This window comes from Acinetobacter sp. ABJ_C4_1, assembly GCF_044538495.1.
Lineage (GTDB): Bacteria > Pseudomonadota > Gammaproteobacteria > Pseudomonadales > Moraxellaceae > Acinetobacter > Acinetobacter nosocomialis_A.
Map to the genome: position 1 here is coordinate 115343 of NZ_JBIUCQ010000004.1, position 56946 is coordinate 172288.

56 protein-coding genes and 7 tRNA genes (2 of these 63 only partly in view) are annotated in these 56946 nt (G+C 39.0%); 27 read left to right on the forward strand and 36 right to left on the reverse strand.

The features are described from left to right. Window positions 1-428, reverse strand: partial view of an aldo/keto reductase gene (locus ACIF8R_RS07420; RefSeq protein ID WP_396480001.1) — the start only. 574 nt of this gene lie to the left of the window's left edge; 428 of the gene's 1002 nt are visible here — the first part of the coding sequence; it begins with the start codon at window positions 426-428; the stop codon falls past the left edge of the window. Window positions 429-539: 111 nt separating this feature from the next. Continuing rightward, the gene (locus tag ACIF8R_RS07425) at window positions 540-1442 is read right to left on the reverse strand and encodes a helix-turn-helix domain-containing protein (protein WP_396480003.1); all 903 of its coding nucleotides are present in this window, start codon (window positions 1440-1442) and stop codon (window positions 540-542) included. A gap of 1073 nt (window positions 1443-2515) precedes the next feature. On the opposite strand from ACIF8R_RS07425, the gene ACIF8R_RS07430 reads away from it, so the two are divergent. Further along, entirely contained in the window at window positions 2516-3067 is a 552-nt protein-coding gene (locus ACIF8R_RS07430) for a TetR/AcrR family transcriptional regulator (RefSeq protein WP_396480005.1), read from the forward strand. Window positions 3068-3121: 54 nt separating this feature from the next. Here ACIF8R_RS07430 and ACIF8R_RS07435 read toward each other — a convergent pair whose 3' ends face one another. Next, window positions 3122-3538, reverse strand: coding sequence for a carboxymuconolactone decarboxylase family protein (locus ACIF8R_RS07435; RefSeq protein ID WP_396480007.1), 417 nt, complete (start codon window positions 3536-3538; stop codon window positions 3122-3124). A 111-nt stretch (window positions 3539-3649) separates the two neighbouring features. On the opposite strand from ACIF8R_RS07435, the gene ACIF8R_RS07440 reads away from it, so the two are divergent. Next, entirely contained in the window at window positions 3650-3964 is a 315-nt protein-coding gene (locus tag ACIF8R_RS07440; RefSeq protein ID WP_000654309.1) for a helix-turn-helix domain-containing protein, read from the forward strand. A gap of 159 nt (window positions 3965-4123) precedes the next feature. After that, a complete protein-coding gene (locus ACIF8R_RS07445; RefSeq protein WP_396480009.1) occupies window positions 4124-4408 on the forward strand; it encodes a hypothetical protein in 285 nt (94 codons plus the stop codon). Window positions 4409-4782: 374 nt separating this feature from the next. Here the strand turns inward: ACIF8R_RS07445 and ACIF8R_RS07450 are convergent, their stop codons facing one another. From ACIF8R_RS07450 to ACIF8R_RS07460, 3 genes are all read right to left on the reverse strand, one after another. Beyond that, a complete protein-coding gene (locus ACIF8R_RS07450) occupies window positions 4783-5358 on the reverse strand; it encodes a hypothetical protein (protein WP_396480011.1) in 576 nt (191 codons plus the stop codon). Window positions 5359-5647: 289 nt separating this feature from the next. Beyond that, window positions 5648-5866: a DUF6500 family protein gene (locus ACIF8R_RS07455; RefSeq protein ID WP_199113439.1), complete on the reverse strand. Its 219-nt coding sequence runs from the start codon at window positions 5864-5866 to the stop codon at window positions 5648-5650. 27 nt (window positions 5867-5893) lie between these two features. Then, the gene (locus tag ACIF8R_RS07460) at window positions 5894-6229 is read right to left on the reverse strand and encodes a winged helix-turn-helix transcriptional regulator (protein ID WP_396480014.1); all 336 of its coding nucleotides are present in this window, start codon (window positions 6227-6229) and stop codon (window positions 5894-5896) included. Window positions 6230-6345: 116 nt separating this feature from the next. Between ACIF8R_RS07460 and ACIF8R_RS07465 the strand changes: the two genes are divergently transcribed. Beyond that, window positions 6346-6903, forward strand: coding sequence for an NAD(P)H-dependent oxidoreductase (locus tag ACIF8R_RS07465; RefSeq protein WP_396480016.1), 558 nt, complete (start codon window positions 6346-6348; stop codon window positions 6901-6903). 148 nt (window positions 6904-7051) lie between these two features. Next, window positions 7052-7393, forward strand: a complete 342-nt coding sequence (locus ACIF8R_RS07470) for a DHCW motif cupin fold protein (RefSeq protein ID WP_396480018.1) — start codon at window positions 7052-7054, stop codon at window positions 7391-7393. 56 nt (window positions 7394-7449) lie between these two features. Here ACIF8R_RS07470 and elbB read toward each other — a convergent pair whose 3' ends face one another. The 3 genes from elbB to ACIF8R_RS07485 form a co-directional block, all read right to left on the reverse strand. Then, window positions 7450-8112: an isoprenoid biosynthesis glyoxalase ElbB gene (gene elbB, locus ACIF8R_RS07475; RefSeq protein WP_396480020.1), complete on the reverse strand. Its 663-nt coding sequence runs from the start codon at window positions 8110-8112 to the stop codon at window positions 7450-7452. Window positions 8113-8202: 90 nt separating this feature from the next. Continuing rightward, window positions 8203-9015 carry a helix-turn-helix transcriptional regulator gene (locus ACIF8R_RS07480; RefSeq protein ID WP_396480022.1) on the reverse strand — a complete coding sequence of 271 codons (813 nt, stop codon included), beginning with the start codon at window positions 9013-9015 and terminating at the stop codon, window positions 8203-8205. A gap of 136 nt (window positions 9016-9151) precedes the next feature. Continuing rightward, a tRNA-Ser gene (locus tag ACIF8R_RS07485) sits at window positions 9152-9241 on the reverse strand. Window positions 9242-9358: 117 nt separating this feature from the next. On the opposite strand from ACIF8R_RS07485, the gene ACIF8R_RS07490 reads away from it, so the two are divergent. Then, window positions 9359-11236, forward strand: coding sequence for a potassium transporter Kup (locus ACIF8R_RS07490; RefSeq protein ID WP_396480024.1), 1878 nt, complete (start codon window positions 9359-9361; stop codon window positions 11234-11236). Window positions 11237-11292: 56 nt separating this feature from the next. Here ACIF8R_RS07490 and ACIF8R_RS07495 read toward each other — a convergent pair whose 3' ends face one another. Further along, the gene (locus tag ACIF8R_RS07495) at window positions 11293-11712 is read right to left on the reverse strand and encodes a hypothetical protein (RefSeq protein ID WP_396480026.1); all 420 of its coding nucleotides are present in this window, start codon (window positions 11710-11712) and stop codon (window positions 11293-11295) included. Between the two features lie 255 nt (window positions 11713-11967). Between ACIF8R_RS07495 and ACIF8R_RS07500 the strand changes: the two genes are divergently transcribed. The 3 genes from ACIF8R_RS07500 to ACIF8R_RS07510 all read left to right on the forward strand — a co-directional run bounded on the left by ACIF8R_RS07500 (window position 11968) and on the right by ACIF8R_RS07510 (window position 14032). Then, window positions 11968-13050, forward strand: a complete 1083-nt coding sequence (locus tag ACIF8R_RS07500; RefSeq protein WP_396480028.1) for a DNA/RNA non-specific endonuclease — start codon at window positions 11968-11970, stop codon at window positions 13048-13050. Window positions 13051-13144: 94 nt separating this feature from the next. Continuing rightward, a complete protein-coding gene (locus tag ACIF8R_RS07505; protein WP_039246060.1) occupies window positions 13145-13744 on the forward strand; it encodes a LysE family translocator in 600 nt (199 codons plus the stop codon). 45 nt (window positions 13745-13789) lie between these two features. Continuing rightward, entirely contained in the window at window positions 13790-14032 is a 243-nt protein-coding gene (locus tag ACIF8R_RS07510; protein WP_002048093.1) for a hypothetical protein, read from the forward strand. 178 nt (window positions 14033-14210) lie between these two features. On the opposite strand, the gene aqpZ is transcribed toward ACIF8R_RS07510, so the two are convergent. Next, window positions 14211-14900, reverse strand: a complete 690-nt coding sequence (gene aqpZ, locus ACIF8R_RS07515; protein WP_396480030.1) for an aquaporin Z — start codon at window positions 14898-14900, stop codon at window positions 14211-14213. Window positions 14901-15032: 132 nt separating this feature from the next. Further along, window positions 15033-16037 (reverse strand): AraC family transcriptional regulator ligand-binding domain-containing protein, encoded by a 1005-nt coding sequence (locus ACIF8R_RS07520; protein WP_396480032.1) that lies wholly within the window; start codon window positions 16035-16037, stop codon window positions 15033-15035. Between the two features lie 109 nt (window positions 16038-16146). On the opposite strand from ACIF8R_RS07520, the gene ACIF8R_RS07525 reads away from it, so the two are divergent. Continuing rightward, window positions 16147-16785, forward strand: a complete 639-nt coding sequence (locus tag ACIF8R_RS07525; protein ID WP_396480034.1) for a hypothetical protein — start codon at window positions 16147-16149, stop codon at window positions 16783-16785. A 39-nt stretch (window positions 16786-16824) separates the two neighbouring features. Here the strand turns inward: ACIF8R_RS07525 and hisF are convergent, their stop codons facing one another. Then, the gene (hisF, locus tag ACIF8R_RS07530; RefSeq protein ID WP_017386435.1) at window positions 16825-17583 is read right to left on the reverse strand and encodes an imidazole glycerol phosphate synthase subunit HisF; all 759 of its coding nucleotides are present in this window, start codon (window positions 17581-17583) and stop codon (window positions 16825-16827) included. 112 nt (window positions 17584-17695) lie between these two features. On the opposite strand from hisF, the gene ACIF8R_RS07535 reads away from it, so the two are divergent. Genes ACIF8R_RS07535 through ACIF8R_RS07545 form a run of 3 tightly spaced genes read left to right on the forward strand, consistent with a single transcriptional unit; the run spans window position 17696 to window position 19719 of the window. Continuing rightward, complete coding sequence (locus ACIF8R_RS07535) at window positions 17696-18646, forward strand: homoserine kinase (protein WP_396480036.1); 951 nt, start codon at window positions 17696-17698, stop codon at window positions 18644-18646. 11 nt (window positions 18647-18657) lie between these two features. Further along, a complete protein-coding gene (locus ACIF8R_RS07540; RefSeq protein ID WP_396480038.1) occupies window positions 18658-19287 on the forward strand; it encodes a DUF1294 domain-containing protein in 630 nt (209 codons plus the stop codon). 36 nt (window positions 19288-19323) lie between these two features. Then, window positions 19324-19719 carry a hypothetical protein gene (locus ACIF8R_RS07545; protein ID WP_004705102.1) on the forward strand — a complete coding sequence of 132 codons (396 nt, stop codon included), beginning with the start codon at window positions 19324-19326 and terminating at the stop codon, window positions 19717-19719. Between the two features lie 32 nt (window positions 19720-19751). On the opposite strand, the gene ACIF8R_RS07550 is transcribed toward ACIF8R_RS07545, so the two are convergent. Further along, window positions 19752-20654: a DMT family transporter gene (locus tag ACIF8R_RS07550; protein WP_396480040.1), complete on the reverse strand. Its 903-nt coding sequence runs from the start codon at window positions 20652-20654 to the stop codon at window positions 19752-19754. Between the two features lie 99 nt (window positions 20655-20753). Between ACIF8R_RS07550 and ACIF8R_RS07555 the strand changes: the two genes are divergently transcribed. Together ACIF8R_RS07555 and ACIF8R_RS07560 are read left to right on the forward strand one after the other, a co-directional pair. After that, window positions 20754-21305 carry an XRE family transcriptional regulator gene (locus tag ACIF8R_RS07555; protein WP_311069899.1) on the forward strand — a complete coding sequence of 184 codons (552 nt, stop codon included), beginning with the start codon at window positions 20754-20756 and terminating at the stop codon, window positions 21303-21305. Window positions 21306-21488: 183 nt separating this feature from the next. After that, complete coding sequence (locus ACIF8R_RS07560) at window positions 21489-23180, forward strand: ATP-binding cassette domain-containing protein (RefSeq protein WP_396480043.1); 1692 nt, start codon at window positions 21489-21491, stop codon at window positions 23178-23180. Window positions 23181-23236: 56 nt separating this feature from the next. On the opposite strand, the gene hisA is transcribed toward ACIF8R_RS07560, so the two are convergent. The 5 genes from hisA to hisB form a co-directional block, all read right to left on the reverse strand. After that, window positions 23237-23968 carry a 1-(5-phosphoribosyl)-5-[(5-phosphoribosylamino)methylideneamino]imidazole-4-carboxamide isomerase gene (hisA, locus tag ACIF8R_RS07565; RefSeq protein WP_002052186.1) on the reverse strand — a complete coding sequence of 244 codons (732 nt, stop codon included), beginning with the start codon at window positions 23966-23968 and terminating at the stop codon, window positions 23237-23239. 94 nt (window positions 23969-24062) lie between these two features. Further along, entirely contained in the window at window positions 24063-24704 is a 642-nt protein-coding gene (locus ACIF8R_RS07570; RefSeq protein ID WP_396480045.1) for a 3'-5' exonuclease, read from the reverse strand. A gap of 83 nt (window positions 24705-24787) precedes the next feature. Next, window positions 24788-25336, reverse strand: coding sequence for a DUF805 domain-containing protein (locus ACIF8R_RS07575; RefSeq protein ID WP_396480047.1), 549 nt, complete (start codon window positions 25334-25336; stop codon window positions 24788-24790). Between the two features lie 152 nt (window positions 25337-25488). Next, a complete protein-coding gene (gene hisH, locus ACIF8R_RS07580) occupies window positions 25489-26106 on the reverse strand; it encodes an imidazole glycerol phosphate synthase subunit HisH (RefSeq protein WP_396480049.1) in 618 nt (205 codons plus the stop codon). Continuing rightward, complete coding sequence (gene hisB, locus ACIF8R_RS07585) at window positions 26106-26699, reverse strand: imidazoleglycerol-phosphate dehydratase HisB (protein WP_000194096.1); 594 nt, start codon at window positions 26697-26699, stop codon at window positions 26106-26108. The genes hisH and hisB overlap by 1 nt, the downstream gene beginning before the upstream one ends. A 103-nt stretch (window positions 26700-26802) precedes the next feature. Between hisB and ACIF8R_RS07590 the strand changes: the two genes are divergently transcribed. The 3 genes from ACIF8R_RS07590 to ACIF8R_RS07600 all read left to right on the forward strand — a co-directional run bounded on the left by ACIF8R_RS07590 (window position 26803) and on the right by ACIF8R_RS07600 (window position 27569). Then, window positions 26803-27186, forward strand: a complete 384-nt coding sequence (locus ACIF8R_RS07590) for a GNAT family N-acetyltransferase (RefSeq protein WP_002052206.1) — start codon at window positions 26803-26805, stop codon at window positions 27184-27186. A gap of 105 nt (window positions 27187-27291) precedes the next feature. After that, a tRNA-Phe gene (locus ACIF8R_RS07595) sits at window positions 27292-27367 on the forward strand. 126 nt (window positions 27368-27493) lie between these two features. After that, window positions 27494-27569, forward strand: a tRNA-Phe gene (locus ACIF8R_RS07600). A 170-nt stretch (window positions 27570-27739) separates the two neighbouring features. Here the strand turns inward: ACIF8R_RS07600 and ACIF8R_RS07605 are convergent. The 5 genes from ACIF8R_RS07605 to ompR all read right to left on the reverse strand — a co-directional run bounded on the left by ACIF8R_RS07605 (window position 27740) and on the right by ompR (window position 32247). Then, window positions 27740-28171, reverse strand: a complete 432-nt coding sequence (locus ACIF8R_RS07605; RefSeq protein ID WP_108679750.1) for a GNAT family acetyltransferase — start codon at window positions 28169-28171, stop codon at window positions 27740-27742. A 130-nt stretch (window positions 28172-28301) separates the two neighbouring features. Beyond that, on the reverse strand, window positions 28302-29816 hold the full coding sequence (locus ACIF8R_RS07610) for an acetyl-CoA hydrolase/transferase family protein (RefSeq protein WP_000059344.1): 1515 nt from the start codon (window positions 29814-29816) through the stop codon (window positions 28302-28304). 35 nt (window positions 29817-29851) lie between these two features. Further along, window positions 29852-29980: a hypothetical protein gene (locus ACIF8R_RS07615; protein ID WP_085940424.1), complete on the reverse strand. Its 129-nt coding sequence runs from the start codon at window positions 29978-29980 to the stop codon at window positions 29852-29854. A 27-nt stretch (window positions 29981-30007) separates the two neighbouring features. Continuing rightward, window positions 30008-31465, reverse strand: coding sequence for an ATP-binding protein (locus ACIF8R_RS07620; protein WP_000051217.1), 1458 nt, complete (start codon window positions 31463-31465; stop codon window positions 30008-30010). 17 nt (window positions 31466-31482) lie between these two features. Beyond that, window positions 31483-32247 (reverse strand): two-component system response regulator OmpR, encoded by a 765-nt coding sequence (ompR, locus tag ACIF8R_RS07625; protein WP_000060753.1) that lies wholly within the window; start codon window positions 32245-32247, stop codon window positions 31483-31485. Between the two features lie 655 nt (window positions 32248-32902). Between ompR and ACIF8R_RS07630 the strand changes: the two genes are divergently transcribed. Further along, complete coding sequence (locus ACIF8R_RS07630; RefSeq protein ID WP_000131196.1) at window positions 32903-35251, forward strand: Tex family protein; 2349 nt, start codon at window positions 32903-32905, stop codon at window positions 35249-35251. A 302-nt stretch (window positions 35252-35553) separates the two neighbouring features. After that, on the forward strand, window positions 35554-37743 hold the full coding sequence (locus tag ACIF8R_RS07635; protein ID WP_396480051.1) for a bifunctional SulP family inorganic anion transporter/carbonic anhydrase: 2190 nt from the start codon (window positions 35554-35556) through the stop codon (window positions 37741-37743). 69 nt (window positions 37744-37812) lie between these two features. Here the strand turns inward: ACIF8R_RS07635 and ACIF8R_RS07640 are convergent, their stop codons facing one another. Continuing rightward, complete coding sequence (locus ACIF8R_RS07640) at window positions 37813-38703, reverse strand: SDR family NAD(P)-dependent oxidoreductase (RefSeq protein WP_262094070.1); 891 nt, start codon at window positions 38701-38703, stop codon at window positions 37813-37815. A gap of 273 nt (window positions 38704-38976) precedes the next feature. Next, on the reverse strand, window positions 38977-40254 hold the full coding sequence (locus ACIF8R_RS07645) for an O-acetylhomoserine aminocarboxypropyltransferase/cysteine synthase family protein (protein ID WP_396480053.1): 1278 nt from the start codon (window positions 40252-40254) through the stop codon (window positions 38977-38979). Window positions 40255-40551: 297 nt separating this feature from the next. On the opposite strand from ACIF8R_RS07645, the gene ettA reads away from it, so the two are divergent. Continuing rightward, window positions 40552-42213: an energy-dependent translational throttle protein EttA gene (gene ettA / locus ACIF8R_RS07650; protein ID WP_086264776.1), complete on the forward strand. Its 1662-nt coding sequence runs from the start codon at window positions 40552-40554 to the stop codon at window positions 42211-42213. A 44-nt stretch (window positions 42214-42257) separates the two neighbouring features. On the opposite strand, the gene ACIF8R_RS07655 is transcribed toward ettA, so the two are convergent. Further along, window positions 42258-42638 (reverse strand): tetratricopeptide repeat protein, encoded by a 381-nt coding sequence (locus ACIF8R_RS07655; RefSeq protein ID WP_263614751.1) that lies wholly within the window; start codon window positions 42636-42638, stop codon window positions 42258-42260. A gap of 342 nt (window positions 42639-42980) precedes the next feature. Further along, a complete protein-coding gene (locus ACIF8R_RS07660; RefSeq protein WP_396480055.1) occupies window positions 42981-43673 on the reverse strand; it encodes a hypothetical protein in 693 nt (230 codons plus the stop codon). Between the two features lie 157 nt (window positions 43674-43830). Here ACIF8R_RS07660 and ACIF8R_RS07665 point away from each other — a divergent pair, with 157 nt between their 5' ends. The 5 genes from ACIF8R_RS07665 to ACIF8R_RS07685 all read left to right on the forward strand — a co-directional run bounded on the left by ACIF8R_RS07665 (window position 43831) and on the right by ACIF8R_RS07685 (window position 51137). Then, entirely contained in the window at window positions 43831-44226 is a 396-nt protein-coding gene (locus ACIF8R_RS07665; RefSeq protein WP_396462586.1) for a cation efflux protein, CzcI-like, read from the forward strand. A gap of 57 nt (window positions 44227-44283) precedes the next feature. Further along, window positions 44284-45693: a TolC family protein gene (locus ACIF8R_RS07670; RefSeq protein WP_396480057.1), complete on the forward strand. Its 1410-nt coding sequence runs from the start codon at window positions 44284-44286 to the stop codon at window positions 45691-45693. Continuing rightward, a complete protein-coding gene (locus ACIF8R_RS07675) occupies window positions 45693-46901 on the forward strand; it encodes an efflux RND transporter periplasmic adaptor subunit (protein WP_396480059.1) in 1209 nt (402 codons plus the stop codon). The genes ACIF8R_RS07670 and ACIF8R_RS07675 overlap by 1 nt, the downstream gene beginning before the upstream one ends. After that, a complete protein-coding gene (locus ACIF8R_RS07680; protein WP_396480061.1) occupies window positions 46891-50049 on the forward strand; it encodes an efflux RND transporter permease subunit in 3159 nt (1052 codons plus the stop codon). The genes ACIF8R_RS07675 and ACIF8R_RS07680 overlap by 11 nt, the downstream gene beginning before the upstream one ends. 131 nt (window positions 50050-50180) lie before the next feature. Beyond that, entirely contained in the window at window positions 50181-51137 is a 957-nt protein-coding gene (locus ACIF8R_RS07685; RefSeq protein WP_272340931.1) for a cation diffusion facilitator family transporter, read from the forward strand. A gap of 17 nt (window positions 51138-51154) precedes the next feature. Here ACIF8R_RS07685 and ACIF8R_RS07690 read toward each other — a convergent pair whose 3' ends face one another. Then, on the reverse strand, window positions 51155-51493 hold the full coding sequence (locus tag ACIF8R_RS07690) for a hypothetical protein (protein ID WP_396480063.1): 339 nt from the start codon (window positions 51491-51493) through the stop codon (window positions 51155-51157). Window positions 51494-51766: 273 nt separating this feature from the next. Here ACIF8R_RS07690 and ACIF8R_RS07695 point away from each other — a divergent pair, with 273 nt between their 5' ends. Further along, window positions 51767-52714, forward strand: a complete 948-nt coding sequence (locus ACIF8R_RS07695) for a hypothetical protein (RefSeq protein WP_396480065.1) — start codon at window positions 51767-51769, stop codon at window positions 52712-52714. A 92-nt stretch (window positions 52715-52806) separates the two neighbouring features. Here the strand turns inward: ACIF8R_RS07695 and ACIF8R_RS07700 are convergent. The 7 genes from ACIF8R_RS07700 to gltX form a co-directional block, all read right to left on the reverse strand. Next, window positions 52807-52882 (reverse strand) — tRNA-Glu (locus ACIF8R_RS07700). An 88-nt stretch (window positions 52883-52970) separates the two neighbouring features. Then, window positions 52971-53046 (reverse strand) — tRNA-Glu (locus tag ACIF8R_RS07705). Window positions 53047-53180: 134 nt separating this feature from the next. Then, entirely contained in the window at window positions 53181-54065 is an 885-nt protein-coding gene (locus ACIF8R_RS07710; protein ID WP_396480067.1) for a hypothetical protein, read from the reverse strand. Window positions 54066-54182: 117 nt separating this feature from the next. Beyond that, entirely contained in the window at window positions 54183-55601 is a 1419-nt protein-coding gene (locus ACIF8R_RS07715) for an amino acid permease (protein WP_311069812.1), read from the reverse strand. A gap of 135 nt (window positions 55602-55736) precedes the next feature. After that, window positions 55737-55812 (reverse strand) — tRNA-Glu (locus ACIF8R_RS07720). A gap of 25 nt (window positions 55813-55837) precedes the next feature. Beyond that, window positions 55838-55913: transfer RNA gene (locus tag ACIF8R_RS07725), tRNA-Ala, on the reverse strand. 57 nt (window positions 55914-55970) lie between these two features. Further along, on the reverse strand, window positions 55971-56946 hold the 3' portion of the coding sequence (gene gltX, locus ACIF8R_RS07730) for a glutamate--tRNA ligase (protein WP_311086535.1). It continues 533 nt past the right edge of the window; 976 of the gene's 1509 nt are visible here — the last part of the coding sequence; its start codon lies off the right edge, out of view; the stop codon is at window positions 55971-55973.

The window sequence follows — 56946 nt, forward strand, 5'->3', positions numbered from 1 at the left end:
CCAATGGTGTCTTCAACTGGAACATTTGGGTCTATGCGGTGCGCATAATACAAATCGATCACGTCTGTATTTAAGCGTCTTAAACTGTTTTCGACCGCAACTTTAATCCACTCTGGAGAACCGTCGATATAAGACTCTAAAGAGTTTTGTGGATTAAGGTTGTCTTCTTTATAACGAAAGCCAAATTTGGTCGCTAAGAACACTTTGTCGCGATGTTTTTCTAAAACTTTTGAGAGCAAAACTTCGTTTGCGCCGTTGCCGTACATGTCGGCGGTGTCCCAAAAGTTAATGCCGAGGTCTAATGCTTTTTCTAGGGTTGCAATGCTTTGTGTGTCGTCTGAGGCACCATAGGCAAAGCTCATTCCCATGCAACCTAAACCAAGTGCTGATACTTTTTCGCCTGTTTGTCCTAAAGTTCTATATTTCATTTTTCACACTCTTTTTGCAAAATCACTTGAGTAGAAAAACTATAAAATGCTTTGGCTCAAACTGACGTATAACATTCAAACCAATAATTATAAAATTCAAACAATCTGTTTTTAGGCCACACAGTCTTCACGGAATTTTTTAGGCGAAAAACCGGTATTTTTCTTAAAGAAGTTGGTGAAATACGCTGAATATTCAAAGCCTAAGCTATAAGCAATTTCGGAAATATTCCAACTGGTGTGTTGTAATAGCGCTTTGGCTTCTTGCGTAATACGCGAGCTAATATGTTCAGAAGTCGTTTTACCTGTGGCTTCTTTTACAGCGCGGTTTAAATGGTTCACATGCACCGACAAGCCATAGGCATAGTCATTTGCAGTTTTGAGTTTGAGCTGAAAATGGGGTGAGTCGATCGGGAACTGGCGCTCTAATAATTCAAAGAATAAATGGCAAATCCGAACCGCAGCATTACTATGTTTTTCAAACTGTTGGGTTGGTTGCATTTTCATGGCTTCATGCACAATCAGGTGCAAATAGTTTCTTAAAACGTTGTATTTATGAATATAGTCTGAATTTATTTCATTCATCATCTTTTTGAAAACAAATGAAATTTCTTCAACTTGTTGGTCGTTTAAAAAATATAGGGGGTCGCCGTCGACTTTAAACAGTGGTGAGTCTTTTAAAAAACTTTGTCGCGATTCTTGGTTTACAAACTCTTCGGTAAATAGACAAAACCAGCCTGCCTGTTCGGGTGAATTAATTTCCCATGCATATGGCACCATTGGGTTTGAAAACAGTAAAGCAGGGCGGTCGACTCGTATCCAGCGGTTGGCATAGTGAAGTTCGCCTGTGCCTAAAACCAGTGAAATTTTATAATAATCACGGCGGCTATAAGGTGTGAGGAACGAGCAGGCATCACGTTGGAACACGTTAAAATGTCCAAACGAGGTTGATGGAACCGAGTAATCGCTATCTTTGGTTAAAGAAAAGCGGCGATAAAAATCATGTATGGTTTCCATGTCTTTGCCTGCATGCGTTATCAATTTATTTAAAGTTATAAAATTCAAACTTTATTTACTGTAGCTTTTATTTATAGCGTGATCAATCTGTTCATTTAAACAGGTTTGAAAATGAACGGTAAATTAATAATGAAAGAATGAACCAGTAGAAATAAAAATATTTTATAAATTAATAATATATGAATATTGACACTTAAAAACTTGATAACTATTCTTTGTTTGCAAACGATTTTGCGGTAGAACGAAAAGGGGACACTTTCGAGTGTGCTGGTGCTGTGCCCAGTCTGCTAACCCCTTATCGTTTTGCCACCATTTTACGGTAGAATGGTAAGAGGACACCTTCGGGTGTGCTGGTTCTGTGTGTCCAGTCTGCTAACCTCTTATCGTTCTATCACCACTCTACTAATCCCTTTTCGCTCTGTCACCATTTTTATTATTATCATGACATCGTTAAATTTAAATTGAAGGTCTTTTTAGCTTAAATATCTAATTGAATAAACAACAATAATTATTTAACCAATTTCTATTCAACCTTACATTGACACTTAAAAACACGCGGATTATCCTTTGCCTGCTGGCCACATTGCCAGTCGGTTTTAGCAGGCCGTATTTACCCAAAGCACACGAAAAAGTCTCTCTTTTTTGTGGGCATCCCTACGTGTCCCTCTCTGCGGCGGAACGGGAGGGGGACATCTTCGGATGTGCTGATTTTTGGGTAAATCAGTCTGCTAACCCCTTTTCGTTTCGCCACCATAATCATTTAGCAGTGATGTGGCGAAGCTTCTTAATTACCCAAGGAGTTCGCTCATGCGTACTATTTCATCTCTCTCATTGGCAACCTTTGCCAAAATCTTTGACTCTATACCCAACTGGTCTTTAAAACGGTTTAACCGACTCTAGGTTTTAAGCCATAGGTCATTACGACTAAAAAAGCATAGCAACAATAAAACCCGAGATAGGCGAGCACACCATTTTTGTGTTGCTTTTGCACGCCTGTATTTAGCGCTCAATTTAAGAGTGACGGCATTTCTATCTCATTTATTTACAACAAAAAATTATTTTAAACGGTATACATGAAAAATTTAGACGCTTCACGTAGAGCATTACACGTGATTGATACGGCAACAGATTTATTTAAACAATATGGCTTTAATAAGGTCGGGGTAGACCAAATTATTGCTGAATCCCAAATAAATAAAGGCACCTTTTATAGCTACTTTCACTCCAAAGAAAGATTTATTGAACGGTGTCTGGTCGCGCAAAAAGAGCAGTTACAAGAAAAAGTGAGTGTGGTGAGTGAGCTTTACCAAAATGCAGATTTGTCTGATCAACTCAGGCAAATTTACCTTTTACATGCTGACTTAAAAAGCCCTTATTACTTGTTGTTTAAGGCGATTTTTGAAATTAAAAAGCTTTATCCAAATGCATACCAAACCGCACTCAGATATAGGCGATGGCTTAAAAATGAAATTTTCTGCTTGCTCATGGAAACCAAAAAAACAGTTTCCTATTCAGAAGCGGAGATATTTGTATTTATGATGGATGGTGCAATTCTGGGCCTGTTAAGTTCAGATGAAGAAAGGGAAAGAAATGCTTTGCTTGAGTATTTTTTAAAAAGGGTTTGATGGGGAGAAGGCCTAGCTTTAGGCCTTTTTTAAACTTAAAAATTTGTATGGGGCTTAATCGCCTAAGGTAATTCTTAGTCTGTTTAATGCCCCCATTAAAGAAATACTCGCCGTTAAATCTACAATCTCTTTTTCACTAAAATGCTGCGCCAAACTTTCTCGAGTCATCTCAATTTGTTCCAGGTCATTTAAAGAAGTAATTGCGGACGCAAACTCTAAAACGATTTTTTGTTTTTCAGAGAAAGCTTTTGAATGTTTATACCCCGGTATTTGGTCGATAACTTCTTGAGCTATACCAAAATCTCGTAACTCTTTGGAATGAAAAGCACAACAATATGCACAACCATTGATTTGAGATACATACAACTCGGCTAAAGCAGTCAGTTTTGGGTCTAAATCTGAAGATCTAATAGAAGAATGAGCTGAATATAAATGCCCGATGGTTTTCTTTGAAATTTCTTTATATTCCACAGTAAATATCCGTGATTAGTTAGATAGAAGCATTATTTATAATTAGGTATAGGTTGTAAATTAGGCATTTTTTTGTTATGTAGGTATATTTATTATACTTAGTAATCATCTATGAAAGATAACATTTCAGGCTGTACAGTCGAAGAAGCCATGACGGTGTTAGGTGGCCGTTGGCGCATGCTCATTATTTCTTTTTTATTAGAAAGAACGATGCGCTTTAATGAGTTACGCAGAGCAATTCCTAATATCTCTCAAAGAATGCTGACTTTAGAGCTACGTTTCTTAGAAGAAGAAGGCTTTATTTTAAGAGAAGTCTATGCACAAGTTCCTGTTAAGGTTGAATATTCTTTAACTGAAGAAGGCCGAAAATTAGAAAAGCTAGTTGATGTACTAAAAGAAATCGGTGGATGGCTTAAATCGAGATAGTTTTGTTTGGTGTAAGAGGATTTGTTTGATTATTTTAAGGTGGATTTTCTTAATGATATTTTTGTACGGTAAAATTCATTGTCTTACAATAATATAGGAGATATTAAATGATTAAAGATAACTTTATAATACATCCATTAACTGCGATGAAATTTAATCATGGATTACAAACTTGTTTTTACTTGGATATCTATTATTTGTGGTTTTCTATCTGCTTTTTCATGGTTATATGCCAGCCAAGTTAAGGTAAGCGATAAAAAAGCACTAGCTTTAATTGAAAAAAGAGCGAGAAAGAATAAAGAAAAACCTAACTATGCTCGTATGACTTTTGATGGTGCGGATATGAGAGAAACTTTGCATGCACAAACTAAATGGAATAGTTTAGGTGCCATTTTTGCGAGTATTTCTATGTTGTTTCAGGTTATTCTCCAAATATTTTTTTAAAAGTCTTTGTGTTAAATTTAAGAAATAATATTTATTGAAAAAAGTAGTATATTGATAGTATAAAGTTACGGGCTTATTCAAGAAGTTTTAATGTCTTTAGAAAAATTTATGATCTCCTTGCTCATAATAGTGAAAGAAATCGAGGGCTGGATAATCAAGTGCTTGAGCATATGCATTTAAGTATATGCTTTTTCTTAGAGTATCAGGAAGAAAATAAAAAATCTTTACATATATATACCTCTTTTCTAAATTTGATAATTAAGTTAATAAATTATCAAATAGAAAAATTATTGTCAGAGGATAAGTTTGATATTTATATTTTATTAATTAAAAAATATGAAAATAAACTAAAGGCCCATAAATGGGCCTTTAGTTTATTTACTTAAAAAATTCTGTTGCACACTTGGTGAAATTTTTGGAGCTAGTTCTATACCAGCTGCATAAATCCAACAAGAAATTACTAAAAATAGAATTACGGTTAGGAGTTGTTTAATACCAGACATTTGACTTCGAAATATTTGGAGTGAGATTTTTCCAAAAGAGAATGTGAATATTACTATAGTAGCAACAAATAATATAAAACTAAAAAGAGCAAATGCAACACTACTTTCAGTAATTTCAAATATCTTTCTTCCATATACTAGCATTAATGTAGTTAAAAAAGTTCCAAATACTTGATCACTTAAAAATGACATTATATGGTTATATTTTAAGTCTCCACTGGGAATTTCTAGAAAGTTTTCTATTTTGTCTGGTTGTTCTCTTTTGTTTTCTGTGTATGCAAAGCTAAGTAAAGCAGCAATAAGAAACATAGTTAAATTAAGAAAAACTCCAATAAAGATAGATAAGTTACTTGGGTAGCCATAATTATAATATAGAGCTATATCAATACCAGAAATTAATAAAATAAAAAGACATAAGAAAGGTCTACTTTTAAAAAATTTAATCATATGATATACGAGTTAGGTTACTAAAGAAATGAGCGACTATTTAAATATAACTATTTATAATATATATATTATATTTTTGTATATATTGTTTTATTAAAAGTAACTTGAATAAATTTAAATATTTTATATAAATATTTCATTTTTTTTAATATTAATAAAAATATGGTAATTAAAAAATCAGATAATTAAGTTTTATAAAAGTAATGATTACTGTTTTTTATTTACAATAGAAACTCAACCAGAGCTACAATAAAAAGTTATCTTATTTTTTAAATTTTATAAAAGGAGGTTAATTTTCATCTTGAACCAGTTGTCTAATCTTAACTGCCTTCTCAAAGTGATCTAGCTTATGCTCCATAATCCACCAATGCGCTGCCTCCATCAGTAACTCAGGGTTATCATTCTTATTTTTAAAAAAAGCATAAAAAGACAGACCGACATTGTCTCCTTTCTTCTCAATTTTATCGTCGCATCCCTTAATAAAAATTTCTCTTAATTCATTTCTCATATTTAGTATCACTTCAAGTCTATAAAACTAAGACGGCTTATTTTGCTCGCCCCATTGGCACATCATATCTAACAAAGGAATTAAAGATTGCCCTTTTTCTGAAAGTCGATACTCAACTTTTGGCGGAATTTGAGGATATTCCTTGCGTGAAATCAGTCCATCTCTTTCCAATTCTTTAAGTGTATTGCTGAGTGTTCTAAATGAAATATTGCCAATGCAGCGTTGCATCTCATTAAAACGCATGACATTTTTTTCATACAGCCAATACATAATAATCATTTTATATTTGCCATTAATCAAAGAAAGGGTATAGCCAAAACCCGTATCTTCTAATGGTGTATATGAAGGAATACACTCAGTCATTTTTAAAATCCACACTATCTTTTAGTATAGTATATAACATAAATTACCGTACTTATATTTAGGAAAGCACACTTCTATAATCGATTTATCAACTTTCCGATAAGAGTGTTTTCATAATGAAAAAGACATTAGTCATTGTTACCCATCCTCACATAGACCAGTCTGTTGTAAATAAAAGATGGGTAGAGGAACTAGAAAAACACCCAGACCAATTTACAGTTCACCAAATTTATCAAGCCTACCCAGATGGGGTGATTGATGTTGCCAAAGAGCAAGGACTGGTAGAAGAACACGAAAATTTAGTATTTCAATTTCCAGTGTATTGGTTTAACTGTCCACCGCTTTTGAAACAATGGCTTGATGAAGTTTTGACGTATGGTTGGGCTTATGGTTCAACAGGTGACAAGCTTAAAAATAAGAAATTTATGTTGGCTGTATCGGCTGGTGTGAAAGAAAAAGTTTATTCAGAGTATGGTGGATATAACCTTTCTTTAGAGCAAATTTTTACTCCATTTAAGCTAACAGCTTTATATGTTGGGGCAGACTATCAGCCGCTTCATGCATTTTATGGTTTAGACACAAACCCTTCAGAAGATGACGATGTGCCGACTCAACAAGACATAGCGGATAATGCGGCGCAGTATGTTCAGAAGTTATTAGCGTTGTCTGAGTAAGTTTTAAAAGAGAGGCCTAAGCGTGAGAGTTTGGGTCTTTTCAAAGTGGAAAATAGTTTTGTTATCTTTCTGATTTTTTAATAAACAGTTTGCAAAAATCAAATTTTTCTATAAGTTGAAAATACAATAATACGTCTTTGGAAAAATTATGAATATCGCGCCTTTTCCATTTCAAATTACAAACTGGGAAGAAATAGAAGTCACTGAATATAGCGGTGAAACTGGAAAGGCTTATTGGAAAACTCAATTTTTTGGTGAAGAAGGAAATAAAATTAGGGTAAGGCTTGTCGAGTACTCAGCAAACTATTTAGCAAACCACTGGTGTGAAAAAGGGCACATATTATTTTGCCTAGAAGGTGAGTTAGAAAGTAGATTGAAAGACGGGCGAACATTTACTTTAACTTCAGGCATGAGTTATCAAGTAGGGGATAACTCGGAACCCCATCAGTCTTTTAGCTTGAATGGTGCGAAGTTACTTATCGTTGATTAGATTTAAAGAACGTAATCAAATAAAGGGATAGCTATTTCTATCCCTCATCAAACATCTTAATTTGCTAAAGCTGTCATGGCATCAACCAAGCTTGTAATTCCTGTATAGATATCCTTTAAATGGGCTTGGTCATCCATATAGGCAGGGGTAGTAACAAATAAATTTTGTTGATCCACCACACAGTCTGAGGTTTGACAAACATGGTGAATTGAACCCGTTTTTTCAATTTCCTTAGCAATATTAATGTCAGAGCCTAAAGTAATAGTTGGGTGTAACTCTCCAAATATAAGCGCCAATAGAGCAGGGGATATGCATATTGCCCCAATCGGTTTCTTACTCTGATGAAACGCTTTTAAAATTGAAGCTACCGTACCATGTACTCGCGCCTCGGCTCCTTTAAAGGCAAAAGTTGATAAGTTTTTTGCGACGCCAAAGCCACCCGGCAAAATAAGACCATCAAATTCATTTGCATCAAGCTTATGCAGTAGTGAAATTTCACCTCGGGCAATTCTTGCCGCTTCTTGTAAAACATTTCTCTGTTCAGTCATGTTTATTTCGCCGCTTACATGGTCAATAACATGAAACAACGGCTCATCGGGTGCAAAAATTTGATATTCAATATTGGCTGTATCTAAGGCTAATAGGGTTAAAACAGATTCTCTAATTTCAGAACCATCTAAATAACCACAACCCGATAAAATCACTGCTACTTTTTTCATTTGCTTGCTTAAGAACCTTTTTTAAGTATGCAAAAGATTTTAAGTTTTCTTCTAAAAATTTTTTATACGCAGATTTGCCATAAATTCGCCCTAAGTGAGCATTTTTGTTTTGCGTAGCTCACGTGGGGTAATCCCAAACAAATTTTTAAATTGTTCAGTAAATCGAGATTGAGATTGATAGCCACATTCAAAAGCAATATTGCCAATACTGTTATTGGTGGTTTGAATAAGATGCAGCCCATGGCCGAGTCGTACTCTATTACGAATGTCCTGAATGCTGTTTCCTTCACTTTTTAGTTTTCTTCTTAGCGTCGATGAACTCATAAAAAGTTGAGCCGCGATAAATTCAGCGGTGAGTTCTGTAGACAAATGATCAGAAATAAAAGCCTGAACTTTTTCACTCAAGCTTGTATTCATATTGAGTTTAGCAATATCGGTATAGCCCGAATAATAAATAAGCTCTAAAAGCTCCCTTTTTCTAAATTTAAATGCAGAAGGAGGGGCAACTAAAGAGAAGTCTATAAACTGATACACGGCACTTTCTAAAAGAGAATTAAGCTGGCCTTGAACATAGTTTTGAGAAGTCCCCGCATTTTGAGGCAAGTCATTAAAATCTTCAAAATCAAACTCGATAAGAAGAGCGAAATATTCTTCTTGATCAGGAATATTACGCATATCAATGCTGGAGCTGTTGGCTAAAAAAATAAAAGAGCCGGCATCACACTTAATATTTTCAGTTTTTCCAAGTTCTTTGTATCCACTTAATACAATAATGAGTAAGGGCTTAGAAATCGGAACGTTTGTGATTTTTTGCTCTTGGTAAGCTGAATAGACCGCAAAAGTTAGGTTTAAGTTGCTATGCTCGAGCAGGCTTTTTTTAGCTAAAGAAATAAGATTCTTCATTGAATTTAAGTGCTTAATAAAATTTAGGCGTTGTGATGGATATAAAAATTATCAACATTTTTTTGGCTATTTTTAATGTTTGAGCCAATAAAAAAGCCTAAACCGTTTAAGTTTAAGCTTCTTTAAATTTGAATTCTGGCGGTGAGAGAGGGATTCGAACCCTCGATACGCGCAAACGTATACACACTTTCCAGGCGTGCTCCTTCAGCCACTCGGACACCTCACCAAGGCGTGCGATAGTAACTAAAAAATCAGGTTCTGCCAAGATTTAAGACGAGCATTACAGAAAAAAAATAATAGAGGTGATAAGATTGCGCTAAAAATCTATTGGTTTAATTACACAATGCAAAATACGGCCAAAAAAGCGACCTTGCCTGCCACGGCTTTGGCAGCTCTTGGGGTGGTCTTTGGAGACATCGGAACGAGTCCGCTCTATGCCTTGAAAGAGTCCTTCCATGCTGCCCATGGTTTGGGAATTCAGCCTGAAAACGTATTAGGAATTTTATCCATTATTTTTTGGTGCTTAATGCTGATCATCAGCATCAAGTATGTCGCAATTGTCATGCGTGCAGACAACAATGGCGAAGGCGGTATCATGGCCTTACTCGCATTGAATTTGCGTAAAGCAAAAATTGCCGACAACAAAAAAATCTACATGATTGCCATTGGCTTTATTGGGGCATCACTGTTCTTTGGTGACGGTATTATTACCCCAGCAATTTCGGTATTGTCCGCGGTCGAAGGGTTGTCTATCGCAACCAACGTTTTTGACCCGTTCATTATGCCAATTGCAATTGCCATTATCATCACGCTGTTTTTAGTGCAAAAACATGGTACTGCGTTTGTAGGTAAGTTCTTTGGTCCAATTACGCTTGTGTGGTTTATCTCGTTAGGCGCATTAGGCCTTCACAGCGTTATTCAAACACCGATTGTACTCGGCATGTTTAGCCCGCATTGGGCAATTCAGTTTATCTACCATCATCCAATTATGACCTTTTTTGTGATGGGTGCTGTGGTGTTAACCGTGACGGGTGGTGAAGCACTTTATGCCGACATGGGGCACTTTGGACCAGTTCCGATTCGTCTTGCGTGGTTCTTTGTGGTGTTACCATGCTTAGTTTTAAACTATGCAGGACAGGGCGCATTGTTACTTCGTGACCCTGCGGCAATTGAAAACCCGTTCTATTTACTGGTTCCTCAGTGGGCACTTTACCCAATGATTATTATGGCGACTATGGCAACAGTCATTGCCTCTCAAGCCGTAATTTCTGGGGTGTTTTCTCTTGCTCGCCAAGCGATTCAATTGGGTTATTTACCACGTTTAAGTATTAAACATACCTCTGAGTCTGAAGAAGGTCAGATCTATGTGCCGTTCTTAAACTGGTTACTTTTAATCGCAATTATTATCTTAATTCTGATTTTCAAAACCAGCTCAAACTTGGCAAGTGCTTATGGTTTAGCAGTAACTTTAACCATGCTCTGTGACACGATTTTGGTTTCCATCTTTATCTACTCGGCGTGGAAGTGGAGCTGGCCAAAAGTGGTGTTACTGATTATTCCATTCTTCATTTTAGAATCGGTTTTAGTTGCAGCAACTTCACTTAAAGTGTTGTCAGGTGGTTGGGTGCCGTTACTCATTGGTGGTATTGCTGTGACCATTTTAATGACATGGAAACGTGGTCGTGAGCTTACTTTTGCCAAACTTGAACATGACACTTTAGCTTTAGACTTGTTTGTGAAAAGTATTGGTAACAGCGTGCACTGGGTGCCGGGTGATGCCGTGTTTATGACAGGTACACCAAACGTTGTGCCACATGCCATGCTGCATAACATTAAGCACAACAAAGTGCTACATCAGCGTAATATTTTGGTGACTGTGGTGATTGAAGATGTGCCATTCGTTGCACCAGAAGAGCGTATTACGACAGAAGCTTTAGCTGAACATTTCTACCGTATTAAAATTTTCTACGGCTTTAAAGATGAAATGAATGTGCCAAAAGCGCTTATGCAAGCTTATGAGCAGTTAGGTCTTGAATACGACTTAATGCATATCAGCTTCTTTATTTCCCGTGATCGTATTGTTCACTCGGTGGGTGATGGTATGTCGCCGTGGAGAGAAAAGCTGTTTATTTCGATGCAGCGTAACACCAGTCCGGTGAGCGACTTCTACCAAATTCCAACCAACCGTGTGGTGGAGTTAGGTAGTCAAATCGAAATATAAATAATTTGATGTAAAAAAAACCAAGACATAAGTCTTGGTTTTTTTTATGGCTCTGATTATTGAGCTTGTGGCATAGGTGCATCTGCTGGCAATGCACCCTCTTTTGCCATTGGGTCTGCTGACTGATTTGGGTCAGCTGGTGGCGGTGGTGTATTTGGGTCTTGTGGCGCTGGAGCAGCCATTTCACCGCCAGCTGGAGGTGCTGGTGGTGCATCTGCTGGAGGAGCAGGAGGGACATCAGCTGGAATAGGGGCACCAGTAGGTGCTGCGCCTGTTGGGGCTGCAGAAACTGGTTGTACTTTCCCACTATTCACTAAATCACTAATAGAGCCAGGTTGCCCATTGACGGTTGTAGTGACTTTTACTTTAGACAAACTTTCTAAAGTTTCACCTGGTTGGACAGCAGGTTCAGCTAGGGCTGCCATACTGCACAGTCCAGCAATTACGCCAATACCAATAATCTTTGAATGGATCATTAAATGGACTCCGTTTATATTTTTATCCAAATTTGTGGAGCTAACCATGTCATAAGGTATGAGGGCTTTTCAATGAAAGATACGCAATTAACCCAATTCAATAGTGAAAGTTCCTCACAATGCCAACAAACTGTTACCGAACAAGAAATGGAGTTACAAAAAAGATGACCATGTTTTAACCATTTGAAAGATAAGCGATATACTTAAAAAAGCAGGATTGTTAAGCTGCGTGTGGACAGTGGTATTGATAGAAACATGGCTAGTAAAAAAAGTAGTTCAGGCATCTTCGGTGATTTTTCTTTAAGTGAGCATTTTGGCAAAATTGTACTTGCCGGAGTGGCAGCAGGAAGTTTTGCCTTCGCTTTTGGTGGTGAAAAAATTTCACAGTGGTTTTCGCCTTTAAGCACCAACTCGACTTGTCTAAACCAGTTTTATCGCGAAATTCCACCTGCTTTAAATAAAGACAGCTTAAAAAAAGACAGTTATCCGCTGTGCTTTAATGGTTTCAATGTTTTGTACTCGGGTATGTCTAAAACGCCGTTATGGTCAGCTGAATATCTAAGTCCAGAACGTTTAAGCACTAAAATTAAACGTGAAGATAATTTCCACGAAGAAACTCGCGTTCCTGAGCGTCACCGTTCACTGTTAAGCGATTATCGTGGTTCAGGCTATGACCGCGGGCACATGTCACCAAATGGTGATATGCCGACTAAGGACTCTCAGTTCGATAGCTTCTCGCTCAGTAACATGGTTCCGCAAGCACCTAAAAATAATCAGGAAGTTTGGCGTAAGCTTGAAGATGCTACGCGCGCTGTGGTTACTAAGCAAAAGCAAGATGCTTATATCGTGACAGGACCAATTTTTGAAGGTCAACGACTCAAAACGATTGGTCGTGGTGTCCTCGTTCCAAGCGCAGTGTATAAGGCTGTTTATTATCCTAAAACTGGCGCAATTGGCGCTTACTACGCACCAAATAACAACTCACAGCAGGTTAAGGTCGTGAGTGTGTGTTATTTGGAAGAAAAGCTGGGAATTAATCTATTCCCTCAACTCACCGAACAACAAAAGCGTAATGTCTATCGTCTGCCGTTAACATCTAGCCAAGTTAAGTCAAACCAGAAGCTAGATTATTTACACTGGGACGGAGAAAGCCAGTGTGAACGAGACTTAAGTACAGATCAGATTCACGCATTACAAGACCAGTTTAAAAAGCAGAAAAGTACTTCTTCTGAACCTATGGAATCAAAAGTTCCAAGTATTGATGAAGAAACTAGAAAAGCTATTGTGAAACAATTAGTAGAAGCCTTAGTGAACTATTTCTTGCAAATCATTAAATAAGCATTTGTAGGAAGTATTGCGCAGTTCTTATTCAATACAATAAGATGAATATACAGATCTGTCTGTTCATCTTATTCGAATAAGGACAATAACAATGTTTGCCTCGATGTTTCTTTTTTCTTTTGCCATGTCGATTACCCCGGGTCCAGTCAATACCGTTATTTTATCGACCAGCTTAAATCACGGTCTAAAAAGATCGCTTCCCTATATTTCAGGCGCCACCATTGGCTTTACTTTGCTTTTGATTTTTATGGCATTTGGTCTGCAAAGTGTATTAACTCAATTTCCAGTTGTCTTAAAAATTCTTGCAGTTTGTGGAACGCTATTTGTTTGCTATATCGGGATTAAGATTATTCTTTCTGCTGCAAATATTTCTATTTCCAGTGTTCCTGTAGAACAGATGATTATTCCCAATTTTAAAGATGGGTTCTTGTTACAGTGGCTTAACCCTAAAGCGTGGTTGGCTTGTGTGTCGGGTATTACCATGTTTACCAGTATTGAAAATCCGCAGGCGTTGCCAGTCTTTATCGTTATTTATTTTTTCACCTGTTATGTGTGTTTGTTCTTTTGGGGATTCTGCGGTGATAAATTTTCAGTAGTGCTCAATCAGGGCAACCGTTTGAAATATTTTAATATCTTGATGGGCGCTTTTTTAATTTTATCGGCACTTTTAATTTTGATTGATTTTTTTTAAATTGATCGTATTACACTGTGAAGATATAACAACGAGACCACACTTATGTTTAAGCCATTTGAAAAGGGTACAGAGTCTTCTTCAATTGAAGATTTAACATTAGAAAATGATGTCGATTGCGTGAGTATTTATGGCAATTTGCAAATTACCAAAGACAAAGTCGGGTTAGAGCAGGCAAAGGCATTGCAGAGTTTTTTAAATAATGTAGTTGCAGCTTTGGAAAAAGAAGAATTGCCTGAGAAAATTGAACGTCCAGCTGAACAAGAAATTAATAATCCGTTTTTGTAATAAATATATTTTACTCAATTTGCTATCGCGACGGCGGCACGGATGCCGCCTGTTTCACTGCGTTACATGGAAGTAACGTCAGTGAAACGAATGAGTTTTGTCACTTTTGCTCACTCAAAAGTGAGGCATTACCTATACAACTACAACTTGAGTGACCGTGGTATTTGCGGTTGTGCAGTTAATCCTTATCCCCAGCAACTACCTTATAAATAATTGCCCCAATCACAGCCCCTAAAATCGGTGCTACCCAGAACAACCACAACTGACTTAACGCAGCCGTTTCAGCAAAGAACGCAACACCTGTACTACGTGCAGGGTTCACAGAAGTGTTTGTAACTGGAATACTGATTAAGTGAATAAGCGTTAATGCAAGACCAATCGCAATAGGTGCAAAACCAGCAGGTGCACGACCATGTGTTGATCCTAAAATAATGATTAAGAAGAACGCAGTAAGTACCACTTCAATAATAAAAGCAGAACCTAGACCAAATTTATTTGGCGATAAATCACCAAAACCATTTGACGCAAAACCGCCCACACCAGTAAAGCCAGCTTGACCTTGAGCGATAATATAGAGAACAAATGCAGCAGCAGTTGCACCAACCACTTGTGCAACAATGTAAGGAATTAAATCTTTAATATCGAAACGGCCGCCGACCCAAAGACCGACACTGACCGCGGGGTTAAAATGTCCACCAGAGATATGCCCGAGAGCATAAGCACCAGTGAGTACGGTTAAACCAAAGGCAAGGGCTACACCTGCAAAGCCAATACCAAGTTCAGGGAAAGCTGCGGCTAACACTGCGCTACCACAACCACCAAAGACTAGCCAAAACGTACCTAAGAATTCAGCAAAATATTTATTCATTGTGATTACTCATCTATTGATCTATTTTTTAATTAATGTGAAATATGTCACAAAAAATTAAGCATGTGACTATATGAAATTTTTGTTTTCAGTGTTGTTTTAATCAAGAAAAGATTTGTAAGTTTTGGTTGGTTATTCTTTGTCTAAAAATTGAACTCGCCATTGTTGGGGTGTTTGATTGGTCCAATGTTTAAATGCTCTTTGAAAAGCACTTTGTTCTGAGTAACACAGTAAAAGTGCAATCTCTTGCAAGCTTAAATGCGGGTCTTTTAGATACTCGGTTGCGAGCATAAAGCGCACTTGTTGCACGCGTTCCTGAAAGGTGGTGTTTTGCTGTTGTAAGTGCCGTTGGAGCTGCCGAACTGAAAGTCCTAACTGTGTTGCAATATATTCAATGTGATATTGATTCTTTTGTAAGCCAGTTAAAATGGAGTGCTGTAAACGCTGATCGAGTTGGGTCGAATTTGGTAATTGTTCTAACAGTGCTTGGGCTTGCTGAACCAATAACTGCTGTAGAGTGTGGTCAGCGTTGCTAAGGGGTTTATGAATTTCGGTAATTGGAATAAGTAACTCTGTACGCGGCTGGCTAAAACGAACAGGACATTGAAAGTACTGTTCATACACCCTGATATTTTTAGGGGCAGTATTTAAGAAATGTACCTCATGTACATGTACACCTTCATGAGACATAAAAAGACGTAAGAATTGAATCACCAGCGCAATCGCGATTTCATCGGTAAGCTGAGTAGGGTGTAGTTCAGTCGCCTCCCAGCGAATAGAAGCATATTCTTCATATAGCTCAACCACTAATGGGCTACCGTCATAAATCAGACGGTGAAAGTCATGATAGCGAATTAAGGCTTCACCTAGGTTATCGCAAGAGAGCGCGAGATAAGCAATAATTCCTAAGTGTTTGGGCTGAACATATTTAGCAATTTCTAGACCTAATCCCGGCTTCGGGTCTAGTTTATAAATCACTTCTAACAAGTCGCGCCAAACGACGTAGTCAAAGCGTTCCAGATTTTGAATGTGTTCTAATTGTTTAGGAATAGCTAATCCATTCGCTTCACAATAAGCTTTTAATAGATGTCCCAGCCCTCCATACACCGAGCCTGTATAATTTTTTAGTTGGGGCATCCGTGACCACCTCTTTCTTGTCGTGATTTGTCAATGAAACCATAAATTCTGGTCAATACCTAGCATAACGAATTTTATATGCTCAATAAAAAGAAAAAGGAGTTAGGTGATGTTAAAAGGTTTTATTGCCGGAATTGCGGTTGCAAATGCATTTGAATGGGTGGCACACAAATATATTTTGCATGGCGTACACCGTGCTGGAAAACCGCGCTATAGCCCAGTGCCAAGAAGCATGGAATCTCATTGGGCACACCATCGTGAAGTCCGTAAACAGCAATTTCATGATGATTGCTATGTGGAAGGTATTGGAAACTGGCGAACTAAAAATGAGTTAATTTCACTTGCCGTAGTCGCAACAGTCTCAAGTGCAGTTTTCTATCCATTTTCAAAAGGTATGGCACTCGCGGCTTGGTACAGTGCTGGTAATTACTATTATATTCATCGCCGTGCACATTTAGAACCTGACTGGGCAAAGCGTAAAATCCCGTGGCACTACGATCACCATATGAACTCTAATCAAGATGCTAATTGGTGTGTGACTAAGCCTTGGTTTGATTATGTGATGGGAACACGTGTGGTATCTTCGGCAGATTTAAAAGAACAAAACCCTTTGGGTATACGGTTACCTACTGCGCTTGCTAGACCACTGTCTCAAGCAGTAGAAAAAATCTTTCCTACAAAATGGGTCGAGAAAAAAGAAAAGCCTCAACTCGTTAGTGAGCTAAATTCGGTAGATGGCGCTGCATAAAAAAATAAAGGGGCATATCGCCCCTTTAAATATATAAGCTTACAAGCGCATTTCGATGCCTTGATCAGCTAAGTATTGTTTAGCTTCTGGAATCGTATATTGGCCAAAGTGGAAAATACTTGCAGCCAATACCGCATCTGCACCACCTTGTAAAATACCGTCTGCAAGGTGTTGTAAGTTACCTACACCACCAGAAGCAATCGTTGGAATGGTCACGCGGTCATTAATGGCACGCATTAAGGCAATATCGTAACCTGCTTTAGTACCGTCGGCATCCATACTGGTAATGAGTAACTCACCCGCACCGTAGTCAGCCATTTTCACAGCCCATTCAATGGCATCAATACCTGTTGGTTTACGGCCACCGTGAGTAAAGATTTCCCATTTGTTATCGCCAGTTTTTTTGGCATCAATCGCAACCACAATACATTGTGCGCCAAAGTGCTGAGAAGCTTCTTGAACAAATTCCGGATTAAATACGGCAGCCGAGTTAATACTCACTTTGTCTGCACCTGCATTTAATAACGCACGAATATCTTCAACCTTACGGACACCACCACCAACAGTTAATGGCACAAATACAGTCTCGGCCATACGTTCAACAGTACGGTAAGTGGTATCGCGGCCATGATGTGTAGCGGTAATGTCTAAGAAAGTAATTTCGTCTGCACCTTGTTCGTTATAGCGACGTGCCACTTCAACAGGGTCGCCCGCATCACGAATATCGAGGAATTGAACGCCTTTAACTACGCGTCCGTTATCAACGTCTAGGCAAGGAATAATACGTTTAGCAAGCATAGCTTTTTCCAAAAATAATCGCCGTTGGTGAAAGTTCCTACACAGGCGCTACACCTTCATGGAGGGAAGAGGTATTCTATCAAACTTCACAGATGTTTTTTGCAGGTTTTCCATGTCGGTTTATACCCCTTTGAGTTTAGATGAAGTTCGCACCTTTGCTGCACCTTATGGATTAGAGGTGTTGGAGCTGAACCCAATTCAGGGAGGTATTCAAAACACCAATTATTTTTTGGTAGATGTAAACCGTAAACAATATGTACTCACCGTGTTTGAAGAGTTAGATGCACAAGGTGCAGGCGAACTTATTCCTGTACTTGAACAATTGGGCACTCATGATGTACCTGTTGCTGTGCCGTTAAAACACAGTGGACAAGCGGTTCACGTGATTGCAGACAAGCCTGCACAGATTGCACCACGTCTCATGGGTGATCATCCCATGCAAACCACAGTAGCTCAAGTTGCCGCAATTGCAGATGCACAGGCGAAACTGCATGTGGCTTTACAAGACTTTCCGCTTGAACGTGAATATCGACGCGATCATCAATACTGGACAGGTGTTGCAGAACAGCTTAAGCCAAATATGTCTAAAGATGATCAAGCTTTACTTGAGCAGGTCTATCAAGCTTTTAATGCTAAAACAGCGCAGTACTCAAATCGACCAACAGGTTTTATTCACTCTGATTTGTTCCGTGACAATACGCTGTTTGAAGGTGAGCAATTACAAGGTATTTTAGATTTTTACGAGTTAAATCAAGATGAATTGCTGTTTGATATTGCGATTACCATCAATGATTTTTGTACCGAATATCCAGAAGCACATTTAAACTTAGACAAAGTAGCGGCTTACTTAGCGGCATACCAAAAAGTTCGTGTGCTTACTTCAGATGAACTTGAGTGTTTAGATGTATTCTTAGCAATGGCAGCATGCCGTTTTTGGTCAATGCGCTTGCAAGTTGCTCAAAAAAATAAAGAAGAAGGACGTACAGGCGACGACATTTTGCAAAAAGACCCGCAAGAAATGCGAGCAATGATGCAAGACCGTTTAAGTCATGTAAAAGCATAAAAGGAATAAAGATGCGAGATCAGGGGCGTTTAGTCGAATGGTTCGACGAAAAAGGTTATGGTTTTATTCAGCCGGACGATGCTGAAAAAGAGCGAGTCTTTTTGCATATCAAAGATTTTGCACGCCCCGGACCTCGGCCAATTATTGGCTGTGCACTAGAGTATTTGGTCATTTTAGATGAGCGAGGTCGCTTCCGTGCCCAGCAAGTCACCTATTTAAAAGCATCACAAACGCGTAAAGCTGCAAAGTCAGCAAAACCAGAATCTTCATTTCAAGCAAAACCATGGTCTGCCATGCAAATGGGGATCGTATTTTATTTTGTTTTAATGGGCATTATGAGTTTCATTCATACTTTACCAGCCTATACTTTGTTGTTTGTTTTAATGATGAATGCCTTAAGTTATTGGCTATATTCACAAGATAAAGAGGCTGCACAACTAGGCAATCGCCGTGTGCCTGAACAAACTTTACACATTGTAAGTTTTTTAGGAGGCTGGCCTGCTGCATGGTGGGCACAACAAAAACTGAGACATAAAACACAAAAACAACCATTCCGTAAGATTTATTTTTGTACCATATTCTTTCATTTACTTTTGATTTTGTGGTTAATTTCTCCCTTAAATGTTCTGCGGGGCTTATAAAAGTAAATTGTTTTATTAAACTTGAGAGGTATAAAAATGAATAGTTCTATCGACCAAGATCCAAATCGTACTTTAACACTTATTTTATATGTACTTTATATTGTTGCCATTTTTACAGGCGGCTTACTTGCGATTATTGCTTTAATTATTAACTACGTAAAACGTTCTGATGTACAAGGTTCAATTTTTGCGAGCCACTTTACATGGCAAATCAGAACATTCTGGTGGTATCTCGCTTGGAATATTATTGCCTTTTTACCGTTTATTTTCTTGTTCTTTACAGGTGAAAATACCGATTTATTTGCAGGCGTTGCGATCTCTTCGACCGTATTCTGTGTAGGCGTGATTACAGCGGCATGGATCTGGATTGTATATCGTGCCATTCGCGGCTTGATTGCATTAAATGATAACCGCCCGATGTATCAGCCTTAATCAATAAAAAAGAGAGCGTTAAGCTCTCTTTTTTATTCTCGAATTCTTTTAGTTTTTTTAATGGGTAACTTAAGTTTTAACTCACTGACTAATACACCTAAGACCACTAAAGCTCCTCCGAAAAGAGCAATAATTGGTAATCGCTCACCTGCGATTCGGCCAATAACTCCTGCCCAAACAGGCTCTCCTGCATAAATAATCGCAGCACGTGAAGGATCAACCATACGCTGAGCCCAGTTCATCACAAATTGAATCAGCGCACTTGCTAAACCTAATGTAACAGCAAGGAGTACAAGCGGCCATGAAAATGCTGGAATCGTATGCTCACCCACCACAGGCATAACGGCAAACGAAAGTAGAGACGCGACAGCAAGTTGAATAATGGTCACACGGCGCAAATTTACCTTTCCAGCAAAGTAACTAATAAAAATAATTTCTAAAGCAATCGCAACTGAGCCAAGTACTGTTAAAAGCTGGCCAAAACTTAATGAAATTTGCTCAAAACCATTACCTGTTAATAAAACAAGACCAGCAAAAGCCAAAACTGCTCCCACCCAAGTCATGACATGTGGAGTTTTTCTAAATATGAGCCACATTAAAATAGGAACAAGTGGAACATAAAGCGCCGTTAAGAAAGCTGACTCACTACTCGGAATGGTTTGCAGGCCAATCGTTTGAGTTCCATAACCGCCTACAATCACTACACCAATTGCAGTACCAGCACCTAAGTCTTTTAACGTAACGCCTTTCATACTCTTGAATGAAATAAGCAATAACGTTAGTGCTGCTACAGCAAAGCGGCAGCCTACAAAAAACATAGGTGATGTAAAATTCAGTGCATATTGCACTGTAAGAAATGTTCCGCCCCAAATCATAGTAATCAAAACGAGTGCTAACTGAGGGGCTTTGCTTGAACTCAAAGAAATTGGTGACATATTCAAATTTAGAAAGAATTGTGCAATATACTGCACATGTTGCGCTATTCTTCCATTTTGTGCAATATATTGCTCAAATTTTCTTTACTAACCTATTCTATGAGCCAGTCGAGTACCGTTTTACAGCACGTAGGCACAAATATCCGTTCCTTAAGAGATGAGCGTGGTTTAAGCCAACAGGACTTGGCAGATCAGGCAGGTGTAAGTAGACGAACGATTGCTGCTTTAGAAACAGGACAAGTCAATATCAGCTTGGCCAAACTCGACGCGATTGCGATAGTGTTGGGGGTAGACTTTAGAACGATTGTGAGCGCACCCGAGCATAAAGAACAAGCCTTGGTTAATGTACTTGCTTGGCAGGGTGAAAAAGAGGAAAGCAAAGCAACATTACTGGCTTCAGTTCCATCCCATAGCCAAGTTGAGCTTTGGACGTGGTCATTGGCAGTAGGGGAGTCTTATATTGCTGAAGCAGACCCAGAAGGGTGGCAAGAACTGATTTATGTATTAGAAGGTGAGCTAACGATACAATTTGCAGATAGCTCAAAAACTATAGCTGCTGGCTCTTCAATTATATATGCCAGTTCAGTAACTTATACGTATGTGAATAGCGGTAATCAAATACTTAAATTCATTCGTAATGTGGTGTATTAACTTTAAAATCTTTTTTAAAACTATATGAAGTATTCAGTTTTATATCTTGCATTTATCTTATTTAAAAAGTTGTAAGTTTAGTTTTAAACAAAAAACATGAAGAACAATAAATAAGACAAGTTATGATATTTCTTGTGTAATGAAATTATTTTTAAATCGTTTTAACAGAAAAAAGATAGAGAAATGAAGTTTTTATTAAGTTCGCAAGATATTCAGAACTATAAATTTATCTGGAATATTTCTAAAGAAAATTATAAGAAACAAAGAAGTAGTATGTTTCTTATGTTTTTATTAGTGGTATTTGCAGCATTTTTTACGACTTTATTACCATACTTGCTAAAAATTATTATCGATTATTCTGCACACGAATATAACTTTTTACTCAATATTCAACTCCCATTTAATTTTTTATATCTACTTGTAGTTGCCTATGCGACCGCATGGTTAGTCAATGAGTTATGCCATTGGACGCAAAATATTTTTGGGGCTTATTTGATGGTCGATTTCAAAGGATCATTAATTTCTGCAGGCTTAAAAAATTATTTAAATCTAAAAAAAGATGCACAAGATCAAATCGAGGCTGGAACAGTAATCAGTGATCTCGCAAGAGGAAGTTCTGCTTTTGGTGAAATTAATTTAACGTTACTTCTTCATTTGGGGCCAATTATTTTTCAATTGGCGATGATTTTTGCGGTTTTGTTTACGACCATTAGTTTACTTTTCAGTATTAGCTTTTTATTGGTCGCTATTATTATTTTTATCGTTTCCTTTTATATAAATAAAAGAAGTAGTTCACTATTCGATGCTATGTATGAAAAAGACAATTTAGTGAATAGTCATTTAATACATCAAATATCTAACTCCTATGAAATTAAAGTAAAAAATGCAGTGCCGTTTCAGTTATCGAAATTTAATGACACTCTAAATTTATATATCACAACTGCAAAAGATAGGAATAAGAAAATAGGATTATTGATGATTTCTCAGTTGTTTATGATCTTTCTATTCTTACTTATTTTTATGTTATTTACCGTATTTCTTTCAACTGATAAGCAATTGACAGCTGGGGCTTTCGTATTGATAAGTACTTATATTATTCAACTCACCAATCCATTTTTGGCTGTTTCGCAAAGTTTGATGCGGTTAAATGGTAACTTTGTGGCCTTAGCAAAATACCGACAGTATTTTAATCTCAAGAAAGAGCAATATACGTCGTCTACCATTAAACATTCCGAAGTCATATTTCAATTTATAAATGCCAAATTTTCGTTAGGAAAAAGAGCAGTAGACCATTTTAATTTAACAATTTTGGCTAATAAAACGTATGTCGTGATTGGTCAAACAGGGCTAGGTAAAACTTCTCTGATGAATTATTTAATGGGGATATATCAGATTCAGTCAGGGCAGCTTTTTTATAAAAATGTCGATATCAGTCATAACTTTTCTAAGCATATTTTTGATGAAGTGGTCTATGTTGCTCAGCAACCTGTTATTTTCCCTTATTCTTTAAGAGAAAATCTGGTTTATAACTCTCAGTATATATATGAAGATTCTTACTTAATTCAGATGCTTGAGCAGTTTAAACTATCGCATATTTTGAAAAAGCATCATTTAACGCTCGATGATGATCTAACTGAAATTTATAAGAATTTTTCAGGGGGAGAAAAGCAAAGAATTTGTATCCTTCGAGGTCTTTTAGCACGCCCACAACTCATCATATTAGATGAACCGACCGCAGCTTTAGATGTAGATACTGCAAAAGATATACTTGCATATATTCAGCAAGTTGTTCCGTCCGTGATTATGATTACGCATTCACCTTATGCAATGGAGATTGCAGATGAGGTGATTGATTTAGAAAAGTTATTAAATTAAAGATTATTAAGTAATAAAAAAGAGCCTAAACAGGCTCTTTTTTTACATCTTAAAAATTAAAGACGGTTTTCATCTAACAGAAGCTGAGCTTCACGAAGGTTTAAAGTACCTTCATAAATTGCACGGCCTGTGATTGCACCTAAAATGCCCGGTTTGCCTTTTAAGTTACGAACGTCATCAAGGTTAGTTACGCCACCTGAAGCAATCACTGGTAAGCCTGAGTATTGAGCCAAGTTTACAGTCTGCTCAACGTTTACCCCTTGCATCATGCCGTCACGCGCAATGTCTGTATAAACAATGCTAGACACGCCTGCATCTGCAAAACGTTTTGCTAAATCAGTTGCTTTAACATCAGTAACGTTTGCCCAGCCGTCAGTTGCAACCATACCATTCATGGCATCAATACCAACAATGATGTGGCCAGCAAAGCGCTTACAAGCTTCTTCTACAAATTCAGGCTCTTGAACTGCTTTAGTACCAATAATGACAAAAGTCACACCAGCTTCTAAATAGTGTTCAATCGTTTCTAATGAGCGAATACCACCACCAATTTGAATTGGTAATTCTGGCTGAGCTTTAGCAATTGCTTCAACAACAGGCTTATGAATTGGAGTACCTGCGAAAGCACCATTCAAATCAACCAAATGCAAACGACGTGCGCCTTCATTTACCCAATGCTGGGCAGTTGCAACTGGATCGTCAGAGAAAACGGTATCGTCTTCCATACGCCCTTGTTTTAAACGCACACATTTACCATCTTTCAGGTCAATTGCTGGAATGATTAGCATGCTTTCGCTCCTTGCTTCATCATGTTTATGAAATTGTGCACATCTTAGCAAAGTATTGATCAATCGCTAAGCCTTAGAAAAGACTTTTATAACTTTACGCGTGAAGTGCGGTTTGAATCGTTTGTGAAATGTGAGCCGGTAATAGATTTTGTTTACGAAGCTCTAAAAATACCAGTAGAGCTGTATAAGCATCAGCGGCCGCATAACTGATTTGCTGTGGTGTAAGTGGTTTTTGTGCCCAATTTGATGTTCCGATTTTCTTTGACTTTGCAAGATACTGTCCAAACAACAGTGCTACGGCTTTTTGTACACCCATTTGCTGGGTAAAACCAAAGTGACTAAAACCTTTAGCAAGGTCAACGCAGCTTTCAAGCTCTATGCCTTTTTTGTGAAAAATATGCTTATCATTTTTAAGGCCAAAACCGACTTTAAGTTGTTTTGGATTGGACAAAATAGGCTGCAAAAATTTTAAAGTCGATGAGTTTACATGAAATAAATAGGCTTTATGTTCTGTGGCAAGCTGAATCAGATGTGGACCCGTCGAGACCTCACCTACTCGAAATGTCGGTTTAGATTCCGAATCAAATCCTAAAAAGATCGCTGCTTTTAATTCTTCTTCAATAGTTTTGCATTGCTCAATATTTTCAATCACCACAATATTTTGGTAGTTAAGATTTTTAAAAGGAGGGAGCTGCTGAATAGAGGCTTTGTCGAGGATGGAAGGGGTTTCGGACATATTTAACAGCATACAAATAAATTGAGCTATTCCCTTTATATATGAATAAAGCCTAGAGAACTAGGCTTTACGAAACTTTAAAATTATTGAGACTGAGATGGCGACCCAATGATAACGCTTTCGCTTTTTTCAATATAACCTTCATAGGTAGGAGCCATCATTGTGGCAATAATAGCAAAAATGACTGCAAGTGGAATAAGTGCAATATAAATCCAGCCTAAAACACGTTCCCAGCTTGGCGTTGGACGCTTCGGTCCATAATCATTAGGACCTTCTGTTCCTTTTGCACAAAATAAATAAACTGCAAGGCCAATATTCACGACCGGTACTAGCATCAGTAAAGATAGCCACCCTGTATTATTGCGATCATGCAAACGGCGGATGGTAAATACGAAGCTAATATAAATACCGACGATATAGAGAATGGCAATGGAGACTAAGCCCGGCGCAGTAAAGCCTGGAGCGCCCTCATTTTGTGTAAGTCCGAAAGTAAAAATAATAAGTAGAACAACAGCAGCGAGGGTTAGGGTAAATAGGAAGGTCCAAGCAGCGTAAGAGAGTCGTCCAAAACGCCCATTTGCCTTAAAGGGCGAATCCTGCTGAAGTGGCTGATTTTCAAAAGGTGAATTCATTGTGTTTATCCTGATCATTTGGTTTTATTTAAAAGTATGAATATTCAATATTTTGTTGAATAAAATATCATTCTATAAATGATTAGTAGTTATTATAAATAAAAAAAAAGATCAGGCCATCTAGACCTGATCTGTTCAAAGCTTTCGTGAAATTAAATATTCCATTCCACAAAGTTTTTAAGTAGCTGTAAACCAGCAGTATGGCTTTTCTCTGGGTGGAATTGAGTCGCAAATAAATTATCTTTGTGAATTGCCGTACAGAAGTTCACGCCATATTCGCATGTTGCAGCCACAAGCTTTTCATCTTTAGGTTCAACATAGTAGCTGTGTACAAAGTAGAAGCGAGCATCTTGTTCAATGTTGTTCCACATTGGATGGCTTGGGTCCATTTGGTGAACTTGGTTCCAGCCCATGTGTGGGACTTTCAAACCGTCCATTTGAGGGAAGTGTTTGACGACACCTTCAAAAATACCCAGTGCGTCTACACCGCCATTTTCTTCAGAACTTTGCAGTAATGCTTGCATGCCTACGCAAATTGCAAGCACAGGTTTATTAAAAGCAGCTTTGCGTACGACTTCATCAATCCCTGCTTCACGCATACCTTGCATACAGTCACGCATTGCCCCAACACCCGGGAAAACAATTTTATCGGCTTGTGCAATTAATTTTGGGTCGTTAGTTACATCGACTGTAGCGCCTACATGCTCAAGTGCTTTAGCAGCTGAGTGTAGATTGCCCATGCCATAATCAAGTAACGCGATACGTGTCATTAGAGGCTACCTTTTGTCGATGCAATCGTGTTTTCAGCACGTGGATCAATTTCACATGCCATACGCAAAGCACGCGCTAGTGCTTTAAATACACTCTCGATTTGATGGTGGCTATTTTTACCTTTCAAGTTATCAATATGTAAGGTCATAAGCGCGTGGTTTACGAAACCTTGGAAAAACTCGGAAAATAAATCCACATCAAATGTGCCGATACGTGCGCGAGTAAATGGAATATCCATAAATAAACCCGGACGACCAGACAAATCTACCACTACGCGAGATAAAGCTTCGTCTAATGGTGCATAAAAATGACCATAACGACGTAAACCTTTTTTATCACCTAAAGCTTGTGCAAAAGCCTGTCCAAGCGTGATACCGCAGTCTTCTACGGTATGGTGATCGTCAATCTCGAGGTCTCCATCACAATGAATATCGATATCAAATAAGCCATGTCGCTTGATTTGATCAATCATATGGTCTAAAAATGGAACTCCGGTGTTTAGTGTGCCTTGACCAGTACCATCGAGATTTAAACGAACTCGAATTTTGGTTTCATTGGTATTTCTAACCACTTCACTGATACGTTGCGTCATGGACACGTTCCTCAAAAAAACGTCAAAAATGATTGGATGTTAACGACAATTTCGCTGTGACGAATTCGTGACAGCATCATAGTTTGCTCAGGAGGGTTAATCAATGCCTATTACCGTACATGCTTATAGTTCTCTAGATAATTCAGAGATCCGCGATCAGCTTGAGCGACTGTATGATACAAGTCCGGAGTTTGGTGACGGGCACGATGCGATTGAACAACTTGAACAAGATTTACAGCAGTATACCACGCTATACACTGCCGAATTTAACACCAAAATTATAGGTGCAATCTGGTGTTCAGGACAAGGTGAAAGCAAGGTACTTGAATATATTGTAGTGCACCCTGCTAACCGTGGTCGTGGGGTCGCTGAGCGCTTGGTAGAAGAAGCTTGTCGTATAGAAGAATCAAAAGGCGTTAAAATTTTTGAGCCAGGCTGTGGTGCCATTCATCGCTGCTTAGCGCATATTGGTAAATTACATAGCTAAAATCCTATTTTTACTGTACTTGTGATTTAAAATTAAACACTTGTTACAAAAAATACGGAAGTTGCTTGACGTCTTCTTATAAACATTGTTTAATACGCCCACTTCGGCGTGATAGCTCAGTAGGTAGAGCAACGGATTGAAAATCCGTGTGTCCCCAGTTCGATCCTGGGTCTCGCCACCATTATTTGTGTTTTCAATCCCTGATCCCATCAGGGATTTTTTTTAAGTATAAAAAATACCCATTTAAATCAGAAACTCAGGATAATTGTTGACTATTGTTCTGAGATGCGGCTTAATACAGGCCATCGGCGTGATAGCTCAGTAGGTAGAGCAACGGATTGAAAATCCGTGTGTCCCCAGTTCGATCCTGGGTCTCGCCACCATATTCGAAAAAGCCCCATACTTTAAAGTATGGGGTTTTTTTCATGCCTATTTATTTAATAAAAATATTAAGACTTCACTTGTGTATAAATCTCATTTTATCCACAAGCAGACAGGGTTATCCCCAATATTACTTTCACTTTCTAAAAGTGGCTCAACTGAAAACTTGTCTCTACTCGTGAGGACTATCATTAATGAGCCGTTTGCCTAAGCACACGGCTTCTACTTCGTCGTAACCGAGCTGTTCGTAAAAGTTTAATACATTCAAATTATCTTTACGCACCAATAATTGAAGTTTTGGGCAACCACGAGCGATAAGCCGCTTCTCAAGTTGCTGTACAAGCGCTGTAGCGATTCCTAAGCGTTGTTGGTGGGGATGAACAGCCAAATAGTTAATCCAGCCTCTATGACCGTCGTAACCGCCCATGAGCGTGCCAATCAGTTGCTCATCCTTAATAGCAACTAAAAATAAATCATCTTGTTGTGAAACTTTTCTAAAAATATCCGTTTCAGGGTTATTCCAAGGGCGGGTTAGGTCGCAGCTTTCCCATAAATTGACCACATCATCCAGATCTGCATTTGTAAATTGGCGAATAATGAACATATGGATTTCTACTTTTTGTTTTGATGTATTGAAAAGATAAAATAAAAATTCGAACTTGAGCAGTAGTTTGTGAATAATTTACACAAATAAAAAAGCACCCCCGAAGGAGTGCTTAAATTAAAAGTATGACTTAAGCTGATTTTGCAACCGGTGTTGGTTGAAGCATTTGGCCTGTTTCTTCGAAGTTTGCATGCCAAGACAATGCTTCACGAAGTAAGTGAGGTGTATGTCCGCCTTTAGCACATGCACGATCAAAGTAGTCATTTAATGCATCACGGTAAAGCGGGTGTACGCAGTTGTCGATAATAGCGCGAGCACGTTCACGAGGTGCTAAACCACGTAAGTCTGCTAAACCTTGCTCTGTCACTAAAATATCAACGTCGTGTTCACTATGATCAACGTGACTCACCATTGGCACGATAGAAGAAATATCGCCGCCTTTAGCAATAGATTTGGTTACAAAGATTGCCAAGTGCGCATTACGAGCGAAGTCACCTGAACCACCAATACCGTTCATCATTTTAGTACCACACACGTGAGTTGAGTTCACGTTACCGTAAATATCAAACTCAAGCGCAGTATTAATACCGATAATACCTAAACGACGTACAAGCTCAGGGTGATTAGAAATTTCTTGTGGACGAAGCACTAATTTGTCTTTGTAAGCTTCGATATTACCAAAAACTTTTTCACCACATTTTGCTGAAAGCGTAATTGAACTACCAGAAGCAAATTTCATTTTGCCTGCATCAATTAGTTCAAAAGTACAGTCTTGTAGTACTTCTGAGTACATGATGAGGTCTTCAAAATTAGAATCTTTTAAACCTGTTAGTACAGCGTTTGCAATTGAACCGATTCCTGCTTGGAGTGGACCAAGGTTCTTCGGTAAACGGCCTTCAGCCACTTCTTTTTCAAAGAATGCGATAAGGTGATTGGCAATGCCTTGAGTCTCATCATCCGGTGGAGTTACTGTCGATGGAGAGTCATGTGTATCGTTAAAGACAATACCAACAATTTTCGAAGGATCGATTTGGATAGCTGTTGTACCAATACGTTCATCCACTTTTGTTAATGGAATTGGCGTACGTGTTGGACGGTAAGTTGGAATATAGATATCGTGCAAACCTTCAAAGCTTTCGCTTAAAGAAGTGTTGATTTCAACAATTACTTTTTCGGCAAAAATCGCAAAACTTGCAGAGTTACCGACAGAAGTTGTTGGAATAATGCCACCATCTTCAGTAATCGCAATTGCTTCAATGACCGCAACATCTGGACGTTTAAGTTGCTGGTTACGCATTTGCTCAACAGTTTCTGACAAGTGTTGGTCAATAAACATGACTTCGCCGTTGTTAATTGCGCGGCGCAAAGTGTTATCCACTTGGAATGGCATGCGACGAGATAAAACACCTGCTTCCGTGAGTTGTTTGTCTAAGTCATTACCTAAGCTAGCACCCGTAATTAACGTGATTTTTAACGGATTCTTTTTTGCAAGCTCTACAAGTGCTTGTGGAACAGCTTTAGCTTCACCGGCACGAGTAAAACCACTCATACCAACGGTCATTCCATTTTCGATGAATTGCGCAGCTTGTTCAGCACTGATGACCTTGTCATGAAGAGAAGCTAGGCGAATACGACTTAAAGACATTGGACATCCTCAATATTGTCAAAACATACCGGATTTTAGCTATGAAAAAATGAAAAGTGCATAGGTGTTAGGCTAAGGTCTAATTTTTTAAATAAATGCGGGTATAACTTATTTTTATGATTTTTAATATATTGATTATTATTGGCTTTTTTGAGGTTTAAAATAGCGCTTTAAATGTTCAATTGCTCAAATTAAAAGCGCTCACTTAAAGTTTGTTTGATTTTTTCTAAAGGATTGTGCGTTGTATTTTCTTCAGGGGCGGGTTTTGGAATTGGTAAAGAAATAATAACCTCTAAACCGCCTTGTTCACGATTGTGAATCTGTATTTCACCTTGGTGAATATCGACAATACGTTTAACAATGGCAAGACCCAAACCGCTTCCCTGAATCGTTCTAGCCGAGTTGCCTCTTACAAAAGGTTGCATTAATTCTTCAATTTGATCTTCTGGAATGCCTTCACCATGGTCAGCAACCGTAATTAAAATATGTTCATTTTCAACCTTTGCACTGAGTTCGATCGGTTCAGCACCATAACGCTTTGCGTTATTAATGAGGTTGGCAATAAGTCGTTTTAAAGAGAGACTGCGTGCAGGAATGATAGGAACATCCTGCATGTTAAAGCGAATATCAAGGGGTTTAAACTGAACCACCAATTCTTGTAAAAGAATATTGATATTAGTGTCTTTTAATTCCTCATCTGAACCATCGCGCATATATGAGATGAACTGATTTAGAATCGCATCCATATCATCTACGTCATAAACCAGACCTTCACGTAGAAACTCATCAGGTAGCATCTCTGCAGTTAAACGAATACGTGTGAGAGGAGTCCTTAAATCATGTGAAATTCCCGCTAGCATGATTCGTCTTTCACGCTCCGTTTGTTCAAGCGTATATACCATACGGTTAAACGCTTGGTTTACTTGGCGAATTTCTAAAGGGCCATGGTTAGTATCTAAATAAGGTGCAGTTCCAGACTTACTGTATTCGTTGGCAGCATTTTGCAAACGACGTAATGGTCGGTTCATTTGTCGAACCAAAATTAAAATAATGATGGCCGAAACTAATGGGACACCCACAACCCAGCCTACCAGTAGCTCGGGGCTATAGTTGGCATAGGTTTTTAAAGGTTCACGAACCCAGTTACCATGCATTTCTGGTGTTTGAATCCAGATACGTGGGCTAGGTTTAAATTGGAAATAGACAGTAACGTCTTTTGCGCCAATTTCATTTGCCAGTTTTTGCTCAACTTGGTTGGTAAAAAACTCGGCAATAATTTTATCGCGGACACTTGGATATTCTTTGGGGTTCGTGACATATTCAATGCCAACCCGATTGCGTAACCATGTGTCGACGTCAACTTCGCTATCGCGATGAAAAATACGAATATTAGGGTTATTTACCAGTTCTAGTTCAACTGCTAGATAGCGTGCATGTTGCTGAATTTCAGGTAAATAGAGGGTTCGCCAAAAAAACCACAATGACATAAATAAGCTAAAGAGTACCACGAGCAGTACCAAAATTGTGGTACGCATGGCCGCAGAACGTGGCTTAATCTTATCGAGAAAACGTTCCCATCGGGTCCGTTTACGCTCTGAGTACGCAACGTAGTCGGTAAAGGTTTGCGGTGGTATTGGCTCTAAACTCACTCTATTTTATCTCAAGCTTATTCAGCACCATCCGGAACAAACACATAGCCTACGCCCCATACAGTTTGAATGTAACGTGCGCGTGCCGGGTTATCTTCAATTAAGCGGCGTAGACGAGACACTTGAACATCAATAGAACGTTCCATTGCACCCCATTCACGGCCACGAGCCAAGTTCATGAGCTTGTCGCGTGTTAAAGGTTCACGTGGATGCTGTACCAAAGCTTTTAATACGGCAAATTCACCTGTAGTCAATGTAACGATTTGACCCTCACGAGTCAGTGTACGTGTAGATAAATCTAGAGACCATGGACCGAAGCTAACCACTTCAACTTGTTGGCTTGGCGCACCCGGAACTTCACGTACCTGACGACGCAATACTGCGCGAATACGTGCTAAAAGTTCATTTGGGTTAAATGGTTTTGGTAAATAGTCATCTGCGCCGGCTTCAAGACCAGCAATACGGTCAGAGTCACTACCACGTGCAGTTAACATGATAATTGGAGTATCAATATTTGACTGACGTAAACGACGACAAATACTTAAACCATCTTCAACGGGCAACATAAAGTCGAGCACGATAAGTGAAAATAACTCACGTTGTAATAAACGATCCATTTGTGAGGCATCATGGGCAGTTTTTACAACAAAGCCTTTATCTTCCAAAAAACGTTGCAAGAGGGTACGTAAACGCACATCGTCATCGACCACTAAAATGCGCTCGACACGATCCGTTTCGTTATGTACGGTTTCAGGATGTTCAGCAGGTACAACTAAACTCATGATGTACTCCCTTTTAAAGTCATAATTTATATATTATTGGATCGGTTAGGCTTATTGCCAACAAGCCCTCAGTATAATGCCGATGTTCTTGTTAAGACTATGTATCAATTTGCTCAAAATTACAATTTTCGTAGGGGCTTGAAACCAAAAAACAACATCTTATGCCCATAATTTAGCAAAGCCTTAAAGAAAAACTCAAATATTTGGCTATTTACCTCTTTCTCATCAATTAAATTCTAATAAATATTTGTTTCAAATAAATTATTTTAAAAATGAGTTTCGGTTTTTAAGTTCTAATTTTTAATTTATTCATTTGTGGTTTAAGTATGAGAACTTAATAATTTATTTAGAAAGATAAGAAAAACTATATTTTGATCGTTCTGGCAATGTATCAATATGTTCTTTTTCTCATAATTTATATTAAAAATTTTCTTTAATTAAAGAAGAATCTATAAATTTCATATTTTTTAAAAGGTAAAAGGCTAGCTTAAAGGCCCAAATGAGTCACAGAAAAAACTTTTTTACAGCCATAAGAATGTGAAAAATTCATAGTCAATACAAAAAAACGTTTTGAATACGCAAACAAGTGTGGATTTTATGGTCTTGGTCTTTATAATCAGTGCTTTTAAACTTTATCCTTGTGGGATCAAACACGATGACTGACTTAGTTCAGCAGTTGGCAAGTGAGCTTGCCGTACGTCCAAACCAAGTAGAAGCTGCCATCCGCTTAATTGATGAAGGTGCCAGTGTTCCATTCATTGCCCGTTACCGTAAAGAAGTAACACAAGGTTTAGATGATACGCAGTTACGCCAATTAGATACTCGTTTAGCGTATTTACGTGATTTATATGAGCGCCGTGAAAAGGTCATTCAGTCATTGCAAGAACAGAATAAATTGAATGATGACTTGTTGGCGCGGGTGAATGCAGCCGAAACAAAAAATGCTTTAGAAGAAATTTATGCGCCGTACCGTCCTAAACGTACGAGCAAATCTTTCAAGGCGAAAGAAGCGGGCCTTGGACCAATTGCCGAAAAAATTATTTCAGAACAAATTGATCCGACAGAAGCATTGGCTGGTTTTAGTCATGAAGACTATCCGGACGTTGAAAGTCAGTTAGACGCAATCCAGCATATTCTGATTGATGACTGGGCACAAAACATTCCTCTTACTACAGAATTAAAAGCGACTTTCGCAAAAACAGCAGTGTTAAAAAGTACTGTTGCATCTGAAGAGAAGAAAGAAGTGGGCAAAAAGTTCCGCGATTACTTTGAATTCTCTGAAGGCCTAAACAAATTACCATCACATCGTTTATTGGCGATGTTACGTGGCCGCCAAGAAAACGTACTTGGTTTAAAAGTTGATGGCGAAGATGATGCACCATTGGCTCGTATTGAAACTGAATACAACCTTGATCAGGTTCAGCCACAAACACGTCAAGATTTCTTAAAACAAACTGCAAAATTATTCTGGTTAGGTAAAGTTCGTCCTCAAATCGAGCATTCATTACTTACAGAAAAACGTCTTGCAGCTGAAGCAGAAGCAATGCAGGTGTTTGCTGAAAATCTTCGTCACTTATTGTTATCAGCGCCAGCTGGTAGCCGTACGACTTTGGGTGTTGACCCTGGTATTCGTACTGGTGTGAAACTAGCCGTAGTAAGCGAAGCTGGTGATGTACTTGCACATAGCACGATTTATCCATTTGCGCCTAAAGAAGATAAAGAAGGTTCAATTGCTGAGCTTGCACGTCTATGTCGTGAATACAATGTCGAGCTTATTGCTATTGGCAATGGTACTGCGAGCCGTGAAACAGAAGCTGTAGTAGCTGAAATGATGGCTGCAAATACAGATCTTAAATTAACTCGCGTAACCGTAAGCGAAGCAGGTGCCTCTGTTTACTCTGCAAGTGAACTTGCAGCGGCGGAACTTCCAGAGCTTGATGTTTCAATCCGTGGGGCAGTTTCTATTGCGCGCCGTTTACAAGACCCGCTTGCTGAGCTTGTTAAAATTGATCCGAAGTCGATTGGCGTAGGTCAATATCAACATGATGTGAACCAAACTGGTTTAGCAAAAACACTTGATGCAGTTGTAGAAGACTGTGTGAACGCTGTTGGGGTAGATGTAAATACTGCTTCACCAGCAATCTTGGCTTATATTGCAGGTTTAAATAAAGCAATTGCACAGCAAATTGTTGAATACCGTAAAGAGCATGGCCGTTTTGACACACGTCAGGCACTTAAAAATGTACCGCGTCTTGGCGAACGTACTTTTGAACAGGCAGCTGGTTTCTTACGTATCCAAAATGGTTCAGAGCCATTAGATGCATCTGCTGTTCACCCTGAAAGTTATGGTCTTGTTGAGAAAATTGTTGCAGCAAAAGCGACAACGGTAAAAGACATTATTGGTAATACCGAAATTATTCGTCAGGTTAAAGCAGAAGAGTTTGTTGATGACAAATTCGGTTTGCCAACCATTCAAGACGTTTTAGCAGAACTTGAAAAACCGGGCCGTGACCCTCGTCCAGAATTCCGCACAGCTAAATTCCGTGAAGATATTACTGAAGTTGCTCAGTTGACTGAAGGTATGCAGCTTGAAGGTGTGGTGACGAATGTGACGAATTTTGGTGCCTTTGTTGATATTGGTGTGCATCAAGATGGTTTGGTTCATATCTCTGAATTAGCCAATGAGTTCGTTTCTGACCCGCATAAAGTGGTAAAACCTGGTCAAATCGTACAAGTGCGTGTTATGCAGGTTGATGTTGAACGTAACCGTGTGAACTTGAGTATGCGTGCAGAAGGTGCGGCACCTGTGAAAGCACAGCGTCCACCGCGTCGTGAGCAAAATAACGAACAGCGGTCTGAGCGTAAACCACAAGGTAAACGTCCACAACCGCGTAAAGATCAAGTTGAACGTCCGCAGCGTAGTAAGCAAGAAAAACCACAAGAGCAAAAAATTGGTGGTTTTGGTGCATTATTATTGCAAGCAGGAATTAAGGGTTCTAAATAAGAGCCTTTAGAGAACCTAAAAAAGCCTCCTAAACGGGAGGCTTTTTTATTGTTTCTAAATCGTCTTCTAAATGGCTAGTGCCATGTTTTATTAAAACATCACGCTCATAAAGATGAGGTGAATCTTAAGATCAACAAAAACGTCGTGAAATCTACAATCAACTATACAACGTTATAGCATAACTCAACTTTAACCCGATTCAGTTGTCAGACAATATCGATAAAGCCTTGAAGTAAGTTCCTCACTTTCAGGCAGTTACATTAAAAATTGATTGTTTTTTTATATTATAAATGGTTGTTTTTATGCCGGCTTTAGAACTGAAAAATAGATTTCACGTAAACGACCTCCTTTCGGGAGTGGTCGTATTTCTCGTGGCCTTACCCTTATGTTTGGGTATTGCCTTAGCCTCAGGTGCTCCAATTATTTCTGGCATTATTGCTGGAATAGTGGGTGGAATTATTGTTGGCCTGCTGAGTGGCTCTCACATCAGCGTTTCTGGCCCAGCAGCAGGGTTGACTGCGGTCATCCTTGTACAACTCGATCAATTAGGCGGCAATTATGCCGCCTTTTTATTGTGTATTGTATTTGCAGGAATTTTACAAATTCTGTTTGGTGTATTTAAGTTGGGTTTCTTTGCCAACTTTATTCCAAACAATGTCATTTTAGGATTGTTGGCAGCCATTGGTGCCATTCTGATTGTGACACAGTTACCTTATTTATTTGGGTTGACTGATTTTTCATGGAAAGAAGTTTGGACTGCTACACCGGATACGTTTATCCAAAAATTTGATGCTGGAGCAGCATTGATTGGACTATTGAGCTTATTTTTAATTTTAGCTTGGGACAGTAGCCCACTTAAAAAGTTAGCGTTGCCTTCTGCCTTAATTGCCGTGGTACTCGCAGCAGTTTTTAACTTTGTTTTAATAAGTATCGGTTCTTCATGGGCTGTGCAAAGTAATAATTTGATTCAACTACCAAATATATTACAAGCACCAGAAGAGGTATTGGTTTTTCCTGACTTTAGCTATTTAGCTGAACCATTAATTTATACCGGAGCCATTACACTTGCGATCGTGGCATCTTTAGAAACATTACTAAATTTAGAAGCAGCCGATAAGCTTGATCCCCAAAAGCGTTCATCTCCACCTAATCGTGAGTTATGGGCGCAAGGAGCAGGTAATATTGTGTCGGGTTTGATTGGCGGAATGCCAGTGACCTCAGTGATTGTCCGTAGTTCTGTAAATGCCAATACAGGTGCACGTAGTAAATGCTCAACCATTATTCACGGTGTGTTGTTACTGCTTGCAATTCTATTTTTTGTCCCACTCATGAACATGATTCCTTTGTCTGCACTTGCAGCAATTTTGATCGTGACTGGTTTTAAACTGACTCATCCAAAGTTATTCAAACAGCTTTACCAAAAAGGTTGGAGACAGTTTTTACCTTTCATTATTACCCTTGTTGCAATCTTACTGACAGACTTGTTAACCGGAATTTTGGTGGGTTTATTTACCAGTAGTGCGTTTATTTTATATGGCAACTTCAATAAAGGTGTTCGCGTATATAAAGAAAAGCATTTACATGGAATTGTGACTCGTATTGAGCTTCCATCACAAGTGACTTTTCTTAATCGTTCAGCGCTCATTTCTGCATTGGAACATGTTCATAAAGATCAGCAGTTGATTATTGATGCGACTCAATGCGACTCGATTGATCCCGATATTTATCAGGTCATTCAAGATTATCAGAATGAGACTGCAGTTAAGCGTCAGGTCGATCTCAAACTCATTGGGTTTAAGCAGCACTATGAAGAAGTAGATGATGCAGTTCTTGATATCTACATTAGTACCAGAGATTTACAGCGTAAGTTAAGTCCGCAGCAGGTGGTTACCCTACTTAAGGAAGGTAATGAACGTTTTGTAAAAAATGAACGTTTACAACGCGATATTTACCGTCAAATTCGTGTCACGGCAGATGAAGGCCAACATCCGATTGCGGCTGTTTTAGGATGTATGGACTCTCGTGCACCCACTGAAATGATTTTTGATGTAGGGATTGGTGATCTATTTAGTTTAAGAATTGCAGGTAATATTGCAGGTCAAAAAGTACTAGGTTCGCTTGAGTTTGCCTGTCAGGCCAAAGGTTCTAAAGTCATTTTAGTTTTAGGTCATACCGACTGTGGTGCAGTGACCAGTGCATGTCAGCTACGACTACAGCAAAAACAAGTTTCTGATGTCAAAGAAATGCCGCATATTCAATATGTGCTTGGGCCACTCATGCGTTCGGTAGAAAGCGTATATGACATTATGCAACCGCGTGAGTTAAACAAAGCTTTTATTAATCAGGTGACAGCAATGAATGTTCACTACAACATCCAATATATTATTAATAACAGTACAGTACTTAAAGACCTGCTAGACCGTGGTGAGATTGCAATTATTGGTGCGATTTACGATGTTAAAACAGGGCATGTTGAATTTTTAGATACTTAAATAGCATGAAATAAAAAAGCGCTTCGTCAGAAGCGCTTTTTTCTTGTTAACTCAACTTAATATGTCAAATTACCAGTGTTCACCTGGGAAAATGCGTGCATAAGCTTTTTGTGCCCAGTTCAATTTCTCAGCTTTTTGGCCTTTTGCTGCATCAGAACTTGGGAACAGGCGGAAACCAATCGACATGAACATGTTGTTGATGCCTGGCGCGACTGAATACGTCATAGACGCCAAACGGCCTAAGTTAGTTGCAATACGTTTCGGACGCTTCACAATTGCATAAGCAATTAAATCTGCTGCTTGCTCTGGTGAAAGAGTCGGTACGTATTTATAAATTTTGGTTGGCGCGATCATTGGGGTACGCACTAAAGGCATATAAATTGATGTAATCGCAATTTTATGTGCATGAACTTCGGCAGAAAGACAGCGGCTAAATGCATCAAGCGCAGCTTTAGAGGCAACATAAGCCGAGAAGCGTGTTGCATTTGCTAATACACCAATCGAGCTAATATTAATAATTTGCCCATCTTTACGCTGAATCATATGTGGCAAAATATTAAGAACCAAACGTACAGCGCCAAAGTAGTTTAATTGCATGGTGCGTTCAAAGTCATGGAAACGATCATAAGACTCATGAACAGCACGACGAATAGAGCGACCAGCGTTATTAATTAAAATATCAATATGATCAACAGAAGCTAAAATCTCTTTAGAAACCTGATCAATCATTTCCATGTCGTTAAGATCACATGGAAAAATTGATGCCTGACCGCCACGGCTTTCAATATCTGCTTTAACTTCTTCTAATGTTTCTTGAGTACGGGCAACCAGTAAAACATGCGCACCGGCGTCAGCAAGTTTGTTTGAAATCGTTAAACCGATTCCACTTGAGGCGCCTGTCACTAAAATGACTTTACCTTGTACCTTTTCCTGGAACAGAGCTTCTAATTTTTTATTCACAGCATTTTACCTAAGTAGGGGCAGGGGCTATTTATTCCGGTATGTAATTTTTATTTTTACAACCGTTGGTTCATCCTGATGAACTCCTAAATATTGCCCTATCTTAATAGATGTTTAAAAATTGTCTAGTGTGTAAATATATGAAATTTAACAATTTATTTAGAGTAAAAACTCTAAATTATTACCCTAATCCATTAATTATTATCAAGGGTTAAATCACTTGAAAATAAAAAAGCCTCTATATTCCAGAGGCTTGTTGTGTCAGTTTAAAATTTATACAGATGAAAGTGCTTGTTCTAAATCGGTAATTAGGTCATCAACATGCTCAATACCAATAGAAAGACGAACCATATCTTCACTTACGCCAGCAGCTTTAAGTTCTTGTTCATTGAGTTGGCGGTGAGTTGTGGTTGCAGGGTGGCAAGCCAAACTTTTCGCATCACCGATGTTCACAAGTCGGGTAAATAACTGTAGGGCATCAATGAAGCGGGTACCGCCTTCACGACCATCTTGAACACCAAAAGATAAAATTGCAGAAGGTTTACCTTTTACATATTTTTGCGCAAGTTGATGCTGTGGGTGATCTTTTAAGCCTGCGTAATTGACCCATTTTACTTTCGGATGATTTTGCAAATATTCCGCAACTTTCTGAGCATTTTCAGTATGACGTTCGATACGTAAATTAAGCGTTTCTAGACCCTGTAAAATTAAGAAAACACTGAGCGGGCTAATAGCTGCGCCTGTATTACGTAATGGCACCACGCGTGCACGTGCTATATAAGCTGCCTCGCCTAATGCTTCGACATAGTTCACGCCATGATAGCTTGGGTCTGGTGTATTCAAAACTTTAAAACGTTCTGGATATTTACCCCAAGGAAATTTACCGCTATCGACAATCGCACCACCAATACTATTACCATGACCACCAATATATTTAGTAAGCGAATGGATAACGATATCAGCCCCATATTGAAATGGTTTTAATAAAGCAGGGGTAGCGACTGTATTATCAACAACGACAGGCACGCCATATTCATGAGCGATTTTTGAAATTTCTTCTAAATCGATGATATTGCCGAGCGGGTTACCAATTGACTCAACAAAAACAAGTTTAGTTTTATCATCAATTAAATTACGCAAGCTTTCAGGCTTCTGATAATCAAAAAAGCGAACTTCAATCCCTTGCTTTGGCAACGTATGGGCAAATAAGTTATATGTACCACCATATAAAGTTGAGACAGAAGCAATATTGTCTCCAGCTTCGGTAATGGTCTGAATGGCATAGGTAATGGCTGCCATTCCCGATGCTAAAGCTAATGCACCAATCCCACCTTCAAGTGCAGCAAGGCGCTGCTCAAGCACAGCAGTGGTCGGGTTCATAATACGGGTATAAATATTGCCCTGAACTTTTAAATCGAAAAGGTCGGCACCGTGTTGTGTATTATCAAATGCATACGAAGTTGTTTGATAAATAGGAACAGCTACTGCTTTTGTTGTTGCTTCAGGACTATAGCCTGCGTGAATGGCTAGGGTTTCATCTTTATAAGTCATGATTACTTCATCTTCGTGAGTTAAATATTGAGCGAGTCTAGCCTAAAATTTATATAGAAAATTGCAGAAATTCTGGTTTGTTTTCCAATTTTAGGAATAAAGATAGAAAAATATACGCTGAAACGTTGTATAAATCTTATACATAAACATTTTGCAACTTATTGAAAAAGAAAATTGTTTGATAAATCCGTACGATGGAAATCATAACTTCAAGTCGTTAGTGTTTTCATCGTATAATACGCGCGATTATTTTATCGCTTCTTGCGATGTATTGGTTTTTCAATTGAGGAGTCCTGCGTGGCCCAATATATTTATACGATGAACCGAGTGTCTAAAATGGTTCCGCCAAAGCGCGAAATCTTAAAAGACATCTCTTTATCATTTTTCCCGGGTGCCAAAATTGGTGTTCTCGGTTTGAACGGTGCGGGTAAATCTACCTTGCTTCGTATTATGGCTGGCGTAGATAAAGATTTCTCTGGTGAAGCTCGTGCACAACCTGGAATTAAAATCGGCTATTTAGAGCAAGAGCCGCCACTTGATCCAACGAAAGACGTTCGTGGTAACGTTGAAGATGGCGTACGTGAAGCTTTAGATGCTTTAGAACGTCTTGATCAGGTATTTGCAGAATATGCAGACCCAGATGCAGATTTTGATGCGCTTGCGAAAGAGCAGGAAAAATTAGAATCAATTATCCATGCTTGGGATGCGCACAACCTAAACAACCAGCTTGAAATCGCGGCAGATGCCTTGAACCTTCCAGCTTGGGATGCAGACGTAACTAAGCTTTCAGGTGGTGAACGCCGCCGTGTAGCACTTTGCCGTTTATTGCTTTCTAAACCGGACATGTTGCTTCTTGACGAACCGACGAACCATTTGGATGCAGAGTCTGTATCTTGGTTAGAGCGCTTCTTGAAAGATTTCCCTGGCACAATCGTTGCGATTACGCATGACCGTTATTTCTTAGACAACGTTGCCGAGTGGATTTTGGAGCTTGACCGTGGGCATGGTATTCCTTACCAAGGTAACTATTCTTCTTGGTTAGAGCAAAAAAATGCTCGTTTAGAACAAGAGCAGAAACAAGAAGAATCTTTTGCTAAAGCATTGAAAAAAGAACTTGAATGGGTTCGTTCAAATGCGAAAGGTCAGCAAAAGAAAAACAAAGCGCGTATGGAACGTTTTGAAGAGCTTAACTCTAAAGAATTCCAACAACGTAATGAAACGTCTGAAATCTACATTCCACCTGGCCCACGTTTGGGTAATAAAGTTGTGGAAGTGGAAGGTATCAGCAAATCATTCGACGGTCGCTTGTTGTACGAAAACTTAACGTTTACTGTACCACCAACAGCTATTGTGGGTATCGTTGGTCCAAACGGTGCGGGTAAAACCACATTATTCCGTATGATGACTGGCGAACAGCAACCTGATACAGGTACTGTGACTTTAGGTGAGTCAGTTAAAGTCGCTTATGTAGGTCAGATCCGTGACACTCTAGACAATAACAAAACTGTTTGGGAAGAAGTTTCTGGCGGTTTAGATATTTTGAAAGTGGGCGATTATGAAATTGCTTCACGTGCTTATATCGGTCGCTTTAACTTCAAAGGCCAAGATCAGCAAAAACGCGTAGGCGAATTGTCTGGTGGTGAACGTAACCGTTTACAACTTGCGAAAATTTTACAGCAAGGTGCAAACGTTATCTTACTGGATGAGCCATCAAACGATTTGGATATTGAAACTTTACGTGCGCTTGAGGATGCAATTCTTGTATTCCCAGGTACGGTAATGGTGGTATCGCATGACCGTTGGTTCCTTGACCGTATCGCGACACACATCTTGTCATTTGAAAATGAACAGCCAGAATTCTACACGGGTAACTATGCAGAATACGAAGCGTATCGTCAGTCACGTTTAGGTGAAGACGCTGTTCAAAAGCGTACTAAATACAAAAAAATTAGCGGTTAATTACTGCTATATTGAAAAACCAGCCTAAGGGCTGGTTTTTTTTATTAGAAGGCAAGTTTACTAAAAGCTTCTTGTAAGCAGTGTTCAGCATAGGGATGACCTTGGCTTGCTGCTTTGTTTAACCACTTTTCAGCTTCTGTATAGTTTTTATCTAAACCAAATTGACCATTTAAATAGCCAATGCCAAGTTTAAAGGAAGCGTCTGCGTTACCTCTTAAAGCTGCTCGGAGGTAGCACCACATTGCATTGCGGTCGTTTGGGGTAATATCTAGCCAATTTTGCATACGTTCATGATCTTGTACGGCTAACTCTTCAAAGCGTAAGCCTTGTTCAATTTCATCCTCAGCTTGTGAATGCATATCGGCTGGCAAGTTTTCAAAGGCAAACAAGTGATTAAGCCCATGCTTGATTGTTTTCATATCCATGATAGTCTCCCCTTGTTCCTCAATTTGATTGAATTGACTCACACTTTTAAGCTAGTCCCTTATATGGAAATCTTATGTTTTATTTTGTAAATGTGATATAGCGCATTTGGATGAAAAATGATGAGGTTTTAGCTTACATAAAAGTTACACTTGTTTTTACGCTTAGCGAAATTACTATAAGAATAGTCACATTCTTGACTGAAATGAGAGCTTTTAAAATTAGAAAATAGCTTTTATTTTGCCCAAAAAGCTCTTGAGAAAATTTATAAATATCAAACAAAAGAAATTTCTTTAAACAAAGCCAGCTTATGAGCTGGCTGATTATTTTAAGAAAAAAGTTTTTTATTTAGTAAAGTCACCATGCAAATCTGCCCAAATCAGTGATGGAGCTACCGTGACCACATCAAACGCCAGGGCCAAAGGATAAAGCGCCATACGTGTTACACGTTTAAACGGATGCTTCTTTGTTATTTCATCTTTTTGCTGTAAGGCAATTGGATAAGGGGTAGGTAGTGTTTGTTGAGCTTTTAGGGTTCCAGTGGTTTGGTAAATTTGGCCTTTAAAACGAATAATAGCATAAGGATATAAAAGTTGTGTTTGTTGCTCCATAACCATGAAGTGATTTTTAAATCCGAAGTTTTTTAAATTTTCTTTTTCTTGTTCGCTCAACTTTGAATCAGGAATGTTGTATTGAAATTTGAGTTCACCATGAAAATGAGTCGGATCATCCATTTCAAGCATAAGAGGAGAGGAAATAATTAAAGTTCTTTGATTTACTGGAATATTTTTAATAATACTTAAAAACTCTGAGCTACCTTCGGTCATTAAATAACTATAGTCTTTACCTACAAATACAAGACCTTGCTCTTGCTGGTTTTTCACTGCTTGACCCACTGCAATAATTTGATCTGTTTTTAAAATGGTTGTTTTGACCTCAGTTGTCTCATTTGGAAGGGCTGTCGATAACATAGATGTTGCGCATCCGGTTAAGCCAAGACAAGTGGCTAATATGCAAGTGGTCAACGTTTTATACATAAACATTACTCTTAAAAAATTATTTTTGTGAAGATAAAAAATGGCTTAGCTTTAAGTGAAAAGAACGAAACCAATAAATCAATGTTTTGTAATTTTATTACATGCTAGGTGCCTGCTATAGTGGCTTTGTTCAACTTTTTAGTTTAATGGTGTGCTGTTGCCACGTTCTGCACTTTTCATGTCCGTCTTATTCTGTTTGCTTATATTCCAAAGTTTATGGAATGTGGCAGCGGCATTTTGCGCCCATGAGAATCAGGAAAAAGCATTACATCATTTTGGGCATCATGCAGCGTTGAGTTATGAAGCTTCACAGCATAGCCATACTGAAAAGACAGAAGTCGAAGGGACTACGCATAAAGCTCCTTTAAGCTTGTCCGATCATCATGACCATTTACCTTCATGTTTTCATGTTGTGATTGTAGAAGCACAAGAAAAAATTGTTTCACCTTTAATACAGTCATCTGAGCCAAAACAACAATATTATTGGTCCAATTCTTATAAGTCCCCTCATATCTCTAAACAAGACCCTCCTCCTGTTTTAACCCTGCTATAGGTGGGGTAGCCGAAAAATAACCCACCAGAAATATTATTTATTTCATAGGGTTAATTTATGTCTATTTTTTTATACGAAAAACGTTTCGTTAGTCTGAGCACATCTTGGGTACTTAAATCATTAGTTGTTGCTGTTGCGCTTTCAACTAGTGTCGTAACAAATGCAGCCAGTTCAAATCAGAACCTTGCTGAGAATACTCAACCGCAGCGTGTACAGAATGTTTTAACGTTTGAGCAAGTTCTCGATCAGGTTAAGCAATTTCAGACTCAAACAGGAATTTGGCAAACTCAACAAGACATTGCAGAGAGCAATATCAAACAGAGCCAGCTATGGGAAAATCCGACGGTTTCTGTACAGCAAACGGGTTTTAAATCTGGAAAAGATCAGGAACTAGAACTTGGGATCTCGCAAAAACTAGATATTTTTGGTGTGCGTTCCGCAGCAAAAAAACTGGCAAGTGTTCAGCAAAACCAAGTTGAGTTGAATCAGGTTTTATATGAGGCTCAGCTAAAGCTGGCAGTCAAATATTTATGGTCACAAGTATCGATTTTAGAGCTTGAACATGAAGTTGCTAAAGCACAGTTAAGAACGAGTAAAAACCTTTTAGATGCGACCCGTTTACGTTTTCAGGCGGGTAGTATTGCTCAGGTTGATTTAGATCGGACTTTAATGACGCATGTTGAAAACCAGCGTTTGTATCAGGAAGTTGAATTATCTCTGAGTAGTGCCAAAAGAAAATTGGCGAACTTATGGGGTGAGACGGAAGATAACTTCACGTTACGTCCAGATATAAAAAGTGCGTGGCCTTTAAAAAATGAAGGTGATATCGATCAATACTTAAAACAGAATTTGTTAGAACAGTCCATGCGGCTTCAAGCAATCCAACAAAATTCTGAAATTAATTATTTAAAGGCAAAAAATCGCCCTACGCCTACCGTAAATATGGGCGTGGTTCGTAGTAAAACTGCAGAAACGAGCAGTACCGAAAATCAGATACGAGTAGGTATTGCGGTTCCTTTAAATATTTTTAATCGCCAGCAATATGCGTTGAAAGCTGCCCGAAGCAAACTTGATTTAATTGACCAGCAGCAAAGCTTTTATAAAAAGCAAAGTCTGAATTCTATTCGTACCCTACAGTACGAGTTGGCTGGTTTGAAGCAGCAATATAATTTAATGAATGAGCAACAGATTCCTTTATCAGAGACGGTACAGGAGAAAATGTTGCTTGGCTTTAAAGTTGGTAAATTTGCAATTACTGACGTCCAGCAATCTACCCTTCAATTACAAGAACAACGTTTGAAAAAAGTTCAACTCCTTAAATCTGCTTGGCAAAAAGCAATTGAGGCAGAAAGTTTAGCTCTCGGAATCGATCCAAACATGGTGATGTCTGGAGATGCATTAAATCAAATTAATCAAAATTTATGGCAAGACACCTATAAGTTGCCGACAGTTGGAGGGGCAGAGTAATGTCAGTTAAAAAATTAAAAAACCAATGGCTTATTGCTCTTTTGTTACTGATTGTCTGTCTTACTTTAAGTGCTTGGTTATTTTTCTCTGGAAAAAAACAGTCCAATACCGAGAAAAGTGAAGAAGGGCATGCAGAAGGTGAAGCTGGCCATGGTGAGTCTGAAAAAGAGGAAGGAAGTTTAAACCTGACTTCTAAGCAACTGGTTGAATATGGCGTGAAGTTAGAGCAAGTAGGGCGTGGAGAAGTTGAGCAGAGCCTTTCTTATCCTGCCAAACTTGTCGTAAACACAGACCAGCAAGCACATGTCTCTTCAACTTTTTCTGCACGAGTAGACAGTGTAAATGTTGCACTGGGACAACAAGTTGAAAAGGGTCAGGCCCTGGCGACTTTATTTGTACCAGATTTAGTTGATCAACAAGCTAACTTAAGCATGGCGCAAGAAGCACTGACATTAGCGCAGCAAGATTATCAGCGTGAAAAACAATTGTGGGAACAAGGTGTTTCAGCACGTCAAGATTATCAGAAAGCTTATAATGCTTATCGTCAGGCGCAAATTCAGGTGCAGGCTGCAAATAGCCGTTTAAGTGCCTTGGGGGCGAATCGCTCAAGTAAAGGCCGATATGTTTTAACTGCGCCTTTAAGCGGTGTAATCAGTAATAAAGATATTGTGATTGGTGAGCAAATTGGTCCTGATAAACAGTTATTTGTTATTGATCGCCTAGATCAGTTATGGGTTGAGTTTGTGCTACCGAGTGCAAATACCAATATTCAGCCTAATCAGGAAATTGAATTTAAATCGTTGCAAACGAATAATATTTTCAAAGCACAGGTGCAAAGCTTAACTTCAGAAGCGGATACTCAAACTGGTCGTTTACAGGTCCGTGCCAAGGTGCTGACACCTTCAAAAGAATTACGTCCTAACTTAATGGTCAATGTGTTACTGAAACAAAATAATGCCACGACTGTATTACGGGTTAACAAGGCAGCGGTACAACAGATTGATGGAAAGAATGTAGTCTTTGTTGCAAAACAGGAGAAGGACAAAATTCATTTCGCTCCAGTTACTGTGGAGTTAGGCAATTATTCTTCAGATGCACAATGGGTCGAGGTTAAATCAGGAATTACTGAAAAGCAGCAATATGTGACTCAAGGTAGTTTCTTGCTCAAGTCCGAACTTGAAAAAGGGGAGGCTGAGCATGGACATTAATAAACCTGATTTGCCAGAGGCTGAAGGTTTGTTTGATCGGATCATTCAGTTTTCAATTAACAACGCCATTTGGGTCATGATGTTTGTCATTGCTTGGATCGGTGTTGGAATTTATAGCTACCAAAAACTTTCAATTGATGCCGTGCCAGATATCACCAACGTACAGGTACAAATCAATAGTCAGGCCAATGGTTTTACGGCACCTGAAGTTGAGCAAAGGATCACTTATCCGATTGAAAATGCCATGTCCGGCATTCCAAATCTGGAGCAGACTCGTTCAATTTCCAGATATGGTCTTTCTCAGGTCACCATTATCTTTAAAGATGGTACTGACATTTACTGGGCAAGGCAGCTGATTAACCAGCGGTTACAAGAAGCTAAGAGTGCTTTACCCGATAGTATTGATCCGCAAATGTCTCCAATTTCAACTGGACTCGGTGAGATTTATCAATGGGTGGTGAAAGCCGAGCCAAATGCCAAAAAAGCAGATGGTTCAGCCTATAGCGCGATGGACCTGCGTGAAATTCAAGACTGGATTATTCGGCCCCAGTTACAACGTGTACAAGGGGTAGCCGAGGTTAATAGCATTGGTGGATATAACAAAACCTATGTGGTCTCTCCAGATCTGACACGGTTACAACAGTTGCAAATTCCACTCACTGATTTACAGGATGCGCTTCAAAATAACAATGAAAACCGTGGTGCTGGATTTATTGAAGAGAATGGCCAGCAACTCACAGTTCGTGTTCCGGGTATGCTGACGTCGATACAAGACATTCAGAATGTTACGGTCGCCACGAAAAACGGTTTACCTATACGGGTTGCCGATGTGGCCTCAGTATCGATTGGTCATGACTTGCGTACTGGTGGGGCTACCTATAATGGACAGGAAACTGTTTTAGGTATCGCCATGATGATGATGGGTGAAAACAGTAAAACCATTGCCAAAGCGATTGATCAGAAAGTTCAGGAAATTCAAAGATCACTCCCTCAAGGTATTGTGATTGAAACAGTCTATGATCGTAGCAACCTCGTAGATAAAGCAATTAAAACAGTAGCCAAAAATTTGATTGAAGGGGCGATTTTAGTCATCGTTATTCTTTTCATTTTTTTAGGAAACTTTCGTGCTGCTTTAATCACTGCTTGTATTATCCCGTTGGCAATGCTTTTTACCTTAACAGGTATGGCAGAACAGAAAATCAGTGCCAACCTCATGAGTCTAGGAGCTTTGGACTTCGGGATCATTGTAGATGGGGCAGTTGTTATTGTTGAAAACTGTATTCGGCGTTTGGCTGAAGCACAGCATTTAAAAGGTCGCTTATTAACGCGTTCAGAACGCTTTACAGAGGTCTTTCTCGCAGCTAAACAGGCACGCCGACCATTAATATTTGGTCAGATCATTATTATGGTCGTGTACCTACCAATTTTTGCTTTAGCAGGCGTAGAAGCAAAAATGTTCCATCCTATGGCAATGACTGTTGTCTTAGCATTATTGGGAGCAATTATTTTATCTGTGACCTTTGTGCCGGCAGCAGTGGCTCTGTTTGTTACGGGTGAAGTGAAGGAAAAAGAAAGCCGTTGGATGATGACCTTGAAAAAAGGTTATGCAGGTTTACTCGATAAAGCATATGCCTTTCGATATGTTGTTGTTACAGCAGCAGTCAGCATCTTGATTTTGACAAGTGCGATTGCGACAAGAGTGGGTAGTGAGTTCGCACCTCAGTTAAGTGAAGGTGATTTTGCGTTGCAACTCATGCGTGCTCCAAGCACTGGCATAGAAGAGTCGCTTAAGATTCAGGAGAATGTGGAAAAGCAGTTATTGAAAGCTTTTCCCGAAATTAAAGCCATTTTTGCAAGAACAGGAACAGCCGAGGTTGCTACAGATGTTATGCCTCCTAATATTTCCGATGGTATTGTTTTATTAAAACCACACGATCAATGGCCAAACCCTAAAGAAACGATAGATGAATTGCGTACCAGAATGCTGCAATTCGTGAACCAGATTCCTGGTAATAACAGTGAATTTTCGCAACCGATTGAACTACGTTTTAATGAGCTCATTTCAGGTGTACGTAGTGATATTGGGGTGAAAATTTTTGGGGATGATATGCAGGTCCTCAATCAGGAAGCAGAGAAAATAGCCCAACAGCTACGTAGCATTCCGGGTGCTAGTGAAGTCAAAGTTGAACAGACTGACGGGTTGCCATTACTGAATGTAGATGTTGATCATGCATTAGCTGCCCAATACGGTTTATCAGTCAAGTCTATTCAGGATATTGTTGCTGCGAGTATTGGGGGACAGAGTGTAGGGCAAATTTTACAGGGCGATAGACGTTTCGATTTTGTGATTCGTTTACAGGAAAACATGCGTACACCTCAGCAGTTAGCCCAGTTACCGATTCGTTTACCAAATGGTGGTCTGATCCAGTTACAAGACGTTGCTAAGGTTGAGAATATTCTAGGCCTTGCTCAAGTAAGCCGTGAAAATGGTAAGCGCCGCGTCATTGTGACAGCAAATGTGCGTGATCGTGACCTTGGGTCTTTTGTACAAGAGATGCAAAGCAAACTGGCGCAGCAAAAGCTACCTAGCGGTTACTGGTTAGGTTATGGAGGACAATTTGAAAATCTTGCTTCTGCTACAGCAAGAATGCAGGTTGTCGTACCAATGGCACTCATCATGATCTTTGTGTTGCTGATGGCTGTATTTAGTAATTTTAAAGACAGCTTACTGGTGTTTAGCGGAGTTCCTTTCGCTTTGTCTGGCGGATTAGTGGCTTTATGGTTGAGGGATATTCCACTTTCCATGTCTGCTGGGGTTGGATTCATCGCTTTATCGGGTGTTGCAGTATTGAATGGTTTGGTCATGCTCACGTTCATTAAAGAACTGAGAGCAACTTTAGATGTTCATGCAGCAACTTGGAAAGGAGCGGTATTACGATTACGTCCAGTATTAATGACAGCATTTGTTGCTTCACTTGGTTTTATTCCAATGGCCTTGGCGACAGGAACCGGAGCAGAAGTACAACGACCTTTGGCAACAGTCGTTATTGGTGGCATTATTTCATCTACGATATTAACTCTGGTTCTATTGCCTGTGATTTATCGATGGATGAATGAAAGCAAAACGAAAAGCACTGAGCATTCATAATGTCATCGTTTTGAGATATCTTTTTTGATGATAGCGTCAATTCAAAAAAGTGTTTGAAAGAGGTAAAAGTAGAGATGTATCTATCATTACTTTTACCTCTCCATAAAGATAAATAATAAGGAGTCCGCAAAATGGGTGGACAACATGGTCATGATCATAGTCATGCTGTAGTGACTGAAGGTAATGCTAAGAAATTAATGATTGCTTTAGCACTCACCTCAACATTTTTAATTGTTGAGGTTGTTGCTGGTTTAATCACGCAAAGTTTGGCATTACTCTCCGACGCTGCACATATGTTTACTGATGCTGCTGCTTTGGCAATTGCTTTGGTTGCAATTCAGATCGCAAAGCGTCCAGCCGATAATAAACGTACTTTTGGTTATCAGCGCTTTGAAATTTTGGCTGCATTATTTAATGCACTCATGCTTTTCGTGGTGGCAATTTATATTTTATACGAAGCCTATATCCGCTTCTCTCAGCCACCTGAAATTCAAAGTGTGGGCATGCTCATTGTGGCAACCATTGGTTTGGTGATTAACCTCATCTCAATGAAAATCCTCATGTCGAGTGCCAATAACAGCTTAAATGTAAAAGGTGCTTATTTAGAGGTATTGAGTGATGCGCTAGGCTCGGTTGGCGTTATTATTGGTGCAGTTGTGATTTACTTCACCAACTGGTACTGGGTCGATACGATTATTGCGGTACTGATTGGTTTTTGGGTATTACCGAGAACATGGGTTTTGCTCAAACAAAGTATCAATATTTTGCTCGAAGGCGTACCCGAAGAAGTCGATATCGAAAAGTTACGTGCAGATTTATTGTCTTTAAATGGTGTTGAAAGTATTCACCAACTCAAGGTATGGGCGATTACGTCTAAAAACATCCATTTAACCGTGCACTTATTTGCGCCTGAAGCTGACCGTACTAAGCTCTATCAAGATGCTGTTGAAATGCTTTCTCATGAGCATGGTATTGGTGAAGTGACATTGCAAATTGAAGATGATGCTGAGATTAATTGCCAGCATATCGCTCAACATGCTTCACATGAGCATGATGAGACTGACAAAGAACATTCACATCAGCACTAAGCTGATGTGAATACTTTTTAAATTTCCCATTCGTGATTGCAGTCACGACATTTCCAGTGTTTTTGTGACTGCATAAATGCTTGCATAGACAATTTAAAGTCCGGCAAATCACGCCAGAACATAAAACTTGCCCCTAAAGTCACAACAAAAACAACGACCGTTGCAATTTGTAGAGAAGTGCCTGCACCATTGCCAAAAATCCACATAAAAATACTAATCACAACCAAGAGTAATAGTACAAAAATAGCAGGAACTAAAATCACTAAGCTCTTAGGCACAACAGGCTTGGCACTGTTAACACCTTGGCTTACAGGCATAATTTTAACACTTTGACATTGAGGGCAACGATATTGCATGACAGCTCCACATTAAATTTGAATCTATTCTAACGGAAATGCAGAGAAAGGAAAAAATTTGTAGGGCTTTAAAAAAGTGAGGTGATAATTAGATATAAAATACTTTTTTGAAACAAGCATATATAAAAAAATGATGATTTATGCGTACACATAAAAGTTAAAATAATACTGTAGAGCATGCTAATCTAGATAAAAACCAAGTGTGTTCAACACTGGAAATGAGCTGAAAAGCTGATTAATAGGATGCGAAAGAAATATAAAAAGGAGAGGGACTTGGGTCAAGAAGATGACAATAAGTCGGAGCCTATAACGACATCAACAGTTTCAGGGAACCCTGACCCTATAAAACTGTCATTCTCACGCCGTTTGCTGCATAAGACCTTGCAACATGCTCATGATGCCGTCGGGTTTGCTAATGATACGACACGTAATCTTGCCGAGGTTGCAGATGCGGCTTTAGATGCTTTAGACCATGTAACAACTCATACAAAGCGTGGAGTCGTTGGCATGACCAATCTGGCAGCAGGAACTGTTAGAGATATGGTGTCTGAAACCAGTGAAACTGCGCGTCAGGTTGCGTTAATTATGGCCCGTACTTTTCTAGGTAAGAGTACGCTGAATTTATATTTGCCTGAAATGTTGTTAAACAGCCAAATTCGTAAACGAATAGATCGTTCAGAAATTGATGATATTAAAGTTCAATGTGGTAATGATCGGTTTCAGGTTGAAATTGATGGACACTATCATCGTTTCCTGTATCGGCTTAGTTTAGATTTTCGGGTATTGGAATGCCGTATTGGGCAAGAAAAATTCTTACGCTTACGCCAAATGGATGAGAGTCTAGATGTGCAAATTCGTCATGGTGGAACATTGTCGAATTGGGCAGTCCGTCGAATTGGGCGAGTCGGTTTTGAAGTCATTAATATGTTGCCTATACCATCTCTGATTAATCATTTGATTCGTGATATTCCAGGCATTCAGCGTGATGGTCATCGTATGTGGTTTATTGATCTTGAACAGGCAGGATTTATTGACTTCATTAACAACCGTTCATGGATGGTAGAAAAACTTTTAAGCTTGACAGACTTTAGTATTTTACCGGGGCTCAATATTTTGAGAGAAAGCCGTGAGCTTGTGCAGCAACTGGTAGATCAATTTGAAATAAAAGGTCTGCGTGTTCAATCAGGTCGTCTTGAAGTTCAAGTTGGAATTGCGAATTAAATTATATTGATGAGAAGCTGATTGATGATCAGCTTTTTTATTGTCTATATAAGAAAAAAGCCACTGTCATTATGCAGTGGCTTTTTAGAATTTGGCGTCCCTACGGGGATTCGAACCCCGGTTACCGCCGTGAAAGGGCGATGTCCTAGGCCTCTAGACGATAGGGACTTATATGAGGCTAGTTACCTGCGCGCAGTAAACTGCTTGCCTAAATTCTCGGCAAAGATAATTAATCTTTGCTTTTCCTCGAATTTAGTGGCGTCCCTACGGGGATTCGAACCCCGGTTACCGCCGTGAAAGGGCGATGTCCTAGGCCTCTAGACGATAGGGACGTTTCAGAGGTGGGCGTATATTAGGTCGATTTAATAAAAGTGTCAAATAGTTTTCTGAAGAAATATTAAAAAAAACAGTCAAGCGCTTAAAAATAACTCAAATTGTAGAAAATATAGTCATTTATAGCTAATTTTTATTGAAAAGGCTCGATAATGGCTTTAATAACTTCGTGATGCTGTAAGTAACCCACAATTTCATGGGGTTGGTTAGCAAAAGTAAAAATTTCTTGATTAATGATGGGCGGGGTAAAATCAAAAGGTGCTTCACTTAACGGGAAAGCAGTTAAAAAATCATCTTTTGAGTAGAAATTATACCAATCACCATTGAGGCATTTTGGTCGTTCAATTGGAATGGGAAGTTTACTTTGGATCACCCGAAAAGAAAGTGGTGAAGCCAAGGTAACAAAGCGTTGTACTGAAAAATGATAAGCCGGATCTGATAACAAGTGAAATGCGATCACAGAACCTAATGAGTGCGCGACTACAATGCACTCTTCATCATCGTGCATTTGTTTTAAAATTCTTTGGTGAACTTCGTACATAAAGTCAGGATTGGATAAATACATGTAAGTTTCAATCAAGAATTGTTGAATTAAGCTCTCATGTAGTTTGGGGAAATTATTTAAAAGAACCACCATTTCTTTAAGAACACGATCTTTTACTAACTGTGAAGTCAAATATAAGCGTTCTGATAAACTTTCTGCTGGTTGGTCTGGAGAAAGGGGAAGATGGGGCACAAAAGGAGTATGTTCCTTAGGGGCATTGGGTTGTTGATGTAAATGGATAGGTAAGTGAAAGTTAAAAGATTTTGGAAGTAAGGTGTTTAGGTCTAATTGATTAGATAATTGATATTTCGTCATTAAATCGCCATAAAATGGCATATGTATATGTAGATCTCTTAAATTAACTCTACAATGTAATTGTTTTAAGCCCAGTTTAAATACTTTTAGCCAATGCTCCTTTAAACGATGTGCGGTGTAATTCTGCTGATTCATCCCATGGATAAATATAATTTTCATTGTAGGCAAAGAATTGTTTTTAATATAAATTTTAATCTACAACGGTAGATTCTATAAAGCCAGTATCTAGGCAAAAAAAAAGTGTAGCTTTTTGCTACACTTTTTAATTACAAGCACTTAAGCTTTGTCGCGATAAAAAATAAAGTAACTTACATAGCATAAAGCAGTAAAAATTAAGCAACCTACAAAACCAGCTCGCATTTGAGGGTCAGCTGCCATACTTAAACAGGTAATAAAGCAGAAAAGAAAACCTAAAATTGGAACGATAGGGAATAGTGGTGCGGCATATTTTAAATCTTTAACTGTATGACCAGCTCGGTACCAGTGCCTACGGAAATTGAACTGACTTAAACAAATACTCATCCAGACAATAACCATGGTAAAAGCTGCAACACCGAGTAAGTTTTTAAAGATGGTTTCAGGTGCAAACTGTTCCGATAACAAACCTGGGATTGCGCCAAACATGGTAACAACCAGAGCAACAATAGGTGTTCCACTTTTTGAAAGTGTGGCAAATACACTTGGAAGTAGTTTTTGTTCTGATAAAGACCACATCATTCGTGAAGCTGCATACAAACCTGAATTTGCTGCTGAGAGCAGTGCCGTAATAATTACAAAACGAATGATGTCATCAGCATATGGAATCCCGATGTAATTAAATACAGTAACGAAAGGACTGCTACTTACACTTTCACTGCTTAAGCCTGCAAGCTGGAAAGGAAGTAATGCGCTAATCACAATAATGGTGCCTACAAAGAAGATAAGAAGACGCCAGATTGCAGCATTAATCGCTTTAGGGACGTTCTGTGCAGGATCTTTCGTTTCACCAGCAGCCACACCAATCAGTTCTGTTCCAGAGAACGCAAAATTCACAATCAGCATGGTCGTAAAGATAGGAAGGAAACCGTGTGGGAACCAGCCTTGGGCGGTTAAATTACTAAACAGAGGGGCAGTTTGAGCGCCATGAAAAGGAATTAAACCAAAAATGGCTAATAACCCAAGCACAATAAAGGCAATAACGGTAACGACCTTAACCAGTGCTAGCCAGAACTCTGACTCGGCGAATACTCGAGTTGAACTAATATTTAGTCCAAAAATAGTCACTGCAAAAATAAGTGTCCAGATCCACATTGAAATTTGTGGAAACCATTCCTGCATAAGTAGAGCAGCAGCGGTAAACTCGGTTCCTAGCGTTGCTGTCCAAGTTAACCAATACATCCATGAAATCATGTAACCTGTACTTGGGCTAATGTACTTTTGCGCATATGCACCAAAAGAGCCAGAAACAGGCATGTGGACAGCCAGCTCGCCTAAGCAGAGCATAACCATGTAAGCAATCGCACCCCCAAGAATGTAGGCAATAATTGCGCCAATAGGTCCAGTTTGTGAAATGACTTCCCCTGAACCCAAAAATAAACCAGTACCGATTGCTCCCCCTAGCGATAACATCACAAGGTGGCGAGTACTCATGGCTCTTTTTAAAGGTGCAGTACTGTTCTGATGCTGAGCATCTAGTTGATTGTCAGATGGCTGCATATTACATACACATTGAGAGAATTTGAGAAAGACGCTATTTTAGATAAAATAGACAAATGTGCAATCAAGAAGGTGTCAAAGAATAGACAGGAAGGTGACGAAAGAGTCTTTAAAATGAATTTTTCAAAAAGAAAATGGCGTCCCTACGGGGATTCGAACCCCGGTTACCGCCGTGAAAGGGCGATGTCCTAGGCCTCTAGACGATAGGGACTTGATGAGGCAAACACAAAGGATCTTGGTGGAGCCAAGCGGGATCGAACCGCTGACCTCTACAATGCCATTGTAGCGCTCTACCAACTGAGCTATGGCCCCAGTTTGTGTGAGCGCAATATTAGGTTGAATGCGCCCACACGTCAATAAAAAAATGAATTAAGCTTCGCTAGTTGCTTCATTTTTCGGCAATTTTAAGCTTTCATTGAGCTTTTCCCAGATTTTTACTTCTTTTTTGCTCGGTGCACCCACAATTTCTAATGCATGTCGTAAACGAGCAAAGGTTAAATCAGGGCCAAGCGTAACCATTGATTGCATCACTGGTGTTGAGCTGGTTGAACCGGCAATTGCAATAAAGAACGCTGGCATAAAGTCACGTAATTTAATACCCATCTGATTTGCCAAGTCCATTAAGGTTTGGCTAACCGTGTCATTATTCCAAGTAAACTGACCTTCAAGACGCCAAATTGCAAATTGTAAGCTTTGACGAACTTGTTCTTGAGTCAATTTTTTACTTTCAAACATTTCGGCTGTAATTTGTGGCATATGGTTAAAGTAAAAACCAGCCCAATTCACAGCTTCAGAAAGTAAATTAATACGTGGTTGAATAGCGGCAGCAATGTCTTCTAAAGTGCTGCGATCACTTTTCCATGTTAATAAACGATCTAATAGTTGGCCTGGTGTTAAGCCTTTAATCCATTGACCATTTAACCAATTGAGTTTTTCGACATCAAAAATCGGACCACCCAAAGATACACGTTGAATATCAAAGTGATCCATCATGTCTTGAAGAGTAAATACTTCACGCTCATCTGGCATTGACCAGCCCATACGGCCTAAATAGTTGAGTAAGGCTTCTGGTAGAACACCGATATCGCGGTAGTAGTTAATTGATGTTGGGTTTTTACGTTTAGATAACTTTGATTTATCTGGGTTACGTAATAATGGCATGTGGCAAAGGGTTGGCATTTCCCAACCAAAGTATTGGTAAAGCAACTGATGCTTCGGTGCAGATGGAAGCCATTCTTCACCACGTAATACATGCGTGATTTCCATTAAGTGGTCATCAACAACATTGGCTAAATGGTAAGTTGGTAAACCATCTGTTTTAAGAAGGACTTGCATGTCGACTTGT

Excerpts from the sequence above, each read along its gene's own strand:
- ACIF8R_RS07425 (WP_396480003.1), bottom strand. The coding sequence starts at position 1,442 with ATGGAAACCATACATGATTTTTATCGCCGCTTTTCTTTAACCAAAGAT.
- ACIF8R_RS07430 (WP_396480005.1), top strand. The coding sequence starts at position 2,516 with ATGAAAAATTTAGACGCTTCACGTAGAGCATTACACGTGATTGATACG.
- ACIF8R_RS07440 (WP_000654309.1), top strand. The coding sequence starts at position 3,650 with ATGAAAGATAACATTTCAGGCTGTACAGTCGAAGAAGCCATGACGGTG.
- ACIF8R_RS07445 (WP_396480009.1), top strand. The coding sequence starts at position 4,124 with ATGGATTACAAACTTGTTTTTACTTGGATATCTATTATTTGTGGTTTT.
- ACIF8R_RS07450 (WP_396480011.1), bottom strand. The coding sequence starts at position 5,358 with ATGATTAAATTTTTTAAAAGTAGACCTTTCTTATGTCTTTTTATTTTA.
- ACIF8R_RS07455 (WP_199113439.1), bottom strand. The coding sequence starts at position 5,866 with ATGAGAAATGAATTAAGAGAAATTTTTATTAAGGGATGCGACGATAAA.
- ACIF8R_RS07460 (WP_396480014.1), bottom strand. The coding sequence starts at position 6,229 with ATGACTGAGTGTATTCCTTCATATACACCATTAGAAGATACGGGTTTT.
- ACIF8R_RS07465 (WP_396480016.1), top strand. The coding sequence starts at position 6,346 with ATGAAAAAGACATTAGTCATTGTTACCCATCCTCACATAGACCAGTCT.
- ACIF8R_RS07470 (WP_396480018.1), top strand. The coding sequence starts at position 7,052 with ATGAATATCGCGCCTTTTCCATTTCAAATTACAAACTGGGAAGAAATA.
- elbB (WP_396480020.1), bottom strand. The coding sequence starts at position 8,112 with ATGAAAAAAGTAGCAGTGATTTTATCGGGTTGTGGTTATTTAGATGGT.
- ACIF8R_RS07480 (WP_396480022.1), bottom strand. The coding sequence starts at position 9,015 with ATGAAGAATCTTATTTCTTTAGCTAAAAAAAGCCTGCTCGAGCATAGC.
- ACIF8R_RS07490 (WP_396480024.1), top strand. The coding sequence starts at position 9,359 with ATGCAAAATACGGCCAAAAAAGCGACCTTGCCTGCCACGGCTTTGGCA.
- ACIF8R_RS07495 (WP_396480026.1), bottom strand. The coding sequence starts at position 11,712 with ATGATCCATTCAAAGATTATTGGTATTGGCGTAATTGCTGGACTGTGC.
- ACIF8R_RS07500 (WP_396480028.1), top strand. The coding sequence starts at position 11,968 with ATGGCTAGTAAAAAAAGTAGTTCAGGCATCTTCGGTGATTTTTCTTTA.
- ACIF8R_RS07505 (WP_039246060.1), top strand. The coding sequence starts at position 13,145 with ATGTTTGCCTCGATGTTTCTTTTTTCTTTTGCCATGTCGATTACCCCG.
- ACIF8R_RS07510 (WP_002048093.1), top strand. The coding sequence starts at position 13,790 with ATGTTTAAGCCATTTGAAAAGGGTACAGAGTCTTCTTCAATTGAAGAT.
- aqpZ (WP_396480030.1), bottom strand. The coding sequence starts at position 14,900 with ATGAATAAATATTTTGCTGAATTCTTAGGTACGTTTTGGCTAGTCTTT.
- ACIF8R_RS07520 (WP_396480032.1), bottom strand. The coding sequence starts at position 16,037 with ATGCCCCAACTAAAAAATTATACAGGCTCGGTGTATGGAGGGCTGGGA.
- ACIF8R_RS07525 (WP_396480034.1), top strand. The coding sequence starts at position 16,147 with ATGTTAAAAGGTTTTATTGCCGGAATTGCGGTTGCAAATGCATTTGAA.
- hisF (WP_017386435.1), bottom strand. The coding sequence starts at position 17,583 with ATGCTTGCTAAACGTATTATTCCTTGCCTAGACGTTGATAACGGACGC.
- ACIF8R_RS07535 (WP_396480036.1), top strand. The coding sequence starts at position 17,696 with ATGTCGGTTTATACCCCTTTGAGTTTAGATGAAGTTCGCACCTTTGCT.
- ACIF8R_RS07540 (WP_396480038.1), top strand. The coding sequence starts at position 18,658 with ATGCGAGATCAGGGGCGTTTAGTCGAATGGTTCGACGAAAAAGGTTAT.
- ACIF8R_RS07545 (WP_004705102.1), top strand. The coding sequence starts at position 19,324 with ATGAATAGTTCTATCGACCAAGATCCAAATCGTACTTTAACACTTATT.
- ACIF8R_RS07550 (WP_396480040.1), bottom strand. The coding sequence starts at position 20,654 with ATGTCACCAATTTCTTTGAGTTCAAGCAAAGCCCCTCAGTTAGCACTC.
- ACIF8R_RS07555 (WP_311069899.1), top strand. The coding sequence starts at position 20,754 with ATGAGCCAGTCGAGTACCGTTTTACAGCACGTAGGCACAAATATCCGT.
- ACIF8R_RS07560 (WP_396480043.1), top strand. The coding sequence starts at position 21,489 with ATGAAGTTTTTATTAAGTTCGCAAGATATTCAGAACTATAAATTTATC.
- hisA (WP_002052186.1), bottom strand. The coding sequence starts at position 23,968 with ATGCTAATCATTCCAGCAATTGACCTGAAAGATGGTAAATGTGTGCGT.
- ACIF8R_RS07570 (WP_396480045.1), bottom strand. The coding sequence starts at position 24,704 with ATGTCCGAAACCCCTTCCATCCTCGACAAAGCCTCTATTCAGCAGCTC.
- ACIF8R_RS07575 (WP_396480047.1), bottom strand. The coding sequence starts at position 25,336 with ATGAATTCACCTTTTGAAAATCAGCCACTTCAGCAGGATTCGCCCTTT.
- hisH (WP_396480049.1), bottom strand. The coding sequence starts at position 26,106 with ATGACACGTATCGCGTTACTTGATTATGGCATGGGCAATCTACACTCA.
- hisB (WP_000194096.1), bottom strand. The coding sequence starts at position 26,699 with ATGACGCAACGTATCAGTGAAGTGGTTAGAAATACCAATGAAACCAAA.
- ACIF8R_RS07590 (WP_002052206.1), top strand. The coding sequence starts at position 26,803 with ATGCCTATTACCGTACATGCTTATAGTTCTCTAGATAATTCAGAGATC.
- ACIF8R_RS07605 (WP_108679750.1), bottom strand. The coding sequence starts at position 28,171 with ATGTTCATTATTCGCCAATTTACAAATGCAGATCTGGATGATGTGGTC.
- ACIF8R_RS07610 (WP_000059344.1), bottom strand. The coding sequence starts at position 29,816 with ATGTCTTTAAGTCGTATTCGCCTAGCTTCTCTTCATGACAAGGTCATC.
- ompR (WP_000060753.1), bottom strand. The coding sequence starts at position 32,247 with ATGAGTTTAGTTGTACCTGCTGAACATCCTGAAACCGTACATAACGAA.
- ACIF8R_RS07630 (WP_000131196.1), top strand. The coding sequence starts at position 32,903 with ATGACTGACTTAGTTCAGCAGTTGGCAAGTGAGCTTGCCGTACGTCCA.
- ACIF8R_RS07635 (WP_396480051.1), top strand. The coding sequence starts at position 35,554 with ATGCCGGCTTTAGAACTGAAAAATAGATTTCACGTAAACGACCTCCTT.
- ACIF8R_RS07645 (WP_396480053.1), bottom strand. The coding sequence starts at position 40,254 with ATGACTTATAAAGATGAAACCCTAGCCATTCACGCAGGCTATAGTCCT.
- ACIF8R_RS07655 (WP_263614751.1), bottom strand. The coding sequence starts at position 42,638 with ATGGATATGAAAACAATCAAGCATGGGCTTAATCACTTGTTTGCCTTT.
- ACIF8R_RS07660 (WP_396480055.1), bottom strand. The coding sequence starts at position 43,673 with ATGTATAAAACGTTGACCACTTGCATATTAGCCACTTGTCTTGGCTTA.
- ACIF8R_RS07670 (WP_396480057.1), top strand. The coding sequence starts at position 44,284 with ATGTCTATTTTTTTATACGAAAAACGTTTCGTTAGTCTGAGCACATCT.
- ACIF8R_RS07675 (WP_396480059.1), top strand. The coding sequence starts at position 45,693 with ATGTCAGTTAAAAAATTAAAAAACCAATGGCTTATTGCTCTTTTGTTA.
- ACIF8R_RS07680 (WP_396480061.1), top strand. The coding sequence starts at position 46,891 with ATGGACATTAATAAACCTGATTTGCCAGAGGCTGAAGGTTTGTTTGAT.
- ACIF8R_RS07685 (WP_272340931.1), top strand. The coding sequence starts at position 50,181 with ATGGGTGGACAACATGGTCATGATCATAGTCATGCTGTAGTGACTGAA.
- ACIF8R_RS07690 (WP_396480063.1), bottom strand. The coding sequence starts at position 51,493 with ATGCAATATCGTTGCCCTCAATGTCAAAGTGTTAAAATTATGCCTGTA.
- ACIF8R_RS07710 (WP_396480067.1), bottom strand. The coding sequence starts at position 54,065 with ATGAAAATTATATTTATCCATGGGATGAATCAGCAGAATTACACCGCA.
- ACIF8R_RS07715 (WP_311069812.1), bottom strand. The coding sequence starts at position 55,601 with ATGCAGCCATCTGACAATCAACTAGATGCTCAGCATCAGAACAGTACT.